General features: G+C 72.8%; 46 protein-coding genes and 1 pseudogene. 26 read left to right on the forward strand and 21 right to left on the reverse strand.

Annotation, left to right across the window (positions count from 1 at the left end; translation table 11 throughout):
- The 5 genes and pseudogenes from ACIHEI_RS29755 to ACIHEI_RS29775 all read left to right on the forward strand — a co-directional run.
- Window positions 1-700, forward strand: a pseudogene (locus ACIHEI_RS29755) (hypothetical protein); the annotation flags it as partial.
- 1,115 nt (window positions 701-1,815) lie between these two features.
- The gene (locus ACIHEI_RS29760) at window positions 1,816-3,993 is read left to right on the forward strand and encodes a toxin glutamine deamidase domain-containing protein (protein WP_396608855.1); all 2,178 of its coding nucleotides are present in this window, start codon (window positions 1,816-1,818) and stop codon (window positions 3,991-3,993) included.
- A 34-nt stretch (window positions 3,994-4,027) separates the two neighbouring features.
- Window positions 4,028-6,127: an SUKH-4 family immunity protein gene (locus ACIHEI_RS29765; RefSeq protein ID WP_396608856.1), complete on the forward strand. Its 2,100-nt coding sequence runs from the start codon at window positions 4,028-4,030 to the stop codon at window positions 6,125-6,127.
- A 38-nt stretch (window positions 6,128-6,165) separates the two neighbouring features.
- Window positions 6,166-7,974, forward strand: a complete 1,809-nt coding sequence (locus ACIHEI_RS29770; protein WP_396608857.1) for an ATP-binding protein — start codon at window positions 6,166-6,168, stop codon at window positions 7,972-7,974.
- Between the two features lie 58 nt (window positions 7,975-8,032).
- The gene (locus ACIHEI_RS29775) at window positions 8,033-9,313 is read left to right on the forward strand and encodes an SUKH-4 family immunity protein (RefSeq protein WP_396608858.1); all 1,281 of its coding nucleotides are present in this window, start codon (window positions 8,033-8,035) and stop codon (window positions 9,311-9,313) included.
- 10 nt (window positions 9,314-9,323) lie between these two features.
- On the opposite strand, the gene ACIHEI_RS29780 is transcribed toward ACIHEI_RS29775, so the two are convergent.
- The gene (locus ACIHEI_RS29780) at window positions 9,324-9,983 is read right to left on the reverse strand and encodes a DUF6193 family natural product biosynthesis protein (protein WP_396608859.1); all 660 of its coding nucleotides are present in this window, start codon (window positions 9,981-9,983) and stop codon (window positions 9,324-9,326) included.
- 125 nt (window positions 9,984-10,108) lie between these two features.
- On the opposite strand from ACIHEI_RS29780, the gene ACIHEI_RS29785 reads away from it, so the two are divergent.
- The 4 genes from ACIHEI_RS29785 (at window position 10,109) to ACIHEI_RS29800 (ending at window position 11,627) form a co-directional block, all read left to right on the forward strand.
- Window positions 10,109-10,606: a hypothetical protein gene (locus ACIHEI_RS29785; RefSeq protein WP_396608860.1), complete on the forward strand. Its 498-nt coding sequence runs from the start codon at window positions 10,109-10,111 to the stop codon at window positions 10,604-10,606.
- 43 nt (window positions 10,607-10,649) lie between these two features.
- The gene (locus ACIHEI_RS29790; protein ID WP_396608861.1) at window positions 10,650-10,958 is read left to right on the forward strand and encodes a hypothetical protein; all 309 of its coding nucleotides are present in this window, start codon (window positions 10,650-10,652) and stop codon (window positions 10,956-10,958) included.
- Between the two features lie 64 nt (window positions 10,959-11,022).
- Entirely contained in the window at window positions 11,023-11,304 is a 282-nt protein-coding gene (locus tag ACIHEI_RS29795; RefSeq protein WP_396608862.1) for a hypothetical protein, read from the forward strand.
- Between the two features lie 125 nt (window positions 11,305-11,429).
- Window positions 11,430-11,627 carry a hypothetical protein gene (locus tag ACIHEI_RS29800; protein WP_396608863.1) on the forward strand — a complete coding sequence of 66 codons (198 nt, stop codon included), beginning with the start codon at window positions 11,430-11,432 and terminating at the stop codon, window positions 11,625-11,627.
- A gap of 178 nt (window positions 11,628-11,805) precedes the next feature.
- Here the strand turns inward: ACIHEI_RS29800 and ACIHEI_RS29805 are convergent, their stop codons facing one another.
- Complete coding sequence (locus ACIHEI_RS29805) at window positions 11,806-12,420, reverse strand: hypothetical protein (RefSeq protein WP_396608864.1); 615 nt, start codon at window positions 12,418-12,420, stop codon at window positions 11,806-11,808.
- Window positions 12,421-12,683: 263 nt separating this feature from the next.
- On the opposite strand from ACIHEI_RS29805, the gene ACIHEI_RS29810 reads away from it, so the two are divergent.
- Window positions 12,684-14,147 (forward strand): glycoside hydrolase family 6 protein, encoded by a 1,464-nt coding sequence (locus ACIHEI_RS29810; protein WP_396608865.1) that lies wholly within the window; start codon window positions 12,684-12,686, stop codon window positions 14,145-14,147.
- 60 nt (window positions 14,148-14,207) lie between these two features.
- Here the strand turns inward: ACIHEI_RS29810 and ACIHEI_RS29815 are convergent, their stop codons facing one another.
- Complete coding sequence (locus ACIHEI_RS29815; RefSeq protein WP_387641715.1) at window positions 14,208-14,594, reverse strand: hypothetical protein; 387 nt, start codon at window positions 14,592-14,594, stop codon at window positions 14,208-14,210.
- A 66-nt stretch (window positions 14,595-14,660) separates the two neighbouring features.
- Here ACIHEI_RS29815 and ACIHEI_RS29820 point away from each other — a divergent pair, with 66 nt between their 5' ends.
- Window positions 14,661-14,864: a hypothetical protein gene (locus ACIHEI_RS29820; RefSeq protein WP_396608866.1), complete on the forward strand. Its 204-nt coding sequence runs from the start codon at window positions 14,661-14,663 to the stop codon at window positions 14,862-14,864.
- A 338-nt stretch (window positions 14,865-15,202) separates the two neighbouring features.
- On the opposite strand, the gene ACIHEI_RS29825 is transcribed toward ACIHEI_RS29820, so the two are convergent.
- The 5 genes from ACIHEI_RS29825 to ACIHEI_RS29845 form a co-directional block, all read right to left on the reverse strand.
- Complete coding sequence (locus ACIHEI_RS29825; protein WP_396608867.1) at window positions 15,203-16,123, reverse strand: aldo/keto reductase; 921 nt, start codon at window positions 16,121-16,123, stop codon at window positions 15,203-15,205.
- Window positions 16,124-16,333: 210 nt separating this feature from the next.
- Window positions 16,334-16,924, reverse strand: a complete 591-nt coding sequence (locus ACIHEI_RS29830; protein ID WP_396608907.1) for an IPT/TIG domain-containing protein — start codon at window positions 16,922-16,924, stop codon at window positions 16,334-16,336.
- On the reverse strand, window positions 16,921-17,784 hold the full coding sequence (locus tag ACIHEI_RS29835) for an alpha/beta fold hydrolase (RefSeq protein ID WP_396608868.1): 864 nt from the start codon (window positions 17,782-17,784) through the stop codon (window positions 16,921-16,923). The genes ACIHEI_RS29830 and ACIHEI_RS29835 overlap by 4 nt, the downstream gene beginning before the upstream one ends.
- A 201-nt stretch (window positions 17,785-17,985) precedes the next feature.
- Window positions 17,986-18,762 (reverse strand): SDR family NAD(P)-dependent oxidoreductase, encoded by a 777-nt coding sequence (locus ACIHEI_RS29840; RefSeq protein ID WP_396608869.1) that lies wholly within the window; start codon window positions 18,760-18,762, stop codon window positions 17,986-17,988.
- Complete coding sequence (locus ACIHEI_RS29845) at window positions 18,759-19,487, reverse strand: DUF998 domain-containing protein (RefSeq protein ID WP_396608870.1); 729 nt, start codon at window positions 19,485-19,487, stop codon at window positions 18,759-18,761. Before ACIHEI_RS29845 ends, ACIHEI_RS29840 begins: the two co-directional genes overlap by 4 nt.
- A gap of 59 nt (window positions 19,488-19,546) precedes the next feature.
- Between ACIHEI_RS29845 and ACIHEI_RS29850 the strand changes: the two genes are divergently transcribed.
- Window positions 19,547-20,131: a TetR/AcrR family transcriptional regulator gene (locus ACIHEI_RS29850; RefSeq protein WP_396608871.1), complete on the forward strand. Its 585-nt coding sequence runs from the start codon at window positions 19,547-19,549 to the stop codon at window positions 20,129-20,131.
- On the opposite strand, the gene ACIHEI_RS29855 is transcribed toward ACIHEI_RS29850, so the two are convergent.
- The gene (locus ACIHEI_RS29855; protein WP_396608910.1) at window positions 20,103-20,480 is read right to left on the reverse strand and encodes a hypothetical protein; all 378 of its coding nucleotides are present in this window, start codon (window positions 20,478-20,480) and stop codon (window positions 20,103-20,105) included. The genes ACIHEI_RS29850 and ACIHEI_RS29855 overlap by 29 nt on opposite strands.
- On the opposite strand from ACIHEI_RS29855, the gene ACIHEI_RS29860 reads away from it, so the two are divergent.
- Window positions 20,421-20,624, forward strand: a complete 204-nt coding sequence (locus ACIHEI_RS29860; RefSeq protein WP_396608908.1) for a helix-turn-helix domain-containing protein — start codon at window positions 20,421-20,423, stop codon at window positions 20,622-20,624. The two genes, ACIHEI_RS29855 and ACIHEI_RS29860, sit on opposite strands and share 60 nt — an antisense overlap.
- Here the strand turns inward: ACIHEI_RS29860 and ACIHEI_RS29865 are convergent.
- Window positions 20,526-21,143, reverse strand: a complete 618-nt coding sequence (locus tag ACIHEI_RS29865; protein ID WP_396608872.1) for a hypothetical protein — start codon at window positions 21,141-21,143, stop codon at window positions 20,526-20,528. The genes ACIHEI_RS29860 and ACIHEI_RS29865 overlap by 99 nt on opposite strands.
- Window positions 21,144-21,518: 375 nt before the next feature.
- Window positions 21,519-22,823: an APC family permease gene (locus ACIHEI_RS29870; RefSeq protein WP_396608873.1), complete on the reverse strand. Its 1,305-nt coding sequence runs from the start codon at window positions 22,821-22,823 to the stop codon at window positions 21,519-21,521.
- A gap of 81 nt (window positions 22,824-22,904) precedes the next feature.
- Here ACIHEI_RS29870 and ACIHEI_RS29875 point away from each other — a divergent pair, with 81 nt between their 5' ends.
- The 4 genes from ACIHEI_RS29875 to ACIHEI_RS29890 all read left to right on the forward strand — a co-directional run bounded on the left by ACIHEI_RS29875 (window position 22,905) and on the right by ACIHEI_RS29890 (window position 27,880).
- Window positions 22,905-23,438, forward strand: coding sequence for an Lrp/AsnC family transcriptional regulator (locus tag ACIHEI_RS29875; RefSeq protein WP_396608874.1), 534 nt, complete (start codon window positions 22,905-22,907; stop codon window positions 23,436-23,438).
- A gap of 248 nt (window positions 23,439-23,686) precedes the next feature.
- Entirely contained in the window at window positions 23,687-24,328 is a 642-nt protein-coding gene (locus ACIHEI_RS29880; protein ID WP_387864811.1) for an HNH endonuclease family protein, read from the forward strand.
- Between the two features lie 31 nt (window positions 24,329-24,359).
- Window positions 24,360-25,244: an aminoglycoside phosphotransferase family protein gene (locus ACIHEI_RS29885; protein WP_396608875.1), complete on the forward strand. Its 885-nt coding sequence runs from the start codon at window positions 24,360-24,362 to the stop codon at window positions 25,242-25,244.
- The gene (locus ACIHEI_RS29890) at window positions 25,139-27,880 is read left to right on the forward strand and encodes a DUF3376 domain-containing protein (RefSeq protein WP_396608876.1); all 2,742 of its coding nucleotides are present in this window, start codon (window positions 25,139-25,141) and stop codon (window positions 27,878-27,880) included. Before ACIHEI_RS29885 ends, ACIHEI_RS29890 begins: the two co-directional genes overlap by 106 nt.
- A gap of 13 nt (window positions 27,881-27,893) precedes the next feature.
- On the opposite strand, the gene ACIHEI_RS29895 is transcribed toward ACIHEI_RS29890, so the two are convergent.
- Window positions 27,894-28,613 carry a GNAT family N-acetyltransferase gene (locus ACIHEI_RS29895; protein WP_396608877.1) on the reverse strand — a complete coding sequence of 240 codons (720 nt, stop codon included), beginning with the start codon at window positions 28,611-28,613 and terminating at the stop codon, window positions 27,894-27,896.
- 80 nt (window positions 28,614-28,693) lie between these two features.
- Between ACIHEI_RS29895 and ACIHEI_RS29900 the strand changes: the two genes are divergently transcribed.
- Complete coding sequence (locus ACIHEI_RS29900; RefSeq protein WP_396608878.1) at window positions 28,694-30,166, forward strand: PLP-dependent aminotransferase family protein; 1,473 nt, start codon at window positions 28,694-28,696, stop codon at window positions 30,164-30,166.
- Here the strand turns inward: ACIHEI_RS29900 and ACIHEI_RS29905 are convergent.
- The 4 genes from ACIHEI_RS29905 to ACIHEI_RS29920 form a co-directional block, all read right to left on the reverse strand.
- Window positions 30,150-30,740: a GNAT family N-acetyltransferase gene (locus ACIHEI_RS29905; protein WP_396608879.1), complete on the reverse strand. Its 591-nt coding sequence runs from the start codon at window positions 30,738-30,740 to the stop codon at window positions 30,150-30,152. The two genes, ACIHEI_RS29900 and ACIHEI_RS29905, sit on opposite strands and share 17 nt — an antisense overlap.
- On the reverse strand, window positions 30,734-32,110 hold the full coding sequence (locus ACIHEI_RS29910) for an ATP-grasp domain-containing protein (RefSeq protein WP_396608880.1): 1,377 nt from the start codon (window positions 32,108-32,110) through the stop codon (window positions 30,734-30,736). Before ACIHEI_RS29910 ends, ACIHEI_RS29905 begins: the two co-directional genes overlap by 7 nt.
- A gap of 132 nt (window positions 32,111-32,242) precedes the next feature.
- Window positions 32,243-34,186: a S9 family peptidase gene (locus ACIHEI_RS29915; protein WP_396608881.1), complete on the reverse strand. Its 1,944-nt coding sequence runs from the start codon at window positions 34,184-34,186 to the stop codon at window positions 32,243-32,245.
- Window positions 34,187-34,389: 203 nt separating this feature from the next.
- Window positions 34,390-34,842 (reverse strand): hypothetical protein, encoded by a 453-nt coding sequence (locus ACIHEI_RS29920; RefSeq protein WP_396608882.1) that lies wholly within the window; start codon window positions 34,840-34,842, stop codon window positions 34,390-34,392.
- A gap of 203 nt (window positions 34,843-35,045) precedes the next feature.
- Here ACIHEI_RS29920 and ACIHEI_RS29925 point away from each other — a divergent pair, with 203 nt between their 5' ends.
- The gene (locus tag ACIHEI_RS29925) at window positions 35,046-35,939 is read left to right on the forward strand and encodes a helix-turn-helix domain-containing protein (RefSeq protein ID WP_396608883.1); all 894 of its coding nucleotides are present in this window, start codon (window positions 35,046-35,048) and stop codon (window positions 35,937-35,939) included.
- A gap of 151 nt (window positions 35,940-36,090) precedes the next feature.
- Window positions 36,091-37,749 (forward strand): alkaline phosphatase D family protein, encoded by a 1,659-nt coding sequence (locus tag ACIHEI_RS29930; protein WP_396608884.1) that lies wholly within the window; start codon window positions 36,091-36,093, stop codon window positions 37,747-37,749.
- 125 nt (window positions 37,750-37,874) lie between these two features.
- On the opposite strand, the gene ACIHEI_RS29935 is transcribed toward ACIHEI_RS29930, so the two are convergent.
- The 4 genes from ACIHEI_RS29935 to ACIHEI_RS29950 form a co-directional block, all read right to left on the reverse strand.
- Window positions 37,875-38,630, reverse strand: a complete 756-nt coding sequence (locus ACIHEI_RS29935; RefSeq protein ID WP_396608909.1) for an ABC transporter permease — start codon at window positions 38,628-38,630, stop codon at window positions 37,875-37,877.
- Between the two features lie 38 nt (window positions 38,631-38,668).
- Entirely contained in the window at window positions 38,669-39,664 is a 996-nt protein-coding gene (locus tag ACIHEI_RS29940; RefSeq protein WP_396608885.1) for an ATP-binding cassette domain-containing protein, read from the reverse strand.
- Window positions 39,665-39,714: 50 nt separating this feature from the next.
- A complete protein-coding gene (locus ACIHEI_RS29945; RefSeq protein WP_396608886.1) occupies window positions 39,715-40,560 on the reverse strand; it encodes a DUF4097 family beta strand repeat-containing protein in 846 nt (281 codons plus the stop codon).
- Between the two features lie 85 nt (window positions 40,561-40,645).
- The gene (locus tag ACIHEI_RS29950) at window positions 40,646-41,167 is read right to left on the reverse strand and encodes a toxin-antitoxin system HicB family antitoxin (RefSeq protein ID WP_396608887.1); all 522 of its coding nucleotides are present in this window, start codon (window positions 41,165-41,167) and stop codon (window positions 40,646-40,648) included.
- Between the two features lie 195 nt (window positions 41,168-41,362).
- Here ACIHEI_RS29950 and ACIHEI_RS29955 point away from each other — a divergent pair, with 195 nt between their 5' ends.
- The 4 genes from ACIHEI_RS29955 to ACIHEI_RS29970 all read left to right on the forward strand — a co-directional run bounded on the left by ACIHEI_RS29955 (window position 41,363) and on the right by ACIHEI_RS29970 (window position 49,983).
- On the forward strand, window positions 41,363-41,590 hold the full coding sequence (locus tag ACIHEI_RS29955; protein WP_396608888.1) for a hypothetical protein: 228 nt from the start codon (window positions 41,363-41,365) through the stop codon (window positions 41,588-41,590).
- Window positions 41,591-41,684: 94 nt separating this feature from the next.
- Window positions 41,685-42,737: a hypothetical protein gene (locus tag ACIHEI_RS29960; RefSeq protein ID WP_396608889.1), complete on the forward strand. Its 1,053-nt coding sequence runs from the start codon at window positions 41,685-41,687 to the stop codon at window positions 42,735-42,737.
- A 350-nt stretch (window positions 42,738-43,087) separates the two neighbouring features.
- A complete protein-coding gene (locus tag ACIHEI_RS29965; RefSeq protein ID WP_396608890.1) occupies window positions 43,088-48,853 on the forward strand; it encodes a PA14 domain-containing protein in 5,766 nt (1,921 codons plus the stop codon).
- Between the two features lie 26 nt (window positions 48,854-48,879).
- Entirely contained in the window at window positions 48,880-49,983 is a 1,104-nt protein-coding gene (locus tag ACIHEI_RS29970) for a ricin-type beta-trefoil lectin domain protein (protein ID WP_396608891.1), read from the forward strand.
- A 22-nt stretch (window positions 49,984-50,005) separates the two neighbouring features.
- Here ACIHEI_RS29970 and ACIHEI_RS29975 read toward each other — a convergent pair whose 3' ends face one another.
- Complete coding sequence (locus ACIHEI_RS29975; RefSeq protein WP_396608892.1) at window positions 50,006-50,242, reverse strand: hypothetical protein; 237 nt, start codon at window positions 50,240-50,242, stop codon at window positions 50,006-50,008.
- A gap of 271 nt (window positions 50,243-50,513) precedes the next feature.
- Between ACIHEI_RS29975 and ACIHEI_RS29980 the strand changes: the two genes are divergently transcribed.
- Together ACIHEI_RS29980 and ACIHEI_RS29985 are read left to right on the forward strand one after the other, a co-directional pair.
- Window positions 50,514-50,975: an SUKH-3 domain-containing protein gene (locus tag ACIHEI_RS29980; RefSeq protein WP_396608893.1), complete on the forward strand. Its 462-nt coding sequence runs from the start codon at window positions 50,514-50,516 to the stop codon at window positions 50,973-50,975.
- Window positions 50,976-51,024: 49 nt separating this feature from the next.
- Window positions 51,025-51,675, forward strand: a complete 651-nt coding sequence (locus tag ACIHEI_RS29985; protein WP_396608894.1) for a hypothetical protein — start codon at window positions 51,025-51,027, stop codon at window positions 51,673-51,675.
- The last annotated feature ends 710 nt before the right edge of the window (window positions 51,676-52,385 follow it).

A 52,385-nucleotide genomic window follows, 5' to 3' on the forward strand; every position in this document is an offset into this window, starting at 1 on the left:
GCGGGGCGTGGGTCTGAGCATCACGGGCCGTCGCACGCTGGTGCGTCGCCGACGGGTACGGATGGTGTGCCGCATCGGTCGGAGTCGGATGCTGGGCGTCCGGTTGGGCATGACGGTTCGTCGCGTGGGGCTGGGCCGGATGTGGGTCGTCCGGCGGGGCATGATGGTTCGTCGCGTCGGCCGGATGTTGATGCGGGTGGGCCGGTTGGGCATGACGGTGCGGGGCGTGGGTCTGAGCATCACGGGCCGTCCCATGCTGGTGCGTCGCCGACGAGTACGGATGGTGTGCCGCATCGGTCGGAGCCGGATGCTGGTCGTCCGGCGGCGCATGATGGTTCGGGGCATCGGCCGGATGTTGATGCTGGTCGGCCGGTTGGGCATGATGGTGCGGGGCGTGGGTCTGAGCATCACGGGCCGTCGCACGCTGGTGCGTCGCCGACGGGTACGGATGGTGTGCCGCATCGGTCGGAGCCGGATGCTGGTCGTCCGGTGGGGCACGATGGTTCGTCGGTTCGGCCGGATGTTGATGCGGGTCGGCCGGCTGGGCATGACGGTGCGGGGCGTGGGTCTGAGCATCACGGGCCGTCGCACGCTGGTGCGTCGCAGACCGGTACCGATGGTGGGCGTCCGGGCGGGCATGACGGTCCGACTCCCGGGCCCGACCACAAGTACAAGCTGGACTTCGACGAGCATTCGCTGAACGGCGACGTCGTCAAGGACCCCAACGGGGTCAAGGTCGTCCACGACCAGATGAGCGTCCAGTACCACGGCGGCGCCGCCACTGACTTCGGCGACGCCGGTCACAAGCCGGGCTTCACGGTGCACCCGCAGCCGGGGGTGGGCGACAGCTTCGGGCACGAGCCGGCGCGTGGGGGTGACTCGTCGTCGGGTCCGTCGCACGGTGCCGACTCGCGCCCGCCAGTCGGGGGCCCCGTTTCGGCCGGGGGTGCGCCGCCGTTCCGGGGCGGCGACCAGCGGAACGGTGACTCCGACTCCGGCGCGCACACCGGTCAGGTGCCGCCGCGTCTGGACGTGGCCGGTCTCGGTGCCACCGCCACGGCGACGCCGCCCCACGCCGGTCCCGACCAGCGGCCGGGTGTTGGCGGGATTCCGGCGAGCGGCCCCGACGGCACGAGTGTCGGCCCTGCGGGTGGGGCCGGGGTGCCGGGTGGCGGCATGCCGATGGGCGGTGGCGCGATGCCGGGTGGCGGCGCTCCGTCCGGTGCGGGTGCGGGCCGAGCGACGTCCGGACCCGGTTCCGCGCCGACGGTGCCGACTCAGGGCTCGCCCCACCAGGGGCAACAGCACAACGGCAACTCCACGTTCACGCCGCGTCCAGCCGCCGACCCGGCTCGCTCCGGCGGCGGACGCCCGGACGTGGGCCGGCTGGGCCCGGTGCGCCCCGAAGGCGGGCGCCCCGATGCAGCTCGCCCCGATACCGCGCGGCCGGACACGGTGCGACCTGACGCGGCGCGTCCTGACGGCGGGCGTCCGAACGCCGGTCGTCCGGACGCTTCGCGCTCCGACGGTGCGCGCCCGGACGCGGGGCGCCCGGATACGGTGCGTCCTGACGCGGGCCGTCCTTACTCAACTCGCCCGGATGCCCATCGTCCGGACGGTTCGCGCCCTGACACGGCGCGACCTGACGCGGCGCGTCCTGACGGCGGGCGTCCGAACGCCGGTCGTCCGGACGCTTCGCGCCCCGACGGTGCGCGGCCGGACGCGGGTCGTCCGGACTCAACTCGTCCTGACGCGAGCCGTCCTGACGCCGGTCGCCCCGACGGTGCGCGGCCGGACGCGGGGCGCCCGGATACGGTGCGTCCTGACACGGGTCGTCCGGACTCAACTCGCCCGGATGCCGGTCGTCCCGACGTCGATCGTCCCGACGCGGGCCACCCCGACACGGCGCGCCCGGACGGTGCTCGCCCCGATTCCGCGCGCCCGGACTCGACGCACCCCGACGTCGATCGTCACGACGCGGACCGCCCCGACACCGACCGTCCGAACACCGACCGTCCCGACGCGTCCAACACCGACCGTCCCGACGCGTCCAACGCCGACCCCTCGCACTCCGCCGACGCCTCGCACCACGACGGTCCGGTCGCGGACGGCCATGCGCACCGGCCGGAGGCGCTCGCGGACAGTCGGCCGTACGACACGCCGGGTGGGCTGGACCGGCCGGATCCGCAGCATCAGGTGGATCTGGAGAGCCGGGTGCCGCGGAATCCGGACGGGACGCCGCAGCGGCATCCGGATCCGAACGGGGACTGGCCGGGGGCGGTCAACGGGGACGGGCACCGGGCGCCGGGGCGGGACAACAACTGCCTCGATGTGGCGCTGTCGACGGCCGACACGTACAGCGGGAATCCGACGGCGGCCGCGCCGCGGCGCGACGGTGGGCCGGAGGGGGAGCGGGGCGGCCGGGACCGGGCTGAGGGTCAACTCGGGGCGCCGTTCCGGGACATGGGCAACGGGGATGCGGCGTTCCGTCGGGTCGAGGACCAGCTGCGCGGGGACGGGCACGGCTCGCAGGCGGTGATCATCACGCAGGACGCCAACGGGCGGGCCCACGCGTGGAACGTCGTCAACCACGACGGGAAGATCACCTACCTGGACAACCAGACCGGCCAGCGCAGCGACAAGCCGCTGCACAACGGTGACCACGGCGTGTTCGCGATCACCCTCGACCCCGACCGCCGCCCGACCGGAGACCACAGCACCCAGGACCACAGCGCCAAGGACCACGGCACCCCCGACCGGCGTCCGGAAGACCCGGCGGGCAAGAAGAACAAGGCGGAGGACGACCCCGAGGGCGGCGCGCCCACCAAGAAGCCGAAGCACAGCGGGGACGGGAACGCCGAGGCCGGACCGTCGCACCACAACGACACGCCCAAGACCGACAAGCAGGTCATCGACGAGCGGCGGGCGAACGACCCCGACCACCCGATCCACGAAGCGGCCCGCTCCGACGAGAATCTCGGCCCGAAGCAGGACAAGAACCAGACGCACAGCAACCTCCCGCCGGACGACGCCCAGGTTCGGCTGCGGGAGACCAACGACGTCCGCCAGATCGACCGGAACGGCGTCTACAACAAGCTGAACGAGTGGGCGGCCAGCGGCGATCTCGCCAAGGTGCTGGACGAGAGCAAGGGTGACGCGCAGGCCGGCCCGAAGACGTTCACCCGGGCCGATCTGGAGGCCAAGCTGCCCGGGTTCAAGGACATGAACCCGGGCGAGCAGGGCGCGGCGGTCGCCGCCATGGGCCGGATGAGCGACGCGTTCCACCAGAACCACGGTGTGGGCGCCAGCCCCGAGTCGATGGCCCACCCGTACAACGCCGACCCGCGGGTGGCCGGCTCCCGTCCGGGCGAGGCGGACACCGCGAGTCGCGGCGGCGTCGACCACAGCACGTCCAAGGGCGAGGCGGGGCTGAAGCAGTCGCCGGACTACCAGCAGCTCCGTGCGGACATCAAGCAGGCGTTCGGGACGCGCAGCATCCAGGCCGCGGTCAACCAGGCCGTGCACCGGCCGGACCTCACCGGGCGCAACTACGCGGTGATCGAGGTGTACGACCCCAAGACGCGGCAGGTCAGTTTCGTGGTGGACAGCTCGGTTCCGCCCAGCAAGCCGCGGGCCGGGATCACGCCACTGCACTCCGAGACGCACCTCGGCGGCTGGATGGACCACCTGAAGGCCACCCGTGATCAGAAGGACCAACCCGAGGTGCTCAGCCTCTACACCGAGCGCGAGCCGTGCGGCATCGGCCCAGGTCACGCGGACTGCTCGGGCTATCTGTCGCGTGATCAGACGGGCGTGCCGGTCTACTATGCGACCGGGTACCGGCATCAGAAGGACGCGGGTGCCGACGTGGCCGGCCCGGCCAAGCAGCAGATGGACCGGGACTTCGGCGACCACGTGGCAAAGGTGGGCCGGGCCTGGATGGGGATGGAGCAGCACCGTCAGCCCCCAGCTCCGGCCGGGCCGCAGCACTGAACGAACATGAGCGAGTGAGCAAGGGAGTGGCCGGATGACCGGGCGCGACGAGACGGCGGTGGCGGCGGCGATCACCGCCGCCACCGAGCGACTGCAGGACGGCAGCCGGGGCCGGCTCCACGTGACCGGCCCGGCCGGCAGCGGGAAGAGCGCGGTGCTCGCCGGGATCGCCGAGGCGTTCCCGGCGGCACTCCTGATCGACTTCGCCGGGCGCAGCGCCGACTCCGTGGTGCAGGAACTGATCGACCGCACCGGCGTGTTGGAGCGCACCTTCGGCAGCCTGGACGAACTGAAGCGGGCGCTGCGCCGCGACTGGACGCCCCGCACCGTGCTGCTCGCCAACACCCAGCTGGCGGGCTCGACGGCCGGCGGCGCGGCCGACCAGGCCCGGGCGGTGGTCGCCGAGCTCGCCATCCCCGCGCAGGAGGGCCGGCTGCAACTGGTCGTCGAACAGTCGCAGCCCCCCGAACCGCCCGCCACCGGGCCCACCGGGTACTGGCTGGACGTGCTCCGGCTTCCCGGCGGCACGGGCCCGGAGGAACTGGCGGCGCTGACCTCCGCCGTCCCGCCGCAGACCCTGTCCGCGTTGCGGGCGCTGGCCAACGCCCAGCTGCGCCGGGTGCCCGTGGCCGGCTGGGCCGAGCTGTGCCGGGCCGCCGACGTCCTGGTGACCGAGGCCGACCTGCTGACGCTCGCCGCCGAGCCGCTGGTGCGGGAGGCGGACGGCACGGTCGGGTTCGACCGTCCCGCCCTGGTCGAGGAACTGCGTTACGCCCCGGCCGAGGCCGCCGCGTTCCACTCCCGGATGACGGAGCAGCTGTCGGCCGCCGACCTGACCGCGCCGTGGGCGGCCCGTTCGCTGCCCGGCCACGCCGCCGCCGCCGGACGCTTCGACGAACTGCTCGACGACGCCCGCGCCCTCGCGCACGTCCCGCAGGACGCGCTGACCGAGGCCCTGCGCACCGCGTACGCCGACGGCGCGTTCCGCTACGGCACCCCCGCCGCCGCCCTGCGCTACCTCGTCGGTTACGGCCTGGCCGGCGCGCCGCACGGCGAGTGGGTCGCCCGGCTCGCCCACGACGCCCACACCCGCGGGCAGTTCGACCGCGCCGAGGCGCTCGCCGCGGCCTGCCCCGAACCGCTCACCTTCCGCACCGTGTGGTCCCGGTGGAGCCCGATCGGCGCGTTCACCCCCCGCACCGAGCCCTGGCACACCGAGGAGATCGACCTGGTGCAGGCCGCCGAACTGGGCGGCAGGCCCATCGCCGTCATCGAGGACGAGGAGGAGAACCGCTTCCTCCGGGACGCGTCCACGGGGGAGTCGGTCCCGGACGACGGCGACGAACTCGAGCCGGTCGAGGCCCAGTTGATGGTGCGTCAGAAGGTTGGCTACGCCGAGATCCTGGACGGTCCGGACGGTGCGCCGCTCGGACTGTTCCACCACCCCGACGCGGATGCCGTCGGCGCCGTCGGCGACCTGCTGGTGCTGGCCGGGGTACGCGGCGCCTACGCCGTCCGGCCGGACGCCACGCTGCTGCGCGACGCGCCCGAGCACCGACTGGTGGCGCCGGTCGGCTCGTTCGGCCGCCAACTGCCCCGCCCCTACGACCCCGCCGACACGCCCGACCTGCGGCAGCTGCTGGAACAGGCCTTCGGCGCCGGGCAGTTGCACCGTATCGACCCCGTCCCGGACGGCATCACCCACCGGCCGACCCGCGAACTGCTCGCCACCGTCGGCCTGCCCGCCGTCGACAGCCCCACCGGCTACTGGCTCACCCCCGGCGACGGGCTGCCCGCCCGCAACCGCCCGGACGGCGGCGGACCGTACTACCTGCTCGGCGGCTGGATCGCTGCCGACCTGGTGCTCGACGGCAGCAACGGCCGGGTGCTCCGGACGATGCCCGCGCACTGGCCCGACACGACCCACCCCAGCGAGCCGCTGATCGGCACCACCCTGGAGCACTTCCTCACCATGGTCGCCGTCCAGACCCAGTACCTGACGGCCTACTGGCCCACCGAGGCCGACAGCTACGACCTGCTCTCCGAACTCCGCACCCGCCTCGCCGGAATCGACCCCGACGCCGCCGCCACCGACAGCTGGCAGTACGTCCTCGAACCCGACACCTGGGCCTGACTCCCCGCCGCCCACTCCCCCCGACCGGAGAGACCGACGTGACCGACACCACCGTCGCCCACCAGCCCCACCCGCACCTCGGCGGCCGGGCGGCAGCGCTGCGCACCCTGGCGGCCTGGCGGTCCGGCACGGCCGACGCGCCGCGCACGGTGCTGATCACCGGCGACAGCGGCAGCGGCCGCACCCGGCTGCTCACCGCCTTCCTGATGCTCTGCGACCCCGCACACCGCGCCCTCATCGACACCGACGCCCTCGACCCGTCCACCGTCCCGCCCGCCGACCAGCCCGCACCCCCCGTCCTCGACGCCACCGGCCTGACGGCCGTCCAACTGCGCTGGCTGCTCGCCGACCGGTTCGCCCCCGGCACCGACCGGGCGGACCAGCTGCCCGCCGTGCTCGCCGGAATCGGCACCCCCCAGCAGCCGCAGACCGTGGTCCTCGCCGACATCGACCGGGCCGGCACGCTGACCGGCACCGACGAGCCCGCCAAGGTCACCAGCGAGGTGCTGCTGCCGCTCGCCCTCAACCCCGGCGTCCGCCTGCTCGCCGACCTGCCCCGCACCGAGGCCGCCCGGCTCGCCGAGGACGTCCCCGACGGCCAGGTGCGGATCCTCGACCTCGACCAGGACCCGTGGCGCGACCCCGACGCCCTGCTCCGGCAGGCCGAACTCGCCGTCCCCGACCCCGTCGTGGCCCGCCAGCTGGCCGCCGTCGCCGACAGCCCGCTGGTGGTACGGCTGGCCGGCTGGTCCGTCCAGGCCCACCCCACCGGCCCGCTGCCCCTGCCCCGCAGCGCCGGCGACGCCCTCGACCTGCACGCCGAACGCTGCGGCGCCGACGAACTGACCCTGCGCCGCCTGCTCGCCCCGCTCGCCCTCGCCGGACCCGGCGAACCACTGCCGTTCGAGCTGTGGGCGCCCGTCGCGTCCGCCGTCGCCGGCAAGGACCTCGGCCCCGCCCTCGCCGCCGGCCGCGACCTGCTGCTCCCGTTCTTCGACCTCGCCACCACCGACAACGGCAGACCCGGCGCCCGCATCGTCCACCCCGCCGTCGCCGACGAAATCCGCGAACGCCTCGGCCGCACCGCCCGCGAAGTCCACCGCCGGATCGCCACCGCCCTGCTCGCCACCCTCGACGGCGACCGGCCGCAGCGCTGGGCCGACACCCCCCGCTACGTCCGCGAACAACTCGCCGGACACGCCCTGCACGGCGGCCTGCTCGACCAACTCCTCACCGACCCCGGCTTCCTGCTGCATGCCGAACAGCACCGGCTGCGCGCCGCCGTCGACCGCCTCGACCCTGCCGCGCTGCCACCGCTCGGCCGCACCTGGCTGCGCCTCGCCCCGCTGTTCACCCGCCAGGAACTCGACGTCGAACTGCGCGCCGCACTGCTCGACCACGCCGCCCGCCAGGACGGCCTCCCCGGCGTCGACACCACCGGCCTGGACGTGCCCTGGCACACCCTGTGGGCCCGGCCGCTCACCGGCGTCGGCGCCGTCACCGCCGCCGTCCGCCCCGACGGCAACCACCTGCTGGTGGCCCACCGGCCCGGCCATCAGCCCGAGTTGACGGCCTACGACGCCCGCACCGGCGAGATCGACCACACCGACCCCGGGCAACTCGCCCGCCCCGACGAGGACCAGCGCGCCGCCGGCAACCTCGCGCTCAGCATCGGGGGCGACTACGTCCGGCTCTGGCAGCGCGACCCCGCCGACGGCAGCGCCATCGGGCCGATCGGCGCGTTCCTGTCCGCCGCACCACTGGCCGGCGCCGACCTCACCCCCGACGGCCTGCTGCTGATCGCCGACGCGCACGGCATCGCCGCCCTGCGACCGGCCGGTCGGTGACCGGCACCCGTCCACTACTGTGAACACCGACCAACCGGCTCCGAAGGAGAACGACCGCGTGACGACCCGTGAGCAGGCCATCGAGGCGGCCCACCAGTGGATCAACGGTGCCCGGCCCGAGGACCAGTGGCACCGGATCGGCGTGCACGAGTTCGACCTCGGCTGGGTGCTCTGGCCGATCCCCGACGCCGAACCCGACCGGCCCGTCGGCGAACGCCGCGCCCCCGCCGAGATCGGCACCGCCTGCGCCGTCGTCGACCGGGAGACCGGCGAACTCACCCACTGGCCGTCGGTGCCCGTCGACGAGGTCGTCCAGCTCTACCGCGACAAGCTCGGCGCGGGCAGCTACGACCCGTCCCGCCCGCCGGTGGTCGGCCCCGGCACCTCCGTCGTCCTCACCTACCGGGACGCCGCCGGCGAGGAGCAGAGCCTGTTCCAGCTCTCCACCCCCGGCGCCGGCCACCCCGAGGTCCGCGCCTGGCGCACCCTCCAGCAGCAGGGCGTCCGCCCCGAGGACGTGCTGTCCGTCTACACCGACCTGCGGCCCTGCGAACTGCCCGGCGGCTACTGCGCCCCCGTGCTGCTCGCCGAACTCCCCAACGCCACCTTCGACTTCGGCCACGCCTACGGTCCGCGCTACGACCGCCGGGCCGCCGGTGTCCGCGAGCTCACCGACGCCACCGAGGACACCTTCCGCCGGGCCGGGCGCCCCGCGCCGCCGCGTCCCAACCGGATCCCCTTCCCCCGCGCCGTGCCCGCGGCGGCTGTTGAGAGCGACCGCGAACTCGGCGCCCGGCTGGACGCGCAGTTCGGCGCCGAGCGGATCCACCGCGTCGCCGGCCCCGCCCCCGCTGCCACCGCGGCCACGTTGGCCGAGGCCGGACTGCCCGCCGAGGTCCCGTCGTTCTTCCGCCACCTGCCCGGGCTGCCCTCCGTCGCCGACCACCTCGCCGCGACCGGCCGCGGCGCCCGCGTCCCCGAGCGGACCCGTTCCCTGCTCGCCGACTACCTGGTCCTCGGCGACGACGGCCACGCGCTGATCGCCGTCCAGTGCGGCGACGGCGGCACCGGCACCGGAGCGGGCATCGGCCGGATCTGGGCCGTCGACCCCGACACCGGCACCGGCCGCTACCTCAACACCGACCTCGCCGCGTACCTGCGCTGCCTGTCCCTGCTCGCCACCCGCCACCCCGCCCTGCGCGGCCTCGACCCGCAGGCCGCCGGCCTCGCCGTGGACGCCTTCCAGCGCGAACTGGCCGCGCTCGACGGCACGGTGTTCGGCGACCCCGAGAACTGGTGGGCCGTCATCGTCGAGCAGCTGTGGGACGGCCTGCTCTGATCCGCCGCCGTCAGTAGCCCGGCGGCAGGGTCGCCACCGCGAGCGCGACGGCCTCCTCGGCGGTGGCGGCCGGGCCCGCGTCGCGGACCAGGAAGGTACCGTCGCGCAGGGGCTCGACGGCCGTCCGCCCGACCCGCTGATGCGGGTATTCCGTGACGGAGAACCACAGCGTGAAATGACTGGTCACCGGTGTCAGCCGGCGCAATCGCGGCTCGGCGAACGCCGCCTCGAACATCGCCCGGTAGCCCGGCGGTCGGTAGTGGGGAGGCTGGGTGTCGAACCGGCCCATCCGCTGCCGCCAGGCCAGCTCCGCCGCGTCCAGCGGCTCGCGCTCGTGCGCGAACGCCCAGTCGTGGACGACCAGAAACGGTGCGATCTCCCGCACCGCCGCCAGCTCGGCGCCCGCCAGCCAGGCCACGACCGCGGGCACCGCCGCCGCGAGGTCAGGGGCGTGTCCATTGGCGAGCGTGATGTTCGCGCGGGCCAGCGCGACGGTCGGCCCCGCGCCCGGAGTCCAGTTGCGGATCGACGCCCGGTCGCCGGTCTCCGCGTCGTGGAAGTCGGCGTGGCGGTGGCTGAACCCCTCCGGCTCGGGCAGCGACAGCCCCAGGCCGGCGGCGATCCGGTCGAGAACGGGGCCGAGGCCCGCGGTGGTGGATGCGTCGGTCATGGCGTGCAGTGTAGGGACGCGGGTGTGAACGTCCCTGGCCGGCCGGGCAGTTGTTGCCCGTGCCGGCCGGGCGCTATCCTCTGGCGCGGTTCATACATGATCATCAGAACGAGGGGGGCTGGCTGATGACCGGGACCATCGTGGTGCGCGCGGAGCAGCCGGGGATCGGCCGGGCGGGAAACTTCGTCGTCGTCGTCGACGGGGTCAAGGTCGGCCAGGTCCGGCAGGGGGAGAGCGCGCGGTTCCCGGCGACGGTCGGCACCCACCAGGTGCAGGTCACGGCGAAGGACCGCACCAGCTCCAACACGGTGACCGTGGAGGTGGCGGAAGACCGGGACTTCCTGGTCACCGCCCGAGGGACCGGACTCCGCGTCGCACTCCTCCTGCCCGTCCTGGCCGGAACCGCCGTTCCCCCGGTCTTCGCGGCGGCGTCCCTCCTCGTGCTCGGCGCGGTGTTCTTCCTGGTCCCCGGCCTGATGTTCCGGGTGCGCGCCGAGGGCGAGCCCGAACTCCGCCCCCTGCGCGAGGCCGCGGCCGGCGCGGAGGCGAGTGACGGGAACGGCCTGTGGTGGGAGTCGGACCCGGTGCTCGCGAAGCGGTTCCGGAAGGGCGCCGACTCCTGACCGCCGGAGTGCTGAAGGGAGCGATCGTCCGGGGAGGGCGGCGATGTCCGCGATCGTGACGTCGGAAGACGGCGAGGACTGGTTCACCAATTCGTACGGCTGGCACACCATTTGTGAGCTGGCCATGGAGCGCCTCGCACCTGCGGTTCGCGACGAATACCAGCGGTATGCGAGCTCGATCGGCGTCGATTTCTCCACCCTCGACCAGCCGAAGCGCGCGGAGGTCGCCGGGTGGCTCCTGGCCGTCGTGGACGAGCTGCGGGGCGCAAGAGCGGCAGAATTCGGCTGGGACACGGAGCGGGATCGCGCGCACCTGTCCAAGCTCTCCGACCTGCTCCGCCCGATGAGCTGAGGCGGTCCGCGCCGCGGCCAAAGGGCGGCAGGCGCGGGTGGAGCGGGAGAGTGCGAAGGCGAAGTTGAAGACCCCGCCGAAGGTGGAGCGGGCCGGCCCGAAGCGCGCGGCTGCGCTGCAGGTGGGGTTGGAGGAGGCCGCCGGGCAGGTCGACACCTCCACCGGGGAGATCACCGCGCCGAAGGCCGCCACCCTGGCGGCGGATGCCGATCAGCCGGTTCTCCACGGTGCGGCCGTTCTTGCGAACGCGCCGATCACCGCCGACGGCGACCGGGCCGCCGACTACGGCGCGTTCACCGGCGCGGCCCGCGGTCAGGTCGACCTGGAGCGCATCGAGCGGAACTGACCTGGCTGGCCGTCCGACGCCACGGCACCAGTACGGCGGTCGACCTGGTCAGCGACGGCATCCGGCGCACCGCCCGTTACGCGGGGGCCCCGCAGAAGTACAACGCCACCGTCAGTCGGGCCTGGGTGGAACTGGTGGGCCACCATGCCGGGCAGGCGGACACGGCCGACTTCGACGCCTTCGCCGGCCAGTACCCCGCGCTGCTCGACAAGAAGCTGCTCACCCGCTTCTACCGGTCCTCGACGCTGGCAAGCGACCCGGCCAGGACCGGCTGGGTCGAGCCGGACCTCGCTCCGTTCCCCTGGCGGCAAGCCGGTGGGTGAGTGGGCGCTCCTCAGCGAACCAGAGGTGCCATAGTCCACGGCGTACACGTATTCACCCACCTGGGGCACCGGCTCGCTGTCGAAGGCCAACGGCACATGGGCCGCCTGGCTGCCGAGGATCCCCGGGGCCAGGGCCGATCAAGGCCCCACCGCAAGTGGCATCGGGCTGCCGGGAGTGTCAACTGCGGTCGGGGGAGCGGCGTTTGCGGGTGCGTTCCACTGCCCAGGCGGTGAGGGGCGCGCCCATCAGGACGGCCGTCGCGGTGTCGATCCGGGCCGTCCAGCGTTCGTCGCCGGTGCTGGGGGTGGTGCCGAGTTGCGGGCCGACGTGGCCGGTCGGGTCGGTGGTGACGGTGACGGTGTCGCCGACGTCGTAGTAGTCGCCGTAGCCGCCGTCGATCGTGGCGGTGATCGGCGGGCCGTCCAGCGCCTCCAGGGTGTAGCGCTGGTGGGAGTTGTTGTTGGCGTCCCACTCCGTGGTGACGCGGGTGACCCGGGCGTGCTGTTCGATGCCGTGGTCACGCAGTGCCCGGACGTCGAGCAGGTGCATGTGGCCGACCAGCATGATGGTGCCGAGGACGGCGACGATGACCAGCCAGCCGGTGGGGTCGTCGCGGGACCCCACCCAGGCGATGAAGGCGATCCACATGGCGATGATCACCAGTGTCGGAACGATTGCCTGAAGGTGTTGTTGGTAGGAGTATTCCGCCAGTCCGCGGAGTCCGAAGAACACCGCTGCCCATATCAGCGCCGCCAGCGCCGAGTTCCAGACCGCCCGCCCCGCCATGCGCATCGTCGCCCTCCCCAGGTCTTCGTACGTCGCGGACCAACGGTACGCGACGTCCGGGCCGGGAAACTTACACGCGGACGGGGTCTCCACGGCGGCCCCGAACGGTCGGCGCGGGTGCAGGTGGGAGCAGGCGCGGAGGCGTCAACAGGCGGTTCTGGAAGAGGAGTTCGGGAGGTGCCTGGCCCGCCTGGAGGGGCTACCATCGGCCGGACGCGTTGCGGGAGCGCTCCCACGCTCCTGCCCCGGCAAGCACCCCGGAGGACATCGTGCACATCCCCGACCGCACCGTCCCTCGCCCCACCCGCCGCACCGTCCCTCGCCCCACCCGCCGCGCCGTGCCTCGCCCCACCCGCCGCGCCGTGCCTCGCCCCACCCGCCGCGCCGCCGCGCTCGCGCTGGCCGCCACGGCCACCGCGTTCGGGCTGGTGGCCGGGGTGCAGAGTGGCGCCGACGCTGCCGCGCAGGGCAGTCTGCCCGCCGGTACCCAGTTCTACCGGGACCCGGCGTCCCAGGCCGTCAAGTGGGTGGCCGCCAACCCCGGCGACTCCCGCACGCCGGTGATCTCCAAGCGGATTGCCAGCCAGCCGCAGGGCATCTGGTTCAGCAACTACCGCCCCACGACTGTCACTTCCGATGTCCGCGCCGTCACCGCCGCCGCCGAGCAGGCCGGCCAGACCCCCGTACTTGTCGCCTACGCCATCCCCAACCGGGACTGCGGCGGCGCGTCCGCCGGTGGCGCGCCCGACCTCGCCTCGTACGACGCCTGGGTCGGCAAGTTCGCGGCGGGACTGGGAAGTTCGCGCTCCGTGGTGATCCTCGAACCGGACTCGATCGCGCTCACCACCTGCCTCACCGCCCAGCAGCAGAACGACCGCTTCGCCTCGCTGGCACGCGCCGTCTCCACCATCCACGCCGCCAGCCCCGCCGCCAAGGTGTACCTGGACGGCGGACACTCCACCTGGAACTCCGCCGCCGAACAGGCCAACCGGCTGCGCGGCGCGGGCGTGCTCAACGCCGACGGGTTCTTCACCAACGTCTCGAACTTCAACACCACGGCCGGGGAGAGCGCCTTCGCCCACAACGTGCTCGCCGCGCTCGGCAACCCCGGCAACCTGCACGCCGTCATCGACACCAGCCGCAACGGCAACGGCCCGGCCGGCAGCACCTGGTGCGACCCGTCCGGGCGCGCCATCGGCAACTACCCGACGGCCAGCACGGGGGATGGTGCGGTCGACGCCTTCCTGTGGGTCAAGCCCCCGGGCGAGGCGGACGGCTGTGCGGCCGCCGCCGGTACCTTCGTGCCCGACATCGCCTACCAGTTGGCGGTGAACGCGGCCGACCCGAGCGGTCCGTCGCCCAGCTCCCAGCCGCCTACGTCGCAGCCGCCGACGTCGCAGCCGCCGAGTGGTGGGGCGTCGTGCTCGGTCGCGTACCGGGCCAACTCGTGGAGCGGGGGCTTCACCGCCGACATCACCGTGAAGAACACCGGCACCGCCACCATCTCCGGCTGGACGCTCGGCTGGACGTTCCCGGGCGACCAGAAGGTCACCAGCGCCTGGAACGCCACCGTCACCCAGAGCGGGACCGCCGTGACCGCCACCGACCTGGGCTACAACGGCACCCTCGCGGCCGGCGCGTCCACCGCCTTCGGGCTCCAGGCCACCTACGGCAGCGGCAACACCGCTCCGAGCGCCTTCACCCTGAACGGCGCCGCCTGCACCACCGCGTGAGCCCGTTCCGCCCCGCCGGCCCTCCCGCCCCCTGGGCCCGGCGGGGCGGGATTCCCCTGCTCAGGGCCGGAGTTGGACGGCCGTCACCATCACGTAGCCGACCAGCAGGCCGAACAGGCACACCGCCGTCACGTACCGGGGCGTGAACGGCAGACCCGCCAGCGACGGGTACAGCAGCACCGCGCCGCCCGCCGCCAGGTCCGCCAGGTACAGACCGTCCGGCGGGACGATGCCGGTGCTGTGAGCAGCCCACCCGGTGGCGATCAGGAACCCCGTCAGCAGGGTGAACCCGGAGAGCAGTCCGGAGCCGATCGCGCCCAGCGCCGGGTGCGGGTCCGGAGGCGTCTCGCCCTCCGGCGTCCGCGGGCGGAGCCGGTGTGCGATCACGAGGGAGCCGACGGCCAGCGTCATCGCGGCCAGCGCGCCGAGCAGCGGAGAGGGATTCAACGGTTCCTCCTGGAGAACGCGAGATGCTGCCCGGCCAACGCGGCGAGCGCCGCCGGCAGCAGGACGGTGAGCATCAGTACGGTCGCCCACACCGACGGCTCGATCGCCGCCGGGGCGGCCGGCGCGACCGCCGCCGGTGGCGCGGCGACCGTGGTCGACGGCGTGAGGGTCGGACGCGGCTGGACGGCGACCGGCTGGGGCGCGTCGACGGCGGCCGGGGTCGGGGCCGGTGCGTGCGAGGCCGGCTTCGGTTTGACGTGCGGGGACTGACGGGGCGTCGGCGCGTGCGGTGCCGGGGCGGCCGTCGTCTCCGTGGGGGTGGGGGTTGGCGTCGGCGTCGGCGTTGGTGTCGGTGAGGGTGTGGGGCTGGGCGTGGGGCTTGGGCTCGGGCTCGGGCAGTGCCAGGTGGGCGGGTGCGGATATGGGGGTGGTGGTGGCCACGGCAGGTAGGGGAGCGGCGGGGCGGGCGGTGGGAATGTGCCCGGGGCAGGGTCCATGGCCAGATCCTCCGGCTGTCGAGACCCTGGCACTGCCCGACCCCGCCCAAACCCCACGGGGCGGTGAACCACTCCCCGTTCCGGGCGGAATGCCTGAGCGATGACGGTCCGTCAGTTCGACTCTGGATTAATGGAGTTGAGTAGTTCGAGTTGGTCGGCCGAGAGTTGCAGGGCGCCGGACGCCATGTTCTCCGTGAGGTGGTCCGGGTCGCCGGTTCCGGGGATCGCCAGCACGTGCGGCCCCTGCTGCAAGGTCCAGGCGAGCCGGACCTGGGCGACGGACACCCCGTGCGCGCGGGCGACGGCGCGTACCTCCTCGTGCTCCTCGGCGGCCGGGCCCGACTCTTGCCTCGCACCGGCGATCGTGAAGAACGGCACGAAGGCGATGCCGAGTTGGCCGCAGAGCCGCAGCAGTGCCCGGTCCTCGTCGGGCGCGCCGATCCCGAACGGGTTCTGCACGCAGACCACCGGCGCGATGGCCCGCGCCTCGGCCAGTTGCTCGGCGGTGACGTGGGAGACACCGAGGTGACGAACCAGCCCGGCGTCGCGCAGCTCGGCCAGGGCACCGAAATGCTCGCCGATCGAACCGGTCCGGCGGCTCGGCGGCACCCGCAGGTTCACCACATCCAGGTGGTCGCGGCCGAGTTGACGCAGATTCTCCTCGACCTGGCCGCGCAGCTGCTCCGGGGAGGCCCACCACCACGCGCCGGACGGGTCGCGGCCCGGCCACACCTTTGTGCTGATGACCAACTCGTCCGGGTAGGGCGCCAGCGCCCGGTTGATCAACTCGTTGGCGGAGCGCGTCGCCGAGAAGTAGAACGCGGCGGTGTCGATGTGATTCACCCCCAGCTCGACCGCCCGCCGGAGCACACCGATCGACCGCTCACGCTCGCGCGGCACGCCGTGGTGGAACGGCGCGGTGCCGGTCAGACGCATCGCGCCGAAACCGAGGCGGTTGACGGTTCGGTCGCCGAGTCGCCAGGTGCTGGAGGTGGTGGAGATGGCGGGTGCGGTGGTCGGTCGTGGGTTCATGGCAGGGGTCTCCCTTGGCGGTTTGGAAGGGGTGAACGCGGCGGCCGGGGCGGCGTGGGCCGGCTCCGGGCATGAAAAAAGCCTCCCCGGCGGATCGGAATCCGCGCCGAGAAGGCTCAGTTGACGTTCGGAATTCTAGCAGCCGGGAAGGCGGGCCGGGTGGGGATTCGGAGAGCCGCAGCCGAGATTGAGCAGGACGGTGAGGACCGGTCAGGGGCCGGCGCAGGTGGCGATGCCAGCCGCGTTGGTGGTGGCGGTGCACACGGTGGTGGTGCCGATCTTGAAGGTGACGGCGGCGCCGGGGACGGGTCGGCCGGTGGTGGTGTCGGTGAGCGTGGCGGACAGGTTGAGGTTGATGCTCAGCTGGCCGGGGGCGATGGAGAGCAGGACCGGGTCGGCGGTGAGCTTCGTGGTGTCCTTGGTGTAGGTGTACGCGGCAGCGGTGCTGGTGCCCGACGGGGTGGTGACGGTGAGACCGATCGGGCCCGCAGTGGTCGTGGCCGGCGCGGTGGCGGTGATCCGGGTGTCGCTGTCGACCGTGAAGGAGGCGGCGGGCGTGGTGCCGAAGGTGACGGCGGTGGCGCCGGTGAAGTCGGTGCCGGTGGGGGTCACGGTGGTGCCGCCGGCGGCCGGGCCCTGTACGGGGGTGACGGCGGTGACGACGGGTGCGGGCCGCTGGTAGGTGTAGGTCCCGGCGGGGACGGTGCGGCCCTTGGCGGTCAGCGAGACGTTGACGGTGCCGGCCGCGTGCGCGGGGGCTGCCTTCCCGCGCTGGTCGTCCCGCTGGTGGGGATGGGTCAGTGGGTGGTGGCCCGAGCGGCTTGTTCGACGAGGGTGGTGACCGCGCCGGGGTTGGTGAGCATGATCAGATGGGGGCCGTTCACCTCGATGGTGTGCGCGCCGGCTCGGGTTGCCATGAAGCGTTCGAGGTCGGGTGCGATGGCGCGGTCGTTCTTTGCCACCATGTACCAGGACGGGATGGTCTGCCAGGCCGGGGTGCCGGAGGGTTCGGTGGCCGCGTCCAGGCTCAGCGGCCTCTGCTCGGCTGCGAGGGCCTGCTCCTGGGCGGGCGGGAGTTGGTTGTTGAGGAAGACGGCGGGGTACTTGGCCGGGTTGATGGTCAGCTCCGTGCCCGTGCTGCCGCCGGGCTGCGGGTAGCTCGTCGGGATGGCCGGGACGGCTGGGATGCTCCGGCCCGGCGCCGAGCCGTTGAGGCTGGCCAGCGAATCGCCCTGGGCTGGTGCGAAGGCGGCGATGTAGACGAGGGCCTTGACGTTGGGGTTGCCTACGGCGGCGTTGGTGATGACTGCGCCGCCGTAAGAGTGGCCGACCAGGACGACCGGACCGCTGATCTGGTGCAGGACGGCGGAGATGTACTGGGCGTCCGAGTCGAGTCCGCGCAGCGGGTTCGGGGGCGCCATGACCGGAAAGCCCGCCTTCTCCAGTCGCTCGACCACCGGGGTCCAGCCCGCGGCGTCTGCCCAGGCGCCGTGCACCAGCACGATGGTGGGCTTGACGCCGTGCCGGTCGGCGGCGGCCTGAGCGTACGCGGTACCGGCCGGGGCCGGGCCGGCCTTGGCGTTCGGGGTGAACGCGATCGTCGAGAGCAGGGCGACAGTGACCGCGGCGACCAGTCCGGCGGTGCGTGCGTGGCGTATCACTTCTGGTTCTCTCCTCCTCGTTGTGCCTGTGCGACATGGGTCGTGCGATGTGCGGTCATGCGAGGACCGGGGCCCACGACTGGCGGAGGGCCATGTTCGTCGTGCCCGTCGGCCACTGGGCCGACGGGGCGCGCGGCGGGGCCGTCGGGCAGGAGTAGGGGCCGGCGCCTCGCCGCTTCGCCCCGCTGAGCGGGTGCGGTGCTATCGAGTGGCGAGGTATCCGCCGTCGACTGGCAGGGTCACGCCGTGGATGTGCGAGGCCCGGTCGCCGGCCAGGAAGACGACGGCGTCGGCGATGTCGGCGGCGGTGCCCGGCCGGCCCGCGGGGGTGGTGGCGGTGTACTTGTGCAGCATGTCGTGGGAGGCGGCGTTCTCGTCGGTCATCGTGGGTCCGGGGAGCACCGCGTTGACCCGGATGCCCTGCGGGGCCAGTTCCGCGGCCCAGGAAGCTGTGAGCGAGTGCAGGGCCGCCTTGGTCGCGCCGTACAGGGCGGAGACGGCGGCGCCGACCGCGCCGCTGATGGACCCCACGTTGACCACTGCGCCGCCGCCGGCCCGGGCCATGGCCGGGGCGAGTGCGGCCGTCAGCAGGACCGGGGCCTTGACGTTCACCGCCAGTGCCAGGTCGGCCAGTTGCTCGTCCACGTCGGTGAGCGACTGCGCGGGGATGAGTAGGGCGGCGTTGTTGACCAGCAGGTCGATCGGTCCGCCGGCCGCGGTGGCCGCCTCCTGGGCCAGACGCGTGGCGGCTCGGCCGCCCTCGGCGAGGTCGGCGCGCACGAAGTGACCCGCGCCGCCCGCCGTGCGGATCGTGTGGACGACCGCGGCGCCGCCCTCCTGGTGGCGGCCGGTGACCACGACGGTGGCCCCTTCGCGGGCGAGGGCCGTCGCGATCGACCGGCCGATGCCGGACGTGGAGCCGGTCACCAGGGCACGGCGGCCGGCCAGGTTCGTACGCAGACCGGGGATGGTGGTCATGAGCTGAGCCTTTCGGTGGGAGTGGCGATGGCGTGGTCGGCGGCAGGCGCAAGGGTGTTGTGGAGGGATGGGCGGGCGAGCATGGCTGCTCCGAGGATCAGCTCGAACGCCAGGATCGCGTACACCGAGATCCGTTCGGGTACGCCGCCGGCGGCGTGGTAGAGCGGGCGGTCGGCCTGCAGCAGCGCGAACGAGGCCAGCCCGAGCACCCCGAGCGCTGCGGCTGCCACGCGCGGGCGCCGGGGGATGCCCAGGCGCTCGCCACGGACGCCGATCACGATCGGGATCGCGTTGCCGGCCAGGATCGCGGCGGCGGCTCCGATGCTGTGGACCACGATCACCCCGTTGTGCAGGGCCGCCGACGACTCGTGGAAGAAGCCGACGAGGATCACCCCCACGCCGTGGACGATCGCAAGAGCGAGCAGCACGCTCTTCAGGCGCCCCGCTACAGCGGTGCGCAGCAGAACGGCGGCTGCGATGAACAGCACGCCCTGGGCGACGAACGCGATGTCCATCAGCAGGTGCAGCGGCGAGTCGACGACCCGGCCGTCGAACACGTCCCCGGCGACCGGGTTACCGAGATCGCTGATGAAGCCGACGGCATAGCTGTACGGAGGGTCACGCCACGCGGCGGCGGCGAGGTACTCCAGCAGCACGTACTGCAGGGCGGCGAGCACGAGCAGCACGCCCGCACCGCGGAAGGCGGGTGTTTTCTGGACTTTCACGTCCATTAGGCTGGCACGCAGTATTTGGACTCTCAAGTCCAGAAAGCTAGGATCGCGCCATGGCCACACGCAAGGGCGAGGCGACCAAGGCCCGCATCCTCGAAGCCGCCACCGATCTGCTGGTCACCGGCAACGACATCAACCTCGACGAGGTCATGAGTCTGACCGCCACCAGCAAGGGGCAGCTCTTCCATTACTTCCCCGACGGCAAGGAGGAACTGCGCCGCGCCGCCGCCGAACGCCACCTCGCGCGCCTCGCCCAGCAGGAGGCACCTGCCGCCCTCTCCACCTGGCAGGACTGGGAGTCCTGGATCGAGCAGATCCTGCGCCTGCACGCGCGGCAGACGAACGCGGACGCCTGCGAGGTCGCGGCCCTGGCAGGCCGGGCACTCGACACCGACCAAACCACCCGCCATCTGGTCGGCCGCATGTACGAGCAGTGGACCACCCAACTGGCCAACCAGCTCACCACCATGCAGGCACACGGCCTCCTGCGCGACGACGCGCCCGTCACCGACCTCGCCTCCACCGTGCTGGCCGCACTCCAGGGCGGCGCGGTCATCGACAAGGCCACCGGATCCACCCTGCATCTCACCCGTGCCCTGCGCCAGATCCTCACCCTGCTCCGCTCCTGGGCCACGTAACCGTGGGCGAAGCCCACCGCGACAGCGGCGCCGAAGGCGTCCTTGACGGCTCGGAGCGGTCCGTACCGATCCAAGATCGGGCGTGCTCACCGAGGCGCGCCGCCAGTGAGAGCCGGGTGTGTTCCGAGGGCGTGGGCATGGCGCTCATCCTGCCCGAGGGGCCGGTGGCCGGATACGGCAGGCTTCGGTCTGTCGTGATCCACTTCTCCGGATAGGCCTGCCTGCCTTGCCCGTTGCCGCCGCCCGCCCGATAGCCCTGCGCGCCGCCGAGCGCGAGCGACTGAAGCAGATGGCCTTCGGCCACAAGACCGAGCACCGGCTGCGGATGCGCGCGCAGGTCGTGCTGCATGCCGCACGCGGACGCTCCAACGCGCGCATCGCCCGCGAGACGGGCCTACACCGTTCCAGCGCCCCACGCTGGAGGTCGGCCCGACTGGCTGCCGACTCCGAGCGCCGGCATCCCGAGGAAGGTCAGCGGAACGTGCCCTGGTAGTACCAGGAAGCCGAAGAACAGCTGGGCTGCGATCGGCAGGAGCAGCGGCCAGCCGCCGAAGAGCAGCAGGAGCATCGGCAGGGCGCTGGGCAGCAGGCCCACGAGTGCGCCCACCTTGGCACCGCGTTGCGCACGAGGGGCCTGGACGAGCAGCAGCACAAAGGTCGGAACGTTCACCCAGACCACCCACCCGCCGAGCAGCGCGAGGTCGAATCCGATTCCCTGATCGTCCGCTCCGTCCGGCGCGCTCAGCGACCAGGCCGTGACAAGCACGAGAAAGGGGGACAGGCAGCAGGCGACGTACTGCAGCACGGCCTGTCCGAGCCACCGCATCTCCGCCCGCCATCTCGCCACCGACCGGCGGACGACCAGTCGGCTCACGAGGAACAGTCCGGCCACCGTGCCCGACGCCTCCAGCGGGGCGACGCTCCAGAAGTCGATCTCCCACGACAGGTACAACGCCACCAGCCCGACCGGCTGTGCCGCCACCAGCCCCGCAACCAGCGCCCGCTTCCCCACCCGTGTGCCTGCCAACTGACCCACCCCATGTTGAACGTGTTCAAATTAGCGGCAAGGCTACTCTCGCCAGCCCGAATGCAACAGCCCCGCCTCGAAACGGCGCTCAGCCGCAGCAACGAGCGGGTGCGTCAGCTGGGCGAGAAGGGTCTGATAGGGCGGAACAGTATGGTGCCGCCGTGGCGATCTTGGGGAGCTGCGCAGACCTCCGCCTCGGCCTGCTCCAACTCGCCTGCAGCATCATCTGCCTGAGAAAGCTCCGAACCTCATTCTGAAACGATCAGTAAGTGGGCGAGCAGGCAGGCGAAGTGTGGAGGTGGGTGGGGCGCGGAGAGGGTGGGACGGCCGCGCGGTGTGTGCGTGGCCGTCCCCGTTGGTTCAGCGGCTGTTGTGCGACGCCAGGACCACGTTCCCTTCGGTGAGTTCGGGCTCGTTCCGGTGGCCGTCCTGCGCAGCGGAGACAGAACCGCGCCCCGGGAGGGTTGCTGCCAGGAGGGCGACCGCGGCGACGGCGAGGACAGGCCAGCCGGTGCCGAGGACCAGGGCGAGGACGGCGGGGCAGCACACCATGGCGGCAAGTCGGGGGAGTCCGTTGAGGATTCGGATCGCGGAGGCCGTGCAGGTCAGGTAGACGGAGAGGAAGAGCGCGGTCGGTACGGCCACCAGTTGGTCGGTCGACAGGACGCCCGAGCCGACCAGGGCGATCAGCGGGCCGCCGGTCAGGGCGGTGGTCGCGACCACGGCGTAGGAGCCGCGGCGGCTGGGGGTGGGGGTGGGCGGGAGGAGGGCGTCGGTGAGTTCGGCGGCGCCGGTCAGGTAGGTGTTGGTGGCGGCGAGGGTGAGGACAAGTGCCGCGCCGACGGCGAGGATTCGGCCGCTGTCGCCGATCGCGGCGCGCATCAGGTCGGCGAGCGGGACGGCGCCGCCCGCGTCCGGGCCGAGTACCGCGACGGTGGCCGCGCCCAGGCCGAGGCAGAGCAGGGACGTCACCACGAAGGCGATCAGTACCACCAGGCGGAGCTGTCGGCGCGGGTCGCGCAGGCGGGTGGTGAGCGAGGCGGCGGCCTCCCAGCCGACGAAGGCGAACATCAGCGGCGGTGCGGCGCGGGCCACGCCCGCCCAGCCGTGCGGCAGGAACGGCGTCCAGTTGGCGGCCCGGGCGTGCGGTGCGGAGCCGAGCATGGCGAAGAGCACCAGGGCCACCAGGGCGGCCACCAGCACCAGTTGGAGCTTCGCGCCGGTGCGCACCCCGACCAGTCGGACGGTCAGCACCAGTCCGAGCAGTACGAGCGCCGCCGGTACCGCCGCCGACTCGCCCATGCCGAGCGCCGCCGCCGCGTAGCTGCCGCCGATCAGGGAGACCACCGGCGCGCCCGCCACCACGCCGGCGAGGAAGCACCAGGCGGCCGCCCGGCCCGCTCGTTCGCCGAGGCCGGCGGCGGTGTACCCGGCGACGCCGCCGGTCGAACCGACCTGCGTGCCGAGGGCGCAGAACACGACGGCTATCAACCCGGACAGCACCAGCAGGGCCAGCCAGACGAGGAGTGAGGCGGGGCCGGCGGCGCGGGCGGCCAGCCCCGGGAGGAGCAGCAGGCTCGGGCCCAGCAGGGCCCCGATGTACAGCGCGGACGCGGCGGCGGTGGACAGGTGGGAGTGACGGCTTTCGGTGGTCTTCTCGGGCATGCGGCGATTGTGGCCCCGATCGCGCGGCACGCGCTGGCGAATTTCGCCGTGCGGAGTGCTCGAAACGGCAGGATCTGCCGCGTGAAGACCATTAGGGTGCACGGCATGCCGAGCCAGCAGTACGACCGCATCGACCGTGCCATCCTGGAGCACCTCCAGCGCCACGGCCGCACCGCCAACGTCGATCTCGCCGAGGCCGTCCGGCTCTCCCCGTCCTCCGCGCTGCGCCGCACGAAGGCGCTGGAGGCGGACGGGGTGATCGCCGGGTACCGGGCCGAACTCGACCGGGAGCGCGTCGGGTTGGGGCTGACGGTGTTCGTCTCGCTGCGGGTCGATCAGCACTCGCGGGAGACCTCGCGGCAGATCGAGCAGGCGCTGACCGAGATTCCGGCCGTGGTGGCGTGCCATGTGGTCTCCGGGGAGGCGGACTTCCTGGTGGAGATCGCCGTGCCGGACCTGGCCACCTACGAACTGGTGCTGCTGGACGAGATCCTGGCGATCGGTCCGATCCGGGACGCCCGCTCCACCTTCGCGATCCGCACCATCCGCTCCCGGGGCCCGCTCCCGCTCGACCGCTGGCCGCTCGACCGCTGGCCGGCCGCGCGCGGGCGGTGAACCGGTCGGGCCGCGCGCGGGCGGTGAACCGGTCCGGCCGTGCGCGGGCGGTGAGTTGGCCCGGCAGGGGTGCGGCGGGTTGGCCCGGCAGGGGTGCGTCCGGCCGTTGATGATGAACCTTCACATCAGCCGCCGATATGGCCATCAGACGGTAATGCAATCTTCACGACGGAGCATCTACCCGCATAGACCGCGGACTGCCACGCTGACTCGGCACCACACCCCGCCGAGTTCAGGAGCTCCCCGCCGTGACGAATCGTTTCCTCAGCCGCTTCGCCACCCTCGCCGCCACCGCGGCCCTCGCCACCGGTGTCCTCACGGTCAACGCCGGCACCGCCCAAGCCGCGCTGCCCACCCCGGTCTCCGCCGCCACCGCCCGCGGCTACCTGGCCCAACTCACCGTCAAGGCCGAGGACCGCACCGGCTACAGCCGCGACCTCTTCCCCACCTGGATCACCATCTCCGGCACCTGCAACACCCGCGAGACGGTCCTCAAGCGCGACGGCTCCAACGTGGTCACCGACGCGAGCTGCGCCGCCACGTCCGGCACCTGGGTCTCCCCGTACGACGGCGTCACCATAACCTCGGCCTCCGGCCTGGACATCGACCACGTCGTCCCGCTCGCCGAGGCCTGGGACTCCGGCGCCTCCGCCTGGACCACCGCCCAGCGCCAGGCCTTCGCCAACGACGTCACCCGCCCCCAGCTCGTCGCCGTCAGCGCCAGCACCAACCGCTCCAAGGGCGACAAGGACCCGGCCGAGTGGCTGCCGCCCGTCACCTCCTACCGCTGCACCTATGTCCGCGCCTGGGTGCAGGTGAAGTACTACTACGGCCTGTCCGTCGACACCGCCGAGAAGACGGCCCTGACCAACGTCCTGGCGGGCTGCTGACAGCTCGAGCCGCCGCCGTAGGGTTTCCGGTGTGACAGCTCACCGCATGCCCGCCGCCGAGCTCTCCGTCTCCGTCGAGCTGGTGCGCCGGCTGCTCGACGCGCAGCACCCCGACCTGGCGGGGCTGCCGGTCGAGGTGCCGGCCAACGGGTGGGACAACCTGGTGTGCCGGCTCGGCGAGGACCTCCTCGTCCGACTGCCGCGGCGCGCGGCGGCGGCCGGGCTGGTCGCGCACGAGCAGCGCCGGCTGCCGGAGTTGGCCGGACGGCTGCCGCTGCCCGTGCCCGCGCCGGTGCGGGTCGGACGGCCGGCGGACGAGTACCCGTGGTCCTGGAGCGTGGTGCCGTTCCTGCCCGGGCGGATCGCGGCGCCGGCGGAGTTCGATGCCCCTTGGGAGGCCGCGACCGCGCTCGGCGGTTTTCTCGCCGCGCTGCACACCCCGGCGCCGCCGGAGGCGCCCGTCAACGCGTTCCGCGGGATCCCGCCGGCCGGGCGCGCCGAGGGCGTCCGGGCCGGGCCGGCGCACCTCGAACCGGCCGACCGCGCCGCCGCGTTGGCGATCTGGGAGGCCGCCGCGGCCGTGCCCGTGCGGGACGGGCCGCCGCTGTGGCTGCACGGGGACCTGCACCCGGCCAACATCCTGGTCCACCAGGGCCGGATCAGCGCCGTGATCGACTTCGGCGACCTCACCGGCGGCGATCCCGCGACCGACCTGTCGGTGGCGTGGATGCTGTTCACCGAGGAACCGCGAGACGGTTTCCGACAGGCGTACGGCCGGGCCGACGACGCCACCTGGGAGCGGGCCCGCGGGTGGGCGCTCGCGCTGGCGCTGGTGTTCCTCTCCCACTCGGCGGACAACCCGCTGATGCGCGGCGTCGGCGAGCGCACCCTCCGCGAGGTGCTGGCTTCCGGCTAGGGCTCGCGCAGTGGACCGGGTGGATCAACCGGCCGGTACTGCGGGAGCGGTCCGGAGGCCGCCGATCTACGGTGCCAGACATGGCGGTGAAGCAAGAGGTCAGGCTGGCCCTGGTGATGAACGGCGGCGTCAGCCTCGCGGTTTGGATGGGCGGCGTCACGCACGAGCTCGACCTGCTGCGCCGCGCCTCCGCCGACGCACCCGATGAATCGGTCTCTCCGGCCGATCAAGAGGTGGCGGAGATCTGGCGGCAGATCACCGGCGCGGCGGGGGCGAATGCCCGGGTGGTGATCGACATCGTCTCGGGCACCTCGGCCGGCGGCCTCAACGGGCTCCTGCTGGCCACCGCGATCGGCCGTGGTTCGGACCTGGGCTCGCTGCGCAAGGTGTGGAAGGCGGCCGCCTCGCTGCCGGAGCTGGTGAAATCGCCCTCCCGGCAGAGCCTGCTCAACGGCACCTTCTTCGAGAAGGAGATCAGAGCGCAGCTGGAGGACATGCCCGAGGGCGAGACGCCCGAGCAGCCGATCACCCTCTTCATGACGGCCACCTCGCTGGACGGCCGGGCGCGTGAGTTCAAGGACGGCTTCGGCAGCCGGTTCGACGTCCGTGACCACCGGCGCGTGTACCGGTTCCGGAACGACAAACACGCGGTGGTCTTCCGGACGACGGACGACGGCACGATGGGCTTCGATCTCGACAGCCGTGACGACTTCTGTTCGGCGAACAACGACGCGCTGGTTCAGGCGGCGCGGGCGAGCGCCGGCTATCCGGTGGCCTTCCCACCGGTCGACGAGCGGCCGATGTCCCACTTCCGCGAGCTTCCCGCTCCCATCGCCGAGGCTCCGGCGAGCTGCGTGATCGACGGCGGTGTGCTCAACAACGCCCCGTTCGGCCCGGTTCTCGAGGCGATCACCGAGCGTCAAGTGGACGAGCGGGTGGTGCGCCGGGTGGTGGTCTACGTGACGCCTTCGGTCGGCCTGGAGGCCGTGAACACGGCGGGACAGTCGCCCTGCGGTGACGTCTCGTTCGTCACCTCGGCCTTCAACGCGCTGCAGTACCCGCGGGAGGCGGATTTCCGGTCCGGGACGCAGGAGTTGTCGACCCGGCTCGGGACGAGCGTTCGCGGCACGCAGCTGAATCTGTTCCACCGGATGAGCAGGAACAGGGACCTCCGCGACTACGTGCGGGAAGCGGCCGAGACGATGCTCGGTGAGTACCGGCTGTGCCGGGCCAGCGCGGCGCTCTGGGAGACCCGTCACCGGCTCGCCGAGCTGGGCACGGTGACCTCGCTCGTCACCGTGCCGGAGGCGGACTCCGAGGAGCTCGGCCGGATCCTCGGGGAGAACCCCAACTGGAGCCCGCGGTGGCCGAGCCAGGACATCAACAATCCCGACATGTCCAATTGGCCCTGGGGAATCATCACCGCCGAACGACTCTTCGAGACCCTCGGCGGTTACCTCCAGCAGTACCTCGGCTCCATGGACCTGCGCGCGGATCCCGACGAACAGCGCGTACTGCTTGCCGGCGCGACCGACATCAGCCGGCAGCAGCGCCGCGCGCTCGCCGTCACCAAGGCCGTCAGAAACCGGATCCGGGACCACTACCGGCCGGGGGTGGAGCTGTCGAACCAGGAACTGGGCGAGCTCCTCGGCCGTGTCTTCGACGATCTGGACGTCCCGGCCACGATCGGCGGACTCGTCTCGCAGGCGTGCGGCCGTTTCGCCGAGGTGACCCGGCAGGCCGGCCTCGGCCACTGGGAAGGTCCCGAGGACGTCGTGCACGACTGCCTGGCGGTCGAAGTGGTCACCAGGATGTACGCACCCCCGTCGAAGGCCGCCGGGCCGCTCACGCCGGCGTTCGAATTCCTGCGGCTCGGGCCGGACAGCATGAGTCCGGTGTTCAACGTCGACCGGTTCGCCGATCTCGGCGACCGGAAGCTCTACGGCATCCGCTTCCAGCACTTCGGCGCCTTCATCGACCGCGAATGGCGCCGCTCCGACTTCATCTGGGGCCGGCTCGACGCCGCCCACCACCTGCTTTTCCTGCTCGTCCCGTCCCGCGAGGAACGCCTGGCCTGGGAGGAGAGGCTCCACCTGGCCATCCTCGAAGCGGAGACCGAAGCGGAGATCCAGGAGCGAGAACAAGAAGCGGCGCCCCAGGGCCAAGAGGCAGAGGCTCAGGACCACGCGGCCCAGGTCTCCGCCAAGGACCAGCTGGAGCAGAACCTCGAGGAGCTCCGGACCACGAGGGACAGGCAACTGCTGGGGCGGATCCTCGGGACCGACCAGGGCAAGGCCGGCCTGCGGGCCGTCATCTGTTCGGCGATCACGCTGCTGGGCAACACCGACAAGGACGAAGCAGACGCGGTAACGAAGTCCGCCGGCCCGCTCTGGAACAGGGTGCTCGCCTTCACCCGCCCCCTTGTCGCCACCGATTCGAGGGCCCTGCAGAAGGCCGACAAGCGGTGGCTCCGCTGGGTGACCTGGTACGTCCGGTTCAGGGCCCGGAACGCGCTCAAGAAGAAGGACCCGCGCACCATTCCGCGTGTGGTGAAGTGGGCGGTGAGGGTGACCCTCCTCGCGGGCGTGCTGATCCTGGTCGGCATCGGCATTGCGATCGGGCTTGCGGTCGGCTGACCCGAAGACAGGCCTAGCCGGCCGCGGACGCGCGGACCTCGGACAGCGACCGCCGCTGGCGGCCCGCCGGGTCGAAGTTGTCGGGCGAGAGCCACTCCCGCAGCGCCTTGCCGACCTGCGGCCACTCGGCGTCGAGGATCGAGAACCAGGCGGTGTCGCGGTTGCGGCCCTTGTAGACCACGGCCTGGCGGAAGACCCCCTCGAAGGTGAAGCCCAGCCGTTGGGCCGCCCTCCGCGAGGGCTCGTTGAGGCTGTCGCACTTCCACTCGTAGCGCCGGTAGCCGAGTTCGTCGAAGGCGTAGGACATCAGCAGGAACTGAGCCTCCGTGGACACCGGAGTCTGCTTCAGCTGCGGAGAGAACGACACGCTGCCGACCTCGACGACGCCGTTGGACGGGTCCTGCCGCATCAGCGCGAGCGTGCCCACCGCCTTTCCGCTGCGCCCGTCGACGACCGCGTAGTGCAACGGGTCGTCCGCCCGGGCCGCCGTCGTCGCCCAGGACCGGTAGGCGGCAAGGTCGTTGAAGGGGCCGACCGTCATGTACGTCCAGTCCCGGCCGTCCGCCGCGAGGGCGAAGGCGGCGTGCAGGTCGTCGGCGTGGCGGTCCGCGTCCAGGGGCTCCAGGCGGCAGAAGCGGCCGTCGAGGGTGACCCGGGCGGGCCCGGGGCGCGGCGTCCAGTCGGGCAGCGGGCTGCCGATGGGCTGGCCGTGGGCGTTGAGGCGTGCGGGCATGCGGTTCTCCTGGGGTGTGGCGGTCCTGCCAAGCTAGGCAGTGCGTGGATCCTCGAAAAGGTCCACGCTAGGGTCGTTCCATGGAGCCACGCGAGGAGGGCCGAGGGCCGCAGTCCGATTTTCTGCTTCAGGAACCGCTGTCCCGGGAGAGGGCTGGGGACTCCCTGCAGAAGCAGCTGCTGCACCGCCTCCGGTCCGCCGTCCTCGACGGCCGGCTTCCGGCGGGCAGCCGGCTGCCGGGGTCGCGGGCGCTGGCCGAGAGCCTCGGGGTGTCGCGCAACACCGTCACGCTGGTGTACGAGGTGCTGAGCACGGAGGGCTACATCGAGCCCAGCCGGCAGGGCACCCGGGTCGCCGCGCTGGCCCGCCCGGAGCCGGCCGGCCACCCGCGCCCCGCCCCGGCCGGGCTGGCCCGGCGGGCCGGGCGGATCCGCAGGTCGGGCCCGGGCGGCGAGGCCGCGCCCGCCTTCGCGCCGGGGGTGCCCGCGCTGGCCCGGTTCCCGCTGGCCGCCTGGCGGCGTTCGCTCGACCGGGTGCTCCGGCACGGGGGGACGGAGCTGCTGAGTTACGGCCCGCCGCGCGGTGAACTCGCGCTGCGGACGGCCGTCCTGCACCACCTCGCGCTCGCCCGCGGCATGCGCTGCACCCCCGAACAGATCGTCATCACCGAAGGCGCGCAGGAGGCACTCGCCCTGTGCGTCCGGCTGGTCACCGACCCTGGGGACACCGCCTGGGTCGAGGACCCGGGCTACCGGGGCGCGCAGACCGCGCTGACCTGCGGAGACCTGACAGTCGTGCCCGTCCCCGTCGACGGCGAGGGCCTGCGGACCACCGCCTCCGACTGGGCGGACCGCCCGCCCCGCCTGGTGTGCACCAGCCCCGCGCACCAGTACCCGACAGGCGCCGTCCTCACCGCGTCCAGGCGCCTCGACCTGATCGAGAAGTGCCTGCTGCACGGCGCCTGGATCGTCGAGGACGACTACGACGGCGAGTTCCGGCACAGCGGCGAACCCCTCGCCTGCATGCAGGGGCTGACGCCCGGCGCGCCCGTGTTCTACGTCGGCACGTTCAGCAAGACCATGTTCCCGTCCTTGCGGCTGGGCTTTCTGGTGCTGCCCGAACCGCTGGTCGGGCCGGCCGCGCCGGTGGCGGACGAGCTGCTGCGCGGCGGACACCGCAACGAACAGCTCGCGCTCGCCCACTTCATGGAGAGCGGCCAGTACAGCCGGCACCTCGCCCGGATGCGCCGCCTCTACCGCCGTCGCCGCGACGCACTGCGACCGGCACTGGCCGAACACTTCGACGTGCCGCACACGGTGACCGGCGGCGACAGCGGCATGCACCTGACGGTGCGACTGCCGCCGACCGCTCCCGACCAGCCCCTGGCCCGGGCCGCCCGCCGGCACGGGATGGCGCCCAGGCCGCTGTCCCAGCACTCCCTGCTCCCCGGCGCCGGCCACAACGGGCTCGTCCTCGGGTACGGCAACACGCCCGAGTCGGCGTTCGCGCCCAAGCTTCGCCAACTTGCCAAGCTGGTCAGGGAGTTGTCGTGATCTCCGCCAGTAGTGGCAGCTCGCCCAGCTCGTGGACCTGCGGCGGCGGTGGCGGCGGCGGCCGCAGCGGCAGCTCGAACAGCCTCCCGCTGCGGCTGCCGGCGACGGTGCGCACCAACTGCCAGCCGCGGGCGCGGTAGTAGGCGTGCAGGGACGTGTTGTCGCTCCACACGTTCGCCCGCAGCACCAGCGCGCCCGCGCGGGCCGCCCGCCACCTCGTCCAGTCGATCAGCCGGGTGCCGACGCCGCGCCCGGCGTACCGGCGATCGATCACGAATCCGCTCAAGTAGCCTGCGGGGCAGGCCCGTTCCTCCTCCGTCCAGAGTCCGGAGCTGGCGGACGGCCGGATGGTGAGCGCGGCGAGCACCTCGCCGTCGGGCTCCGGCATCGCCACCACCGTCGCGCCCCGGCCGATCCGGGCCAGGCCGCGCCGGGCGTCGTACGGGTCCGACCACTGGCGGGAGCCGTGCACGCGGGCGATCCAGTCGGCGGCGGCGCCGCGCAGGGCGGCCAGCCGCTCCAGGTCGGACGCGAGTGCCGCGCGGACGTACAGCGGGAAGGGTGCGGTCAGCACGGTGCGCCGGCCCGGGCCGGTTCGAGGACGAAACCCGCGTGCAGGGCCTCGACCAGTTGCCGCCCTTGCGCGGTGAGGCCGGACCCGTCGGGGCCGGTCAGCGAGTAGCGGGTGACCAGCCGGGCGATCGGCACATCGGTGTGCAACACCGTACCGGCGGCCGGGAGTTGGAGCAGCACGCAGTCGTCGGGGCCGCACTCCAGCAGACCGAACCCGTCGCCGCAGCGCCGCAGTTGCCCGTCCTTGAGCCGGTGCAGCCCGCCGGTCGGCGCGGCCGCCACCCGCACCGGGCCGCCGGTGTGCCGGACCACCAGCTGGCAGCCGTCCGCCGGGTCCAGCGAGGGTTCGCCGCCGGTGGCGTGGCCGTAGCGCTCCAGGGCGTGGCGCAGCGCGGCGGGCAGCGTGTGCTGGGCGAGTTCGATCTCGCTCAGCAGCCAGGTCGAGCCCTGCATACGGGAGTTGACCTCCAGCAGCAGTGCGTCGTCCGGTCCGTCCAGCACGAAGTCGGCGCCGAACAGTCCCCGGTAGCCGAGACCCGCGAGCGCCGTGCCGACCTGCCGGGTCTGCTCGACGGCCCGGTCGAGGGCGCGGGGCGGCAGCAGGGCGGGCGCCGCGAAGTCGCAGCCCGAGTAGGCGCCGAAGGCCGCGCCGACCCCCTCGACCCGGGTCAACTGGACGGACGGGCGCAGGATTTGAACCGTGCCGTCCACCGAGACCAGGCCGTGGACGTTGACCGGGGCGCCCTCGACGTATTCGCTCACCAGCCAGGGCCCGGCGCCGCTGTTGATGCCGAGCAGGTCCGCCTCGCCGGTGACCAGGTACGTTCCCTTTCCGCCGGAGCCGCGCGGTGCCTGAACGACGTAGGTGCCGCCGAAGCGGCGGCGCAGCTCCCGGTGGTCGAGGGTGCCGACCACCGCGTCCGGCGGCGTGTTCGCCCCCACCGAGCGGAGCCACGCCCGCTGCGCGGTCTTGTCCTGCAGGCCCGCCAGCGAGACCGACTGCGTCGGCTCCACCAGCCGGGTGCCGAGCTCCGCGAGTGCGCTGCGCCAGTGCGGCTGGAACGCCTGGTACGGCAGCAGCGCCAACTCCCGGCCCAGCCGCGGCCGTTCACCGCTCCGTGCGAGCGCACGCAGTAACTCGTGGATCCCGACGCCCATCGCGGTGTGGTCCCGCCGCCCGGTGGTCGCCTCCAGCGCGTGGAACTCGGCGTCGAACTCGCCCTCCCAGCCCGCGTCCGGGGACTCGACACTGAGCACGGCGGACAGGCAACCGGTGCGCAGCAGCGGAAGCGCGAGCAGGGGGCGGGGGCAGACCGAGAGCCCGGGGATTTCCCGTAGCCGGTCGATCGCTTCGTCACAGGATGTGATCACCAGGTGAATTATGGGAGCCCCCGCGAGCCCCCGGCGCTGCCCCACCGCAGACCCGCTGGTGCGGGGCGCGTGCCGCCCCCGACCTCACCCGTACGAGGGGGAGTGCGGAGTTGACGGCCCGCTGGGGCGGGTCTACAGCCAGCGGGCGAACCAGGCGCGGATGCGGCGGAGGGCGTCGAGCTGGTGGGCGCGTTCGGTGAGGCCGTGGCCCTCGCGGGGGTAGACGACGAACTCGTGCTCGACGCCGAAGTGGCGGAGGGCGCGGTGGAAGTGGATGGCCTGGCTCAGCGGGACGTTGGTGTCCTCCTCGCCGTGCAGGATCAGGATCGGGGTGCGGATCCGGGAGGCGTACGAGATGGGGCTGTTGCGGTCGTGGACGTGTGGCCCCGGGCCGTCCCAGCCGGTGCTGCCGCCGAGCGCCGCGTCGACGCTCGCCCAGTCGCCCGTCCCGGCCTGCATGCCCCAGTCGCTGATGCCCGCACCCATGACGGCGGCCTTGAACCTGTCCGAACGGCCCGCCGCCCAGGCCGCGATGAAGCCCCCGTGGCTCCAGCCGGAGATTCCCAGCCGCCCGGGGTCGGCGACGCCCTCGGCCACCAGCAGGTCGATTCCGCCGAGAATGTCGGTCCATTCGTCGCCGCCGACCGCGCCCGCGACCGTGGCGGCGAACTCGTGGCCGCGCCCCGAACCACCGCGGGGGTTGGGCAGGAAGACCGCGTACCCGGCGGTCGCCAGCCACTGGCCGCAGTCGACCGCGTTGAGGGTGAACTCGTCCGCGTGACGGAAGTACGGGCCGCCGTGGACCAGGGTGACGAGCGGGAACGGTCCGTCGTCCCGGGTCCGGCCGGCCGGCAGGATCAGCAGGCCGTCCAACTGGAGTCCGTCGGAAGCCCGGTAGCCGAGGCGCTCCTGAACTCCCCAGCGGATCCCGCGCAGTTCCGGCGCGGTGTCGCCGAGTCGCAGCAGTGGTCCGCCAGTTGGCCCGGCGTGGACGTTCTTGGGCTCGTGCGCCGTGCTCGCCAGCAGGGCCACGGTCTCCCCCGAGCGGCTCGCGGTGAGCCCGGCGAGCAGGCCGGGGGCATCCGACAAGCGGTGGAACCGCAGGGACTCCGGATGGAGCCGGTACAGCGCGGTGTCCAGCCCGTCGGCGAACAGCGCGAGCGGCGGCCCGTCCGCGACCTGCACCAGTTCGGTCGGGCAGACGGTCATACCGGCGGTGAGGTTGCGGTGCTCGACGGCCGGGCCGGCCGCCGGCGGGACGGTGTCGAGCACGGCGAGCCCGCCGACCAGGTGCGGAGGGGTGGTGGCCAGGTGGGCCAGATGCCAGACGCCGTCGTGCTGCCACCAGGCCGGGGACTGCGCCTCGCTCCCGACCGGGCCCAGCTCGTGGACGTCGGCCGATTCCGGGTCCACCACGTGCAGTTGAGCCGTCATGACGCCGGGGTCGAGCTCGGCGGTGGACCAGCTCAGCACCGCCAGCGGGCCGCCGTCCGGACGCTGCGCCAGCTCGACCACATGCCGGTCGCCGAGGCCGTCCACGGTGCGAAGCCCGCCGGTCTCCAGGTCGAGCAGGCGCAGCCGGGTGGGGGGAAGGTGCCGGCCCCAGACCTTGGCGTCGTCGCGCTCGGCCTTCCGGCGTTCGTCCTCGGCGGTGGGCTCGTCCGCGGCGAGCACGGCGACGGTGCGGCCGTCGAGGAGCGGGTGGTGGCCGGTGACGCCGCCGCGCCAGGTGGTCAGGGCCTCGGCCGCGTCCTGGTTGCCGTCCAGGCGGATTCGGTGGAGTTGGGCGGTGCCCTGCTCCTCGCGGTCGGAGGTGAAGAACAGCGCGGCCGAGTCCGGCGCCCACTTCGGGGCGCGGTCACGGGCCGTGCCGTCGGTCAGCCGGCGCGGGGGAGTGCTGCCGTCGGCGGCGGCGACCCGGATGGACCCGCTTCCGTCGCTCGCGACCACCGCGTGGGCGACCAGACGGCCGTCCGGCGAGACGGCCGGTGCCACGGCGGCGGCGATGTCCACCACCAGTTCGGCGGTGAGGAGTTCGGACGGTTCGGGTGTCGGCCGGGGTGCGGGGTGCGGCATGCGGGCTGCCTTTCGCTCGTCAGGACGGCAGTCGGACATCCTGCCGCACCGCCGGGCCCGCGTCAGTCGAAATTCGCCCGGATGCCCCGCCGCCGGTCCGTGGCCCGGAGCGGACTCGGACCGACGGCAGGGAAGTGACCTGCACGCGGGATCAACTCTCCGTCCACAAGCGACAGTTGAACTCGCGCGAGGCCGGACAGCTCCTAGTTGCAGGTGGTCCCGACGGGCTGGCTGGTCCCGGTGTAGATCCAGGCGTCGGTGGTGACCGCGTGGTCGTACGACGCGAACCACTCCACCGGCCCGCCCGGCCGCTGGTAGTAACCCACCGCGTCCCAGACCGTGGTGGGACCGTAGTTGCCGGTCACCGCCGGGCCCGGCAGCGTGCAGTAGATCCAGACCTTGGTGCGGTAGGGCAGGGCGATCGTCAGCGGGTCGTTCCAGCTGACCGTGCCGCCGGCGGTGTGCCAGCGGAAGTACAGGCCGTCGGTCGCGTAGACGCAGCCGTTCCAGGTGAGTCCGGGCTGGCCGTCGATCGGCTCCCCGATCCCGCCGCACGGCGCGGTCGCCGCCTGCGCCTGTCCCGTCCCGCCGATGATGCCGCCGGCCACCAGGGCGACCGTCGCCGCCAGCGCGGCCGCCGCTTTCCTCACTCGCATGTCAACTCCTCGGGTCCGTCGCGACGTTCGCCGCGTCCGATGGGAGGAGTGCAGCAGCAGCCGACCGTGCAGGCCAGAGGGTCGAAGCGCGGGTTCACCAGGACCGAACAGGCCCTCCACCGCGCCCGTGTGGGGCTTGACGCCGCCGAACAACGCTGAACAATCAAACAGCGTTGGCAGGCCAAGACCCCCAGGGGGAACGGATGGCACGCAGACAGGCTCCACTGGAGGGGAACGGCGCTGCCGCGAGGTTCGCCGAACGGTTGCGCGAGGTGCGGCGGGAGTCCGGGCTGACGCTCCGTCAACTCGCCGCGATCTCCGGGTACTCGCACAGCACGCTCTCGCTGGCGGAGAACGGAAGACGCCTGCCGTCCTGGGACGTCGTCGCGGCGTTCGTCCAGGCGTGCGGGCGCAAGGACATCGACCGCTGGCGGGGGTGGTGGGACGCGGCCGAGGAGCAGTCCTTCCCCGCAGGGCAAGGGCCGGAGCCCGAGGCGCCGACGATCGACCCGCAGCCCATGCGCGTGCCGGAGCCCGAGCCGGTCGTGGTGGTGCGCACGCGATGGTGGGCGCTGCTGCTCGCCGTGCTGCTCTCCTCCGCGCTCACCGCGACCGTGACCCTGCTGCTCGTGCCGGCCCGGTCCGACGGCTCCAAAGGGCACGCGGCGCTCGCGGGCAACTTCCCGCCGGGCAGCGACCCGATCCCGTCCGAGGACTGCGGCGGGGGAGCGCCGGGCTACGGATGCCGGCACAAGGACCCCAACGCGACGCCGTGCTGGGGCGAGGGCGTGCAGCAGGGGCACGTCACGGACATCGAGTACGAGGGTCAGGTGATCGGCAAGGTGGTGAACTGGTACTCCCCGAGGTGCGGCACCAACTGGTCGGCCCTGCACCTTCCGGCCGGCTGGCGGGGCCGGACCGAGATCGTCAGCCAGACCGACAAGATGTGCTTCCCGGCCGACTGCCAGTCGCTGGAGGGCAAGACGCCGCCGTTCTGGACGCCGATGGTGTTCGGCATGAATCAGCCGGTGGTAGCGCGCGGGTATGTCGAGTATCCGGACGGCCAGATCAGGATGGTGACGGCCGGGACCACCTGACCGCCGCCGGCAGGGCGTCAGCCACTTGCGCGCGGCCCCCCGGAGGGTTCGTGGGCGACCTGATCGTCTTGGCGATATCGTGGTGAAGCCTTGAGGAATAGTCAACTCGGGCTCTGGACAAGGCATTACCCGTCGGTAAATCTCAGGTGGTGTGACCGAACCCACCGCCACCGCGCCCACCGCCCGCCCCGCGCGCCGCCAGGTCATCCAGGCGGCCGCCCTCACCGCCGGGGCTCTCGCCCTGCCCCTCGCCGCCTCCGCCGGCAGCGCAGTCGCCGCCGGCGGGGCACAGTTCCTGCACGGCATCGCCTCCGGCGACCCGCTGCCCGACGGCATCCTGCTGTGGACCCGGGTCACCCCCGGCGCCACCGCCGTGCCCGGCTCCGGACTCGGGCCCGACACCGCCGTCCAGTGGCAGCTCGCCACCGACCGCGCCTTCACCGCCGTCGTCGCCCAAGGCGCCGTCACTACCACCGCCGCCACCGACCACACCGTCAAGGCCGACGTCCGCGGCCTGCGCCCCGACACCGCCTATTGGTACCGCTTCCTGGCCGGCGACACCGTCTCGCCCACCGGCCGCACCCGCACCGCACCCGCCGCCGACGCCGCCGTGGACCGGCTCCGCCTGGGCGTCGCGTCCTGCGCCAACTGGGAGGCCGGCTACTTCTCCGCCTACCGCCACCTGGCCGCCCGCGGCGACCTCGACGTGTTCCTGTTCCTCGGCGACTACATCTACGAGTACGCGTCCGGCGCCTACGGCACCCGTGGCACCGTGGTGCGCCCGCACGCCCCCGCGAACGAGATCACCACGCTCGCCGACTACCGCACCCGGCACGGCCGTTACAAGACCGACCCGGACCTCCAGGCGCTGCACGCCGCCGTCCCCACCGTCGCGATCTGGGACGACCACGAGTTCGCCAACGACGCCTGGTCCGGCGGCGCCGAGAACCACACCCCCGGCACCGAGGGCGACTGGAGCGCCCGGGTGACTGCCGCGAAGCAGGCGTACTTCGAGTGGATGCCGGTCCGCCCGTCCATCGCCGGCACCACCTACCGGCGGCTGCGCTACGGCAAACTCGCCGACCTGCACCTGCTCGACCTGCGCTCGTTCCGCTCGCAGCAGGCCGGCGTCGGCAACGGCGACGTCGACTCCGCCGACCGGACCATCACCGGCCGGGCCCAACTCGACTGGCTGAAAGCCGGATTGGCCGCCTCCGACACCACCTGGCGGCTGGTCGGCAACGAGGTGATGATCTCGCCCGTCGCGTTCCTGGCGCTGCCGGACTACCTGCTGCGCCCGCTCGCCCAGTTGCTCGGCCTGCCCGGCGAAGGGCTGGCCGTCAACACCGACCAGTGGGACGGCTACACCCACGACCGGCGCGAGCTGCTCGGCCACCTGAAGGACCGGCACATCACCAACACGGTGTTCCTCACCGGCGACATCCACTCCGCCTGGGCCTGCGACGTGCCCTTCGAGGCCGCCACCTACCCGGCCTCCGGCAGCGCCGCCACCGAGTTCGTGGTCACCTCGGTCAGCTCCGACAACATCGACGACATCCTCAAGGTCGCCCCGCACACGCTGTCCCTGGTGGCCTCCGCCGCGATCCAGTCCGCCAACGGCCACATCAAGTGGACCGACCTGGACTCGCACGGCTACGGCGTCCTCGACATCACCACCGAGCGGGCGCAGATGGACTACTACGTGCTCTCCGACCGCACCAAGCCCGACGCCACCACCAAGTGGAGCCGCTCCTACCGCACCCGGAGCGGAACCCAGCAGATCGAGCGGGTGTACGCGCCGGTCAACTGACGAATACAGCAAGCGGCCTGACGGTGCGTCAGGCCGCTCGCTGCTCAACGGGTGGTGCTGCGGTTGAACAGCGCACGCGACCAGGCGTAGCCGACCGCGCCGATGCCCGCGCACGCACTCGCTGCTCAGCGGGTGGTGCTGCGGTTGAACAGCGCACGCGACCAGGCGTAGCCGACCGCGCCGATGCCCGCGCACCACGCCAGCGACACCCAGCCGCTGGAGCCGACCGCCGTCCCGGACAGCAGCCCGCGCAGCGCCTCCGTCATCGGGGTGAACGGCTGGTACTCGGCGAACAGGCGCAGCCCGGGCGCCATCGAGCCGGCCGGCACGAACGCCGAGCCCAGGAACGGCAGGAACTGGATCATCATCGGCTTGTTGCTGGCCGACTCCACGGTCTTCGAGATCAGCCCGAGTGCCACCGACAGCCACGTCACGGCCGCCGCGATCGCCACGATCAGCCCGAGCGCCGCCAGCCACGCCAGCACGCCCGCGTGCGACCGGTAGCCGAGCCCCAGCGCCACCGCGACCACCAGCAGCACGCTGAGCATGGTCTGGATCACGCTGCCGATCACATGGCCGGTCATGAACGAGGACCGGGTGATGTTCATGGTGCGGAAGCGGTTGATGATGCCGCCCGTCATGTCGGAGCAGATCGCGACCGAGGTGGTCATCGAGCCCGCCGCCAGACCCATCACCACGATGCCGGGCGTCAGGTAGGCGAGGTAGGCGTCGCGCCCGCCGGTCAGTCCGCTGCCGAGACCGGCGCCCATCGAGTCGCCGAAGGCGTAGACGAACAGCAGCAGCATCAGGATCGGCGTCATCGCCGAGCTGAACGAGAGCGCCGGGTAGCGGGCCGCGTGCTTGAGGTTGCGGCGCAGCATGGTCGTGGAGTCGTGCGCGGCCAGGGCGAGGGTGCTGCTCAACGCGGGGCCTCCTCGGTGGCGAAGACGGGTGTTGTGGCGGTGCCGGTCAGGGCGAGGAAGACGTCGTCCAGGTCCGGGGTGTGCACGGAGAAGTCGGCGGCGGGCACACCGGCCGCGTCCAGCCGGTCGATCACGCCGCGCAGGGCGTCCAGTCCGGCGTCGCCGGGGATGCGCAGGGCGAGGTTCTCCTCGTCACGGCTCGCGTCCGGGAACGCGGCGCAGGCACGGGCGTAGCCGGCCGGGTCGGCGAGACGCAGGCGGACGTGGCTGCCGGGGATGCGCGCCTTCAGCTCGTCGGGGCTGCCCTCGGCGACGATCCGGCCGCCGTCCAGGACGGCGATCCGGTCGGCGAGTTGGTCGGCCTCCTCCAGGTACTGGGTGGTCAGGAAGACGGTGGTGCCGCGGGCGACGAGGCCGCGCACGGTCTCCCACATGGTGCGGCGGCTGCGCGGGTCGAGGCCGGTGCTGGGCTCGTCCAGGAAGATCACCTGCGGGTCGCCGACCAGCGTCATGGCCAGGTCGAGCCGGCGGCGCATCCCGCCGGAGAAGGTCGCGGCGCGCTTGCCGGCCGCCTCCGCGATGTCGAAGAGCCGGAGCAACTCCCTTGCCCGGGCCCGCCCTTGAGCCCGGGGGAGACGCAGCAGGTCGGCCATCAGGAGGAGGTTCTCCTCGGCGGTGAGCAGGTCGTCCAGGGCGGCGAACTGCCCCGTGACGCCGATCGACGAGCGCACCCCGTCCGGGTCGGTGGCCAGGTCGTGGCCGGCGATCTGCGCCTGGCCGCCGTCGGCGCCGACCAGCGTGGAGAGGATCTCCACCGTGGTGGTCTTGCCGGCGCCGTTCGGCCCGAGCAGGGCGAACACCGTGCCGGCGGGGATGGTGAGGTCGATGCCGTCGAGGACGGTCTTGTCCCCGTACGACTTGCGCAGGCCGATCGCGGTGACGGCGGGGCCGTGCGGCGCCTTCCTGGACGCGGGCATGGCTAACGTGGGCATGTGTCCTCCCGGTGGGAAACGGTTCACGTGGAAAGAAAGTTGACGGTACGTCAGGCGCGGGCGCGGCGGATGTCGATGTTGCCGAAGCGGGTGCGGGCGCGGACCTCGGCGGTCTCCTCGCCCTGCTCCGGTCCGTCCGCGCCGGTGAGCGCGTTGCGGATCTGCCCGCGCTGCGCGCCGACGTCCAGCCAGGCGGCCGTGCCGGTCCGGACGCCGATCTCGATCGTGCCGAAGCCGGTCTCCAACTGCACGCTGCCGCGCACCACTTCGCCCACCAGCAGGGTGCCCCGGGCGGTGCTGGCGCGCAGCGAGGCCTCGGCCCGTTCGACGGTGATGTCGCCGTTGGCGCCGCTCACCTGGAGGTCGGCGGTGGCCAGCGCGACGGTGGTGCTGCCGTGCGAGTTCTTCACCACCGCCGGGCCGTCCAGCAGCCCCACCCGGACGCTGCCCGAACTGGTGCTGATCTCGGCCCGGCCCCGGACCTCCTCGACGGTCACCGACCCGTGCGCGGCCGACAGTTGGAGCGGCCCGGTGCTGTCCAGCCGGACGTCGCCGGAGGCGGTCTTCACCCGCACCTCGCCGAGCGGGCCCTCGCCGAGCACCTGCGTCCACGCGCCGCCGGCCTCCAGGTGCGAGCCGGCCGGCAGCTCGACGGACACGTCCACCATGCCGGTCCGGCCCAGCGGGTAGCGCTGCTTGGGGGTGCGGACGGTCAGCACGCCGCCCGCGAAGCCGACCTCGGTCTGCTCGGCGGCGCGCACGTCCACCTCCCGGTCCGGGTCGCGCGGCCGGGCCTCGACCACGGTGTCGGCGCGGTCGGTCGCGATGACGTGCACCGAGCCCGCGTACACCTGGACGTTCAGCGAGATCGGCTCGGGAGTGTCGAAAGAAGGCATGGCAGTACCGTCCTCATGGGTCGTCAGAGGCGTCGGGGCCCGGTCGTCGGGTGTCGGGGCGATGCGGGGTGGTGCGGGTGTTCGGTCAGCGGACCCAGCCGGTGTAGCCCTGGCCGAAGGTCTGCGAACGCTCCGCCTGCACGCGCGGACGGGCCCCGCCCTCGACGGCGGACGCCACCGCCCGCACCAGCCAGGCGTTGACCGACAGCCCCTCGCGGGCGGCGGCCTCCTCGGCGCGCGCCTTCAGCTGGGCCGGCAGGCGCAGGTTGATCCTGGCCTGGCCGCCGTCGTCCTCGGCGGCGGGCAGGTCGGGTGCCACGGGAGCTGCGGGTACGGGTGTCGGTTCGACGGCGGCGGGCTCGGCGGGCGGTGCGGTGACCACGAAGTCCGGGTCCAGGCCGCGCAGTCGGACGTCGACCGAGCCCGGGGCGAGCTCGCGGGTGACCTCGGCCATCGCGGCCGAGAGCACGTGGAGCATGGTCAGCCGGGTCGCCGACTCCAGCGGGGCCGTCAGCCGGTCGGCCAGTTCGCGGGCCTCGGGCCCGCCGGCCTCGGCGGCCACCGCCAACTCGCGCCGGAGGTTGTCGACATACGGGGTGAGGTCCATGGCTCCATAGTGGCATCACTCTGATGCCACGACAAGTTCCTTGCAGTGTCGGATGGTTGGTCTTTCCTGCCAGGCTACTCTGACCAGCGGAGATGGATGGGTGCCAAGTGGTGCCACTGATGGCGCGCCATGGTGTCGACCGGTCCGGCGGGTAGCATCCCCCGGAGATGTCGCCGACGGGGGAGGACCGCCACCATGACCGAGGAACACCGCACCCGCTGGTGGCAGCGCCGAACCGCCCCCACCGAAGTCCCGGACCCCGCCGCCCCGTTCGACGTGGTGCGGCGCGGGTACGACCGGCAGCAGGTGGAGGCCCACCTCGCCCTGCCGCCCGAACAGCGGCCGCGCCCTGCCGCGTTCGACATTGTCCGGTTCGGCTACGAACGCGACCAGGTCGACCGGGCGCTGCGCGAACAGGGCTGAACGCGGCCACCGGGCTTGACGTACGGTCGAAAACCCCTTGCCTTCGAACCGGCCGGTGTGCGATCTTGCGCCGGTCGTCGAAGGAGGGCGCCCATTGGAGCTTTTCGCGTGCGCGCACTGCGCGAGCACACTCACCCGGCCGGTCAGCCGGGTCCGGTTCCCGCCCTACGCCCGTCATCAGGTGGGCAACGGCCTGCGGATGCCGGCCCTGATGGACGCGGGGAGTTACGCCGTCGACCCGGAGCAGTCCGGCCCACCCTGGCGGCTCTGGGAGGAGCTCGCCGACGGCGAGGCGGAGGCCCGCGGCTACTACGACCGTGTGTACTCCCTGCCGGACGGCCCGCGCGGGCAGATCCTGCTGGCGCCCGGCGACGACATCGGCACCACACTGATCGTCGACGGCGCCGACGGCTACTGCTGCGGCCTCACCGGCGGGCACGGCCCCAACCTGGCCTGTGCTCACTGCGGGCTCCCCGTCGGCGCACGCGAGGACGACTGCTCCGTCTGGCAGGCCGTCTGGCTGCAACCCGACGCGGTCCGTGCCGTCCCCGCCGGCCCCGATCTGCCCGTCACCGACTGGGACGGGCTGATCGACGAGCGCTACGCCGTCCCCCCGGTCGACGCGGCCGGCCGCTGGGACCGCCGCTGCGAACAGGAGATGAGCACGACCCTCGTCGGCCTCGCTCTCGCCGCCGGTGGCGCGCCCGTGGCGTTCGACGACGGCGAGGCCGCCGCCGTCTTCGACCGCGCCATGCGCCACTTCCCGCCCGACGCCGGCCGCCCCGCGAAGCGCTGCGCCCTGCACGGCCCCGGCCGCCCCCTGGCCGGCCGTCACCCCGAGCTGGCACTCGTCCCGCGCCACCCGCAGACCGGCCGGCCCTGGCCGACCCCGCCCGGCGTCACCGGCATCCCGCTCGACCTCGCGGTCTGGCGGCACCTCGCCTTCCCGCGCATGCGCGCCGCCGTCCGCGTCCACAGCCTGCTGCGCGCCGAACTCGACCGCGACGACCCGCCGTTGCCGACGTGGCGCAGCGGCGTCTACTTCGACGGATGGCTGATCCACGACCTGCTGGCCCGTGTGCCCGCCGACCGGCGCCCGGCGGTGCGCGCCGTCCACCCGGGCTGGATGCCGTTCGGATGGTGCTGACGGGGCGCCCATGCGGGTCTGAGCAGGCCGCGGTGTTGCGGCGTGGTTCCGGCCAAGTTGGGGGTGTGGGTGTCGGCGGTCCTGCGGCTCCGCTTCGGGGGTGCCCGGGGGTGCATCTTTGGCCATGTTCCTGACAGGGGTGGGTGGAGGTGGCGTACGGCCCGTGGGGAGGGTGTTCCGTTTGGCGTTCGGTGGGTCGGTGATTCCGGCCAAGGTGGACGGAGCCTGTTCCCCGGGGCCCGGTGGGCGCGGAGGATTTCCTCCGTTGTTGCCCAGGCCCGCGGGTTCCGGCGGACACCGACGACGTTGGAGGGGCCTTGTCCAGAGGGGGCGGCAGGGCGCGGTTGTCCGTGCGGTCGTGGTCGCGGTTGATCGTGTTCGCGGTGGCGATGGTGCTGATGGTCTCGCTGGCGCAGGCGCAGGTGGTGCCGGCGGCGTCCGCGTCGGCGGCGTCGAAGCCGGTGCCGAGGGATCTGCCGATCCTGTCGGTGCCGTCGGCGGGCAAGCAGCAGCCGCAGGCCGAACCCGGGCAGCCGAAGGCCGACTTCAAGCCGTTGGCGACCGGCGAGCACACCCGGTTCGACGCGCAGCGGTCGGCGTCCGGCGCCGACCCGGCACCGCAGACCAGTCCGGTCGCTCCGGTCGACGGCGCGGTGGTGGGCACGGAGACGCCGGTGTTGCAGGTGGCCGCGGTCGGCGACGGCGTCCTGTACTGCTTCAAGGTCTCCACCGGCTTCGACGGCCGCTCGGGCAGCGTGGTGGACTCCGGGTGCCTCGACCAGCCGCAGTGGACGGTCCCCAAGCACGTGCTGCACGACGGCGGCCGCTACACCTGGACGGCGGCCACCTCGACGCCCGGGGCGACGACGGCGACGGCGCCGCAGTGGGTCGGACACTTCACGGTCAACCAGCGGGTGGGGGATCCGGGGCCGGCACCGACCGACCACCTGGGGCCGGTGACGGTGAACCTGTTCAACGGCAACGCGCACGTCGAGGCCGCCGGGCCCGCGTTCCAGACCGTCGGCGGATCGGCCGGGGTGAACCTCGCCTACAACTCCCGGCAGGGCGCACCGCACGGTGTGCGCGCCTCGTACTTCAACGACTCGCGGCACGCGGGCGCCCCGGACGCGACCCCGGTGATGGTGCGCGGCGAGTCCCAGGTCAACCTGGACTGGGGCGTCACGTGGACCGGCAACCCGGACAACCTGCCGTGGCGGGACAACCCGATGCCGCCCGCGCTGGACAAGAACTGGTTCGTGGTGCGCTGGGAGGGCCAGTTCAAGGCCCCGGTGACCGGGGAGTTCCGGTTCGCGGGCGCGCACACCGACGGTGCGCGGGTCTGGCTGGGCGACACGCTGGTCCACGACAGCCCCGGCGCGGCCGATCCCGGCGACGACTTCCTGCTGCCCGGCCCGCACCAGGCTCAGGACATCGCGCTGACCGCCGGTCAGCTGGTGCCGATCCGCGTCGAGCTGTACCACCACTCCGACCAGCGGCCCCGCATGGTGCTGTGGGCCAAGAGCAGCACCGGCCCCGACGACCAGCGCGTTCACAACCTGGAACCGCGGATCGTGCCGACGGAGTGGCTGTTCTCCTCGGACTCGGAGTCGCTGCCGCCGGGATGGACGCTCTCGGCCCAGTCCAGCGGCTACAGCCACGCCGAGATGCTGGACGGCTCGGTCGTGCTCACCGATGGCGCCGGCGGCAAGCACACCTGGGCCAAGGCCTCCGCGGGCGGCTACGCACCCCCGGTCGGGGAGGACGGCGTGCTCGCGTTCGACAGCGCGGGGCGGATCACGGTCACCGAGGGCGACGCGGTGTCGGTGTTCAACCCCGACGGCACGCTCGCCGCGGTGGAGTCGGTGCTGGACGGCAAGAAGCCCGCGGCCCTGCAGTACCTCTACAGCGGGACGCCGCCCCGGCTGACCGAGATCAAGGACCCGGTCTCCGGCCGGTCGCACCGGCTGTTCTACAACACCGATGGCAGCGACGGCTGTTACGGCGGGGTGTCCCACCCGCCGGGCTCCGACCCGGCCCCGGCGCGGATGCTGTGCCGGATCCGCTACTGGGACGGCAGCGAGACCCGGCTGTGGTACCAGCTGGGCACCCTGGCCAGGATCGAGAATCCCGGCGCGGCCATGCAGGACTTCGACTACGTCGGCCGGGCCTCGGCCAAGCAGCGCTACGACCAGGCCGGCGACAACGAGGAGGAGAAGCAGAGGGCCCTGGACAGCATCGGGCCGCTGGCCACCCTCCGCGGCAGCCTGGCCTACGACTGGGTGGCCCACCAGGCCCCGTCCGCGGAGAACGGGTGCACCAACACCGGTGACATCGCCGCCGCCTGCACGGTGATCGGCTACGACTCCGTGGTCGAGCACCCGCAGGAACCGCCCGCCCTGCGCGCGGTCCAGGTCCTGGCGGCGGCGCCGGACGGCCGCTCCGGCGACAAACGCGCCGAGCACTTCTACCAGTACTACCTCGAACGCAACCAGGCGACCGTGGCCCTGGCCGGGGTGTACGACTCGACCCGCTCGCGCACCGTGACCTACGACGACGCCGGACGCACCCTGGTCACCACCGACTTCACCGGCGCGAGCATCTCCGCCGAGTGGAACGCCAAGGACCAGGCCACCGCCGCGGTCGACAGCGCGGGCCGGCGCTCCACCACGGTGTACGACCACGCCGACCGCCCGGTCGACAAGTACGGGCCCGCACCGGCGTCCTGCTTCACGGGGCTGATCCCGACACCCGCCTGCGCGGCCACGATGCCGCACAGTCACACCAGCTACGACGAGGGCCTGGTGGGGCTGTCGGCCGCCCTCTACGACAACCCGGAACTGGCAGGGGTGCCGCGGGAGTTCGCCACCGGGGTCGGCGCCGGTGACGGGGCGCTGGCACGGTCGTGGGGGTCGGGCCCGCCGGTGGCGAACACCGCCGGCTGGTCGGGGCGGTTCACCGGCGAGATCGAGTTCCCCGCCGCCGGGGACTACGGCCTCGGGTTCACCGCGGTCGACGGCGTCCGGCTGTGGGTGGACGACGTGCTGACCGTCGACAGCTGGACTGACAAGCCCAGCACGGCAGTTGCGGGTACGTACGGCAACACCGCGGCCGGCAGCCGGCACCGCGTCCGCGTCGACTACTACAACCGCTCCGGTACGACCGGGGCACTGGCCTTCACCTGGACTCCGCCCGGCGCCGGCACGCCGGTGCCGGTGCCGGGGACGAAGCTCGCGCCCCGGTACGGCTGGGCGACCGGCTCCACCACCGAGGACACCTCCGGCGGCGACACGGAACGGGCACCGTCCAGGCGCATCGCCAGCAGCTACGCGGATCCGGCGGCGGGCATCGACCCGGTGTACGGGCTCACCGTGTCCACCACGGCCGATCCCGGCGGACTGGGCCTGACCACCCGCACCGCCTACGAGCGGCCGGGCGACAAGTACCTGCGCCAACTGGCCACCGCGAAGCCCGGTGGCGACCTCGCCGACCCCGACAAGCACGCCACCACGGTCTACTACGGCGACTCCGAGACCCGGACCAACCCGTGCGATCCGAAAGCTCCGGCCGCCAACCAGGGCGGCATGGCCAAGACCGCCACGGAAGCCAGACCGGCCGACGGGACGCCGCTCACCGGCGAGACCGTGTACGACGAGACCGGCCGTGCCGTCGCCGAGCGCGCGGGCGACGAGGGCTGGACCTGCACCACGTACGACGCGCGCGGACGGGTGGTCAAGAAGACCTTCCCCGCGTACGGGGCCAAGCCGGCCCGCACCGTCGTCACCGACCACGCCGTCGGCGGTGACCCGCTGACCTCGCAGGTGAGCGACGAGAACGGGTCGATCATCACCGTGGTCGACCTGCTCGGCCAGGAGGTCCGCTACACCGATGCCAACGGCGTCACCTCGATCTCCACGTACGACCAGGTCGGGCGCCTGACCACGGACACGACCACGGTCAAGGGCGTGTCCAGCACTGTGATCTACTCCTGGAGCGATGCCAATCAATTGACGAACGTCAAGCTGGACGGGACCATCGTCGCCACCCCCGGCTACGACGCGGCCACCGAACTGGCCCGCGTCGCCTACGGCAACGGATCCCGCCTCGACGCGCTGGCCCGCAACGCCTCGGGCAAACCGACGGCGCTGACGTGGAAGACCTCCGCGTCCACGGTCGTCGACACGGTCACCCGCTCCCGCAACAACCGGGTCACCGACGACGTGGTGACCGCGGACGGCAAGACCGCCGCGACCTCCTCCTACACCTACGACACGGTGGGCCGGCTCGTCGCGGCGACCGTCCCGCACCACCAACTCACCTACCGGTTCGACCCGGCCGGCGGCTGCGGGCCGGCGGCAGCGGCCGGGTCGAACACCAACCGCACCGCGTCCACCGACAGTCTCAACGGCGCCCCGGCGGTCACCACCGGCTACTGCTACGACGGCGCCGACCGGCTGACCTCCACCAGCGGCCCCACCGCACTCTCCTTCGGCTACGACAGCCACGGCGACACGGTCAGGATCGGCGGCGACACCCTGGGCTACGACTCCGCCAGGCGGCACATCGCCACCACCACCGCCGACGGGAAGACGATCTCCTACCTGCGCGACCCGGCCGACCGGCTGACGGCCCGCACCGTCACCGGCGCCGCCGACGGCTCGAAGAACGGGACCACCCGCTACTCGTACAGCTCCAAGCACGACGACGCGGACCTCGTCCTGGACAAGGACGGCGGCCTGCTCCAGCGGATCGTGGCGCTGCCCGGCGGCGTGCTGCTGACCAAGAACTACGACCGGGCCGCCAGCACCAACTGGTCCTACCCGAACATTCACGGCGACGTGCTGTTCACCGCGGACGGGACCGCCGCCCGCACCGGCGACCTCCACCTCTACGACCCCTTCGGCCAGAACATCGACCCCGCCACCGGCGCCTTCGCCGACATCCCCATCCCCGCCACCGCCGCCGGCGGGATGGACTTCGGATGGCTGGGCCAGCACGAGCGGCCGGTCGAGCACCTGGCCGGCCAGCAGGCCATCGAGATGGGCGCCCGGGTCTACCTGCCCGCACTCGGCCGCTTCCTGCAGATCGACCCGGTACCCGGCGGGTCGGCCAACGACTACGACTACGTCGACGCGGACCCGGTCAACGGCCTGGACCTGGCAGGGACGTTCTCCTGGAAGTCGGTGGTCAGCGTCGGGACCACCGCAGCGGAAGTGGTGGCCTACGTGCCGGGCCCGGTGGGGACGGTCGCCTCCGGGGTGGCGGTGGCCGGCCAGCTCGCCCAGGGCAACAAGAAGGCCGCCGCCATGGACGCACTCGGCATGATCCCCGGCGGCAAGCTCGCCAGTACCGTCGCCAAGACCGCGGCCAGAGAAGCCTCGACCGTCGGCAAGGCCGCCGAGGCGGTCGAGAAGACGTGCAACTCCTTCGCCCCCGACACCCCGGTGGTGATGGCCGACGGCACCGTCAAACCGATCGGTGAGGTGCGCGAAGGCGACCAGGTCCAGGCCACCGATCCCGCCACCGGCCGGACCGTCGCGGAACCCGTCACGGACGTCATCACCGGCCACGGCACCAAGCACCTGATCGACATCGGCCTCGAAGGGCCGCGGCCGGCGACGGTCACCGCGACCGCCGGACATCCCATCTGGGTCGAGGACCGCGGCTGGGTCGATGCCGGCGACGTCCGGGCCGGTGACACCGTCCGTGGTGCGCCCGGTTCCGCGGCGCTGAAGGTCGCCTCCGTCCACGACCGCGGCGAGGTGGCCGACGCGACCGTCCACAACCTCAGCGTCAGCACCATCCACACCTACTACGTCCAGGCCGGGGCGAGCCGGTTCCTGGTGCACAACGCGGCGTGCCGGGCGTACATGGACTTCACCCGGGCCGGCAAGCGGGACGTCGTCGCGATCAACGCGGACAAGTACAACGGCTACAACCTCTGCGAATGGTGCGGCCGGGAAGTCGTCCAGCCGCAGAAGTCGCAGCGAGGGGTGACGCCGTCCAACGACGAGTGGCAGGTCGACCACATGGAGCCCAAGGCCCACGGTGGTGCCGGATCCCCGGAGAACGGCCAGCTGCTCTGTCGCTGGTGCAACCGCTGGAAGTCGGACAAGTGACTGCGCATCACGAAAGGATCGTGCCGGTGACGACCGAACCATCAAGGCAGCGACGGACCTTCTGGAGGAAGGCCACCGTCATCGCGGCGGCGCTGTGCGCGGCCGTGGGGATCACGGCGTCCCCCGCCGCCGCGCACGAGGAGAGCGCCGCGTCGCCCACGGCGCTGATCCAGCTGACGATCACCAACGTCAGCAACGGAAAACTGCTGGACGTCCAGGGCGGCAGCTACGACGACAACGCGGCCATCTCGGTCAACCCGGCGCCCGGATCCGCCACGGCGTGGCGCATCAACACGGGCACCAGCCTCGGTTCGGGCTTCGCCATCGTCAACACCACCACCGGCAAGTGCATGGACCTCACCACCGCCCGCTACCAACTGCGGCAACAGCCCTGTGACGGGCGCGCGTCCGAACAGTGGTACTTCCAACCGGTCGCCGGATCGGCACAGAAGGCGTTCAGGATCCGCCAGGTCGGCGACAACTCCTGCCTGACCGTCCAGATACCGCCCGCCACCGACAACTGGGTGTACACCTACCGCTGCGACAACACGCCCTACCAGCAGTGGGTGCTGCCCGCCGAGGTCTACCAGACGGCGTGGAACACCGCCGTGGACTACGCGGCCGCCCGGTGCAACAAGGACACCTCGACCTGCTCGTGGTCCACGGCCGGCCAGACACCGCCGTTCACGCTGCCGGAGTCGTGCGTCTCCCCGATCTGGTTCAACGACACCTCGACCACGATCCCGTGGGAGTTCACGCTCAACACCACCACGGGGTGGACCAACACCATCGGCTTCAAACTGGGCGGAAGCCTGTCCGTCGGAGGCGACGTCGGCCTGGCCAAGCTCCAACTCGAGGTCACCGCCGAGGTCAACGGCGCCACCACGGTGGACCTCAAGCAGGAGATGGGCAACAAGCTGACCGTGAGCGTGCCCCCGCGCCAGTACGGGTGGGTCGCGCTGTCCGAACTCGCCACCAAGGCCACCGGAACCTGGACCTTCGACACCCAGGGCTTCCCGTGGACCGCCGACGACACCATCACCGTGCCGCTCAAGTACGACGCCAACGGCGGCGCGAGCATCTACAGCGCACGGACCCGGGCCACGTTCACCAACTGCGCCGGAACCTGACGGCGGCGCCCGGCGCGCCGGGTCAGCTGATCGCCCAGCCGGTGAGGTCGGCGGGGCCGCGGCCGAGCGCACGGGCCGCGGCGGCGTGGATCCGGGTCGGGCGGGGGGAGTTGGCGTCGAAGTCCTGCGAGATGCGGAGCTGAGCGTGCTCGCAGGAGTCGGCCGCGTGGGCCGGGGAGACACCGGTGAAGGTACCGACGGCGAGGACCACCGCGGCGGCGATCGACTGGGCCCGGCGGGCGAGGTGGTGGAACTTCATCGTGCGCATTCCCTTTCGAATGGCCGTGCGGGAGGAGTGGTACCACGCAGGCGTCGTGCTGCGGCCGGCCGGGAGCCGGTCGCAGCCACGGTGGTTCGGGTACCGGCACGATGATGGCGGCCCGACGCGAGCCCGATCGATGCCGGAGCGTTCCTGCTCGGCCGATCGGGTGGTACGTAGTACCGCGTCCAGGCGTGCGCCAGCCCGAAGTGCGCCCCGTGCGCGCCGGTGTGGGAAGGTGAACCACCGTGACGGGCAAGGGGGATGACGAATGAACCGATGGTCGGACGAGGTGACCAGGGTGCTGACGGCGTCCGGGTGGACGCCCGGGCGGGCGGTGGAGACCGGGCGGTGGCGGGAGCTGTTCGAGCCCGGGGGCGTGGAACTGCACGCGGCGGCGGAAGCGTTCCTGCGCGAGTTCGGCGGGCTGACGGTCGACATCGACGGGCCCGGAATCACCTGCGCGCGCACGCCGTTCGAACTCGACCCCGAGCTGGCCGTGGGGGAGGAGGACCGGTACCTGGAGCTCGGGGAGGGCGTCGGGCGGCGGATCTTCCCGCTCGGCGAACTCGACCACGGCCGGTTCTTCCTGGGCATCGACGAGACCGGCGAGGTCTACCTGGTCGAGGGCACACTGGCGAGCTTCGGGCCGATGCCGCAGGCGATGGAGCACCTGATCCTCGGCGTCATGCCCCGCTGGATCCGTGACGAACCGCCAGTGGACGGGGGCTGATCGGCGTAGGTTCGGGAGCGGTGATCCACAACTGACGGGTGGTAGAAGGATGGTCGAGTCGCATCCGCTGCTGGGGTACTTCCTGGACGCGGCCAAAGGCGTGTTCCCGCCGGTGGACGGCGAGGTGACGGTGCTCGGGCCGCTGGCGGGCGGGCTGGAGTGCTCGGTGGCGTTCACCGGACACGCGGTGGTCGCCACGGCGCGGCCCGCCGACGAGGTGCGGGCACACGGGGCGGACGGGTTCGGCGAGTCGATGGCGCCCGACTTCCTGCGCCACCTGGCCGGCCCCGGCGGCTGGATCGGCTGCCTCGACGCGACACTGGTCACCCCCGGCAGCGGCGGCCCCGCCCAACTCGGCCCGCTGGACGGCGCGGACGCACACCCCCGGGTCCAGCACGCCCGCGACATACGGGCCGGCGTCGAGGTGTACGGCGACGCGCGCGGGCTGGTCACACTCGCCCAAGGACTCGCCGGACGGCGGGAGTTGAGCATCGAACTGCACGACCCCGACGAACCCCTCCCCGGCCGCGGACGCACCCTGATCGCCGACGCACTCACCCTCGTCCCGGAAGGCGAACCGGTCTTCGCCGCCGTCTCGCCCGGCAACGCGCGCTCGCTGCGCGCCTTCCTCGCCTGCGGGTTCACCCCCGTCGGCAGCGAGGTGCTGCTGCGCCCGCGACGCCCCGGTCGCCCGGTGTAGCGGCACGGCCGCGCCGGAGGGCGGGCCGGTGGCGGTCGGTGAAGAGCCGGCCGGGCGGCGGGAGTTGGGCATCGAGCTGTGCGAGTCGGACCGACCCTTGTCCGGGAGGCCGCCGCGCGCTTGCCGCAGGCCGTTCTCGTGTGCGGGTTCACCTCCGTCGGCAGCGAGGTGCTGCTGCGCCCGCGACGCCCCGGTCGCCCGGTGTAGCGGCACGGCCGCGCCGGAGGGCGGGCCGGTAGCGGTCGGTGAAGAGTCGGCCGGGCGGCGGGAGTTGGGCATTGAGCTGTGCGAGTCGGACCGACCCTTGTCCCGGAGGCCGAGGCGCGCTTGCCGCAGGCCGTTCTCGTGTGCGGGTTCACCCCCGTCGGCAGCGGGGTGTCGCGTTCCGTGCGCGGTCGCCCGGTGTAGCGGCACGGCCGCGCTGGAGCGCGGGCCGGTGGCGGTCGGTGAAGAGCCGGCCGGGCGGCGGGAGTTGGGCATCGCGCTGTGCGAGCCGGACCAGCCCTTGTGCCGGAGGCCGACGCGTGCTTGCCGCAGGCCGTTCTCGCGTGCGGGTTCACCTCCGTCGGCAGCGAGGTGCCGCGTTCCGTACTCGGTCGCCCGGTGTAGCGGCAGGGCCGCGCTGGAGCGCGGGCCGGTGGCGGTCGGTGAAGAGCCGGCCGGGCGGCGGGAGTTGGGCATCGCGCTGTGCGAGCCGGACCAGCCCTTGT

Source organism: Kitasatospora sp. NPDC051984 (assembly GCF_044593455.1).
Taxonomy (GTDB): Bacteria; Actinomycetota; Actinomycetes; order Streptomycetales; family Streptomycetaceae; genus Kitasatospora.

What these genes read in the sequence shown, in the direction of transcription:
- ACIHEI_RS29765 (WP_396608856.1), top strand. Translation starts at nt 4,028, where the DNA reads ATGACCGGGCGCGACGAGACGGCGGTGGCGGCGGCGATCACCGCCGCC.
- ACIHEI_RS29780 (WP_396608859.1), bottom strand. Translation starts at nt 9,983, where the DNA reads ATGACCGACGCATCCACCACCGCGGGCCTCGGCCCCGTTCTCGACCGG.
- ACIHEI_RS29785 (WP_396608860.1), top strand. Translation starts at nt 10,109, where the DNA reads ATGACCGGGACCATCGTGGTGCGCGCGGAGCAGCCGGGGATCGGCCGG.
- ACIHEI_RS29790 (WP_396608861.1), top strand. Translation starts at nt 10,650, where the DNA reads ATGTCCGCGATCGTGACGTCGGAAGACGGCGAGGACTGGTTCACCAAT.
- ACIHEI_RS29805 (WP_396608864.1), bottom strand. Translation starts at nt 12,420, where the DNA reads ATGCGCATGGCGGGGCGGGCGGTCTGGAACTCGGCGCTGGCGGCGCTG.
- ACIHEI_RS29825 (WP_396608867.1), bottom strand. Translation starts at nt 16,123, where the DNA reads ATGAACCCACGACCGACCACCGCACCCGCCATCTCCACCACCTCCAGC.
- ACIHEI_RS29840 (WP_396608869.1), bottom strand. Translation starts at nt 18,762, where the DNA reads ATGACCACCATCCCCGGTCTGCGTACGAACCTGGCCGGCCGCCGTGCC.
- ACIHEI_RS29850 (WP_396608871.1), top strand. Translation starts at nt 19,547, where the DNA reads ATGGCCACACGCAAGGGCGAGGCGACCAAGGCCCGCATCCTCGAAGCC.
- ACIHEI_RS29860 (WP_396608908.1), top strand. Translation starts at nt 20,421, where the DNA reads ATGGCCTTCGGCCACAAGACCGAGCACCGGCTGCGGATGCGCGCGCAG.
- ACIHEI_RS29855 (WP_396608910.1), bottom strand. Translation starts at nt 20,480, where the DNA reads ATGCAGCACGACCTGCGCGCGCATCCGCAGCCGGTGCTCGGTCTTGTG.
- ACIHEI_RS29870 (WP_396608873.1), bottom strand. Translation starts at nt 22,823, where the DNA reads ATGCCCGAGAAGACCACCGAAAGCCGTCACTCCCACCTGTCCACCGCC.
- ACIHEI_RS29895 (WP_396608877.1), bottom strand. Translation starts at nt 28,613, where the DNA reads ATGCCCGCACGCCTCAACGCCCACGGCCAGCCCATCGGCAGCCCGCTG.
- ACIHEI_RS29900 (WP_396608878.1), top strand. Translation starts at nt 28,694, where the DNA reads ATGGAGCCACGCGAGGAGGGCCGAGGGCCGCAGTCCGATTTTCTGCTT.
- ACIHEI_RS29915 (WP_396608881.1), bottom strand. Translation starts at nt 34,186, where the DNA reads ATGCCGCACCCCGCACCCCGGCCGACACCCGAACCGTCCGAACTCCTC.
- ACIHEI_RS29920 (WP_396608882.1), bottom strand. Translation starts at nt 34,842, where the DNA reads ATGCGAGTGAGGAAAGCGGCGGCCGCGCTGGCGGCGACGGTCGCCCTG.
- ACIHEI_RS29925 (WP_396608883.1), top strand. Translation starts at nt 35,046, where the DNA reads ATGGCACGCAGACAGGCTCCACTGGAGGGGAACGGCGCTGCCGCGAGG.
- ACIHEI_RS29935 (WP_396608909.1), bottom strand. Translation starts at nt 38,630, where the DNA reads ATGCTGCGCCGCAACCTCAAGCACGCGGCCCGCTACCCGGCGCTCTCG.
- ACIHEI_RS29940 (WP_396608885.1), bottom strand. Translation starts at nt 39,664, where the DNA reads ATGCCCACGTTAGCCATGCCCGCGTCCAGGAAGGCGCCGCACGGCCCC.
- ACIHEI_RS29945 (WP_396608886.1), bottom strand. Translation starts at nt 40,560, where the DNA reads ATGCCTTCTTTCGACACTCCCGAGCCGATCTCGCTGAACGTCCAGGTG.
- ACIHEI_RS29950 (WP_396608887.1), bottom strand. Translation starts at nt 41,167, where the DNA reads ATGGACCTCACCCCGTATGTCGACAACCTCCGGCGCGAGTTGGCGGTG.
- ACIHEI_RS29955 (WP_396608888.1), top strand. Translation starts at nt 41,363, where the DNA reads ATGACCGAGGAACACCGCACCCGCTGGTGGCAGCGCCGAACCGCCCCC.
- ACIHEI_RS29975 (WP_396608892.1), bottom strand. Translation starts at nt 50,242, where the DNA reads ATGAAGTTCCACCACCTCGCCCGCCGGGCCCAGTCGATCGCCGCCGCG.
- ACIHEI_RS29980 (WP_396608893.1), top strand. Translation starts at nt 50,514, where the DNA reads ATGAACCGATGGTCGGACGAGGTGACCAGGGTGCTGACGGCGTCCGGG.
- ACIHEI_RS29985 (WP_396608894.1), top strand. Translation starts at nt 51,025, where the DNA reads ATGGTCGAGTCGCATCCGCTGCTGGGGTACTTCCTGGACGCGGCCAAA.